General features: G+C 66.7%; 55 protein-coding genes and 1 tRNA gene (1 of these 56 cut by a window edge). 27 read left to right on the top strand and 29 right to left on the bottom strand.

Annotation, left to right across the window (positions count from 1 at the left end):
* Window positions 1–34 precede the first annotated feature (34 nt).
* Window positions 35–1,087: an aldo/keto reductase gene (locus tag ACLSSQ_RS05460; RefSeq protein ID WP_416244008.1), complete on the top strand. Its 1,053-nt coding sequence runs from the start codon at window positions 35–37 to the stop codon at window positions 1,085–1,087.
* Window positions 1,088–1,291: 204 nt separating this feature from the next.
* On the opposite strand, the gene ACLSSQ_RS05465 is transcribed toward ACLSSQ_RS05460, so the two are convergent.
* The 3 genes from ACLSSQ_RS05465 to ACLSSQ_RS05475 all read right to left on the bottom strand — a co-directional run bounded on the left by ACLSSQ_RS05465 (window position 1,292) and on the right by ACLSSQ_RS05475 (window position 3,750).
* Window positions 1,292–1,723 (bottom strand): hypothetical protein, encoded by a 432-nt coding sequence (locus ACLSSQ_RS05465; RefSeq protein WP_014238380.1) that lies wholly within the window; start codon window positions 1,721–1,723, stop codon window positions 1,292–1,294.
* A gap of 49 nt (window positions 1,724–1,772) precedes the next feature.
* Window positions 1,773–2,957, bottom strand: a complete 1,185-nt coding sequence (locus tag ACLSSQ_RS05470) for an acyl-CoA dehydrogenase (RefSeq protein ID WP_416244009.1) — start codon at window positions 2,955–2,957, stop codon at window positions 1,773–1,775.
* A gap of 79 nt (window positions 2,958–3,036) precedes the next feature.
* Window positions 3,037–3,750, bottom strand: coding sequence for a hypothetical protein (locus tag ACLSSQ_RS05475; RefSeq protein WP_130458954.1), 714 nt, complete (start codon window positions 3,748–3,750; stop codon window positions 3,037–3,039).
* Window positions 3,751–3,924: 174 nt separating this feature from the next.
* On the opposite strand from ACLSSQ_RS05475, the gene ACLSSQ_RS05480 reads away from it, so the two are divergent.
* From ACLSSQ_RS05480 to alaS, 4 genes are all read left to right on the top strand, one after another.
* On the top strand, window positions 3,925–5,289 hold the full coding sequence (locus ACLSSQ_RS05480; RefSeq protein ID WP_416244010.1) for an extracellular solute-binding protein: 1,365 nt from the start codon (window positions 3,925–3,927) through the stop codon (window positions 5,287–5,289).
* Between the two features lie 20 nt (window positions 5,290–5,309).
* Window positions 5,310–6,104, top strand: a complete 795-nt coding sequence (gene ugpQ / locus ACLSSQ_RS05485; protein ID WP_416244011.1) for a glycerophosphodiester phosphodiesterase — start codon at window positions 5,310–5,312, stop codon at window positions 6,102–6,104.
* 120 nt (window positions 6,105–6,224) lie between these two features.
* Entirely contained in the window at window positions 6,225–6,608 is a 384-nt protein-coding gene (locus ACLSSQ_RS05490; RefSeq protein WP_416244012.1) for a hypothetical protein, read from the top strand.
* Window positions 6,609–6,825: 217 nt separating this feature from the next.
* A complete protein-coding gene (gene alaS / locus ACLSSQ_RS05495) occupies window positions 6,826–9,447 on the top strand; it encodes an alanine--tRNA ligase (RefSeq protein ID WP_416244013.1) in 2,622 nt (873 codons plus the stop codon).
* 73 nt (window positions 9,448–9,520) lie between these two features.
* On the opposite strand, the gene ACLSSQ_RS05500 is transcribed toward alaS, so the two are convergent.
* Genes ACLSSQ_RS05500 through ACLSSQ_RS05510 form a run of 3 tightly spaced genes read right to left on the bottom strand, consistent with a single transcriptional unit; the run spans window position 9,521 to window position 11,895 of the window.
* Entirely contained in the window at window positions 9,521–10,177 is a 657-nt protein-coding gene (locus ACLSSQ_RS05500) for a Crp/Fnr family transcriptional regulator (protein ID WP_014238362.1), read from the bottom strand.
* 34 nt (window positions 10,178–10,211) lie between these two features.
* Window positions 10,212–11,534, bottom strand: a complete 1,323-nt coding sequence (locus ACLSSQ_RS05505) for a cytochrome-c peroxidase (protein WP_416244014.1) — start codon at window positions 11,532–11,534, stop codon at window positions 10,212–10,214.
* 52 nt (window positions 11,535–11,586) lie between these two features.
* Window positions 11,587–11,895 (bottom strand): DUF4242 domain-containing protein, encoded by a 309-nt coding sequence (locus ACLSSQ_RS05510; protein ID WP_416244015.1) that lies wholly within the window; start codon window positions 11,893–11,895, stop codon window positions 11,587–11,589.
* 239 nt (window positions 11,896–12,134) lie between these two features.
* Here ACLSSQ_RS05510 and ACLSSQ_RS05515 point away from each other — a divergent pair, with 239 nt between their 5' ends.
* Entirely contained in the window at window positions 12,135–12,446 is a 312-nt protein-coding gene (locus tag ACLSSQ_RS05515) for a hypothetical protein (RefSeq protein WP_014238359.1), read from the top strand.
* Window positions 12,446–12,949: an NUDIX domain-containing protein gene (locus ACLSSQ_RS05520; protein WP_130458947.1), complete on the top strand. Its 504-nt coding sequence runs from the start codon at window positions 12,446–12,448 to the stop codon at window positions 12,947–12,949. The genes ACLSSQ_RS05515 and ACLSSQ_RS05520 overlap by 1 nt, the downstream gene beginning before the upstream one ends.
* 54 nt (window positions 12,950–13,003) lie before the next feature.
* Here ACLSSQ_RS05520 and ACLSSQ_RS05525 read toward each other — a convergent pair whose 3' ends face one another.
* The 9 genes from ACLSSQ_RS05525 to ACLSSQ_RS05565 form a co-directional block, all read right to left on the bottom strand.
* Window positions 13,004–13,942, bottom strand: coding sequence for a C-GCAxxG-C-C family (seleno)protein (locus ACLSSQ_RS05525; RefSeq protein WP_416244016.1), 939 nt, complete (start codon window positions 13,940–13,942; stop codon window positions 13,004–13,006).
* A gap of 218 nt (window positions 13,943–14,160) precedes the next feature.
* Window positions 14,161–15,423, bottom strand: coding sequence for an EAL and HDOD domain-containing protein (locus tag ACLSSQ_RS05530; protein WP_014238356.1), 1,263 nt, complete (start codon window positions 15,421–15,423; stop codon window positions 14,161–14,163).
* 5 nt (window positions 15,424–15,428) lie between these two features.
* On the bottom strand, window positions 15,429–16,673 hold the full coding sequence (locus ACLSSQ_RS05535) for an EAL and HDOD domain-containing protein (RefSeq protein WP_416244017.1): 1,245 nt from the start codon (window positions 16,671–16,673) through the stop codon (window positions 15,429–15,431).
* Window positions 16,674–16,683: 10 nt separating this feature from the next.
* On the bottom strand, window positions 16,684–18,078 hold the full coding sequence (locus ACLSSQ_RS05540; protein ID WP_416244018.1) for a phosphomannomutase/phosphoglucomutase: 1,395 nt from the start codon (window positions 18,076–18,078) through the stop codon (window positions 16,684–16,686).
* A gap of 61 nt (window positions 18,079–18,139) precedes the next feature.
* On the bottom strand, window positions 18,140–19,132 hold the full coding sequence (locus ACLSSQ_RS05545) for a hydrolase (RefSeq protein ID WP_014238353.1): 993 nt from the start codon (window positions 19,130–19,132) through the stop codon (window positions 18,140–18,142).
* On the bottom strand, window positions 19,132–19,569 hold the full coding sequence (locus tag ACLSSQ_RS05550; RefSeq protein WP_014238352.1) for a YybH family protein: 438 nt from the start codon (window positions 19,567–19,569) through the stop codon (window positions 19,132–19,134). Before ACLSSQ_RS05550 ends, ACLSSQ_RS05545 begins: the two co-directional genes overlap by 1 nt.
* 15 nt (window positions 19,570–19,584) lie before the next feature.
* Complete coding sequence (waaF, locus tag ACLSSQ_RS05555; RefSeq protein ID WP_416244019.1) at window positions 19,585–20,592, bottom strand: lipopolysaccharide heptosyltransferase II; 1,008 nt, start codon at window positions 20,590–20,592, stop codon at window positions 19,585–19,587.
* Between the two features lie 28 nt (window positions 20,593–20,620).
* Window positions 20,621–20,809, bottom strand: a complete 189-nt coding sequence (locus ACLSSQ_RS05560) for a zinc-finger domain-containing protein (RefSeq protein WP_014238350.1) — start codon at window positions 20,807–20,809, stop codon at window positions 20,621–20,623.
* A 26-nt stretch (window positions 20,810–20,835) separates the two neighbouring features.
* Window positions 20,836–21,756 carry a branched-chain amino acid transaminase gene (locus ACLSSQ_RS05565; protein ID WP_014238349.1) on the bottom strand — a complete coding sequence of 307 codons (921 nt, stop codon included), beginning with the start codon at window positions 21,754–21,756 and terminating at the stop codon, window positions 20,836–20,838.
* 147 nt (window positions 21,757–21,903) lie between these two features.
* Here ACLSSQ_RS05565 and ACLSSQ_RS05570 point away from each other — a divergent pair, with 147 nt between their 5' ends.
* Genes ACLSSQ_RS05570 through mnmA form a run of 3 tightly spaced genes read left to right on the top strand, consistent with a single transcriptional unit; the run spans window position 21,904 to window position 24,070 of the window.
* On the top strand, window positions 21,904–22,356 hold the full coding sequence (locus tag ACLSSQ_RS05570; protein ID WP_014238348.1) for an NUDIX hydrolase: 453 nt from the start codon (window positions 21,904–21,906) through the stop codon (window positions 22,354–22,356).
* Window positions 22,353–22,949 (top strand): hypothetical protein, encoded by a 597-nt coding sequence (locus ACLSSQ_RS05575; RefSeq protein WP_416244020.1) that lies wholly within the window; start codon window positions 22,353–22,355, stop codon window positions 22,947–22,949. The genes ACLSSQ_RS05570 and ACLSSQ_RS05575 overlap by 4 nt, the downstream gene beginning before the upstream one ends.
* Window positions 22,946–24,070, top strand: coding sequence for a tRNA 2-thiouridine(34) synthase MnmA (gene mnmA, locus ACLSSQ_RS05580; RefSeq protein WP_130458941.1), 1,125 nt, complete (start codon window positions 22,946–22,948; stop codon window positions 24,068–24,070). Before ACLSSQ_RS05575 ends, mnmA begins: the two co-directional genes overlap by 4 nt.
* Window positions 24,071–24,121: 51 nt before the next feature.
* On the opposite strand, the gene ACLSSQ_RS05585 is transcribed toward mnmA, so the two are convergent.
* From ACLSSQ_RS05585 to ACLSSQ_RS05600, 4 genes are all read right to left on the bottom strand, one after another.
* A complete protein-coding gene (locus tag ACLSSQ_RS05585) occupies window positions 24,122–25,102 on the bottom strand; it encodes a response regulator (RefSeq protein ID WP_130458940.1) in 981 nt (326 codons plus the stop codon).
* Between the two features lie 85 nt (window positions 25,103–25,187).
* Complete coding sequence (locus tag ACLSSQ_RS05590) at window positions 25,188–27,827, bottom strand: EAL domain-containing protein (RefSeq protein ID WP_205231016.1); 2,640 nt, start codon at window positions 27,825–27,827, stop codon at window positions 25,188–25,190.
* Window positions 27,824–28,831 (bottom strand): response regulator, encoded by a 1,008-nt coding sequence (locus ACLSSQ_RS05595; protein ID WP_416244021.1) that lies wholly within the window; start codon window positions 28,829–28,831, stop codon window positions 27,824–27,826. Before ACLSSQ_RS05595 ends, ACLSSQ_RS05590 begins: the two co-directional genes overlap by 4 nt.
* Before the next feature lie 165 nt (window positions 28,832–28,996).
* The gene (locus ACLSSQ_RS05600) at window positions 28,997–29,605 is read right to left on the bottom strand and encodes a glutathione S-transferase (protein ID WP_014238342.1); all 609 of its coding nucleotides are present in this window, start codon (window positions 29,603–29,605) and stop codon (window positions 28,997–28,999) included.
* Window positions 29,606–29,810: 205 nt separating this feature from the next.
* On the opposite strand from ACLSSQ_RS05600, the gene purB reads away from it, so the two are divergent.
* The 4 genes from purB (at window position 29,811) to ACLSSQ_RS05620 (ending at window position 32,507) form a co-directional block, all read left to right on the top strand.
* Window positions 29,811–31,178: an adenylosuccinate lyase gene (gene purB, locus ACLSSQ_RS05605; RefSeq protein ID WP_416244022.1), complete on the top strand. Its 1,368-nt coding sequence runs from the start codon at window positions 29,811–29,813 to the stop codon at window positions 31,176–31,178.
* A 31-nt stretch (window positions 31,179–31,209) separates the two neighbouring features.
* A complete protein-coding gene (locus ACLSSQ_RS05610; protein WP_130458936.1) occupies window positions 31,210–31,440 on the top strand; it encodes a hypothetical protein in 231 nt (76 codons plus the stop codon).
* Between the two features lie 36 nt (window positions 31,441–31,476).
* Entirely contained in the window at window positions 31,477–31,794 is a 318-nt protein-coding gene (locus tag ACLSSQ_RS05615; RefSeq protein ID WP_014238339.1) for a DUF2322 family protein, read from the top strand.
* A 242-nt stretch (window positions 31,795–32,036) separates the two neighbouring features.
* Window positions 32,037–32,507: a c-type cytochrome gene (locus ACLSSQ_RS05620; protein WP_014238338.1), complete on the top strand. Its 471-nt coding sequence runs from the start codon at window positions 32,037–32,039 to the stop codon at window positions 32,505–32,507.
* A gap of 102 nt (window positions 32,508–32,609) precedes the next feature.
* Here ACLSSQ_RS05620 and ACLSSQ_RS05625 read toward each other — a convergent pair whose 3' ends face one another.
* The 6 genes from ACLSSQ_RS05625 to queA form a co-directional block, all read right to left on the bottom strand.
* Window positions 32,610–33,326, bottom strand: coding sequence for a cytochrome b/b6 domain-containing protein (locus tag ACLSSQ_RS05625; protein ID WP_416244023.1), 717 nt, complete (start codon window positions 33,324–33,326; stop codon window positions 32,610–32,612).
* Window positions 33,327–33,449: 123 nt separating this feature from the next.
* Complete coding sequence (gene secF / locus ACLSSQ_RS05630; protein ID WP_014238336.1) at window positions 33,450–34,397, bottom strand: protein translocase subunit SecF; 948 nt, start codon at window positions 34,395–34,397, stop codon at window positions 33,450–33,452.
* Between the two features lie 23 nt (window positions 34,398–34,420).
* Entirely contained in the window at window positions 34,421–36,289 is a 1,869-nt protein-coding gene (gene secD / locus ACLSSQ_RS05635) for a protein translocase subunit SecD (protein ID WP_416244024.1), read from the bottom strand.
* A 61-nt stretch (window positions 36,290–36,350) separates the two neighbouring features.
* On the bottom strand, window positions 36,351–36,680 hold the full coding sequence (gene yajC / locus ACLSSQ_RS05640) for a preprotein translocase subunit YajC (RefSeq protein ID WP_014238334.1): 330 nt from the start codon (window positions 36,678–36,680) through the stop codon (window positions 36,351–36,353).
* A 92-nt stretch (window positions 36,681–36,772) separates the two neighbouring features.
* On the bottom strand, window positions 36,773–37,897 hold the full coding sequence (gene tgt, locus ACLSSQ_RS05645; RefSeq protein ID WP_014238333.1) for a tRNA guanosine(34) transglycosylase Tgt: 1,125 nt from the start codon (window positions 37,895–37,897) through the stop codon (window positions 36,773–36,775).
* A gap of 137 nt (window positions 37,898–38,034) precedes the next feature.
* Complete coding sequence (gene queA / locus ACLSSQ_RS05650; RefSeq protein ID WP_416244025.1) at window positions 38,035–39,072, bottom strand: tRNA preQ1(34) S-adenosylmethionine ribosyltransferase-isomerase QueA; 1,038 nt, start codon at window positions 39,070–39,072, stop codon at window positions 38,035–38,037.
* 132 nt (window positions 39,073–39,204) lie between these two features.
* Here queA and ACLSSQ_RS05655 point away from each other — a divergent pair.
* Window positions 39,205–39,291, top strand: a tRNA-Leu gene (locus tag ACLSSQ_RS05655).
* 153 nt (window positions 39,292–39,444) lie between these two features.
* The gene (locus tag ACLSSQ_RS05660) at window positions 39,445–40,365 is read left to right on the top strand and encodes a 1,4-dihydroxy-2-naphthoate polyprenyltransferase (protein ID WP_014238331.1); all 921 of its coding nucleotides are present in this window, start codon (window positions 39,445–39,447) and stop codon (window positions 40,363–40,365) included.
* Between the two features lie 6 nt (window positions 40,366–40,371).
* Here ACLSSQ_RS05660 and cobA read toward each other — a convergent pair whose 3' ends face one another.
* Window positions 40,372–41,169 carry a uroporphyrinogen-III C-methyltransferase gene (gene cobA, locus ACLSSQ_RS05665; RefSeq protein ID WP_416244026.1) on the bottom strand — a complete coding sequence of 266 codons (798 nt, stop codon included), beginning with the start codon at window positions 41,167–41,169 and terminating at the stop codon, window positions 40,372–40,374.
* A 226-nt stretch (window positions 41,170–41,395) separates the two neighbouring features.
* On the opposite strand from cobA, the gene ACLSSQ_RS05670 reads away from it, so the two are divergent.
* From ACLSSQ_RS05670 to ACLSSQ_RS05695, 6 genes are all read left to right on the top strand, one after another.
* The gene (locus ACLSSQ_RS05670; RefSeq protein WP_130458930.1) at window positions 41,396–43,036 is read left to right on the top strand and encodes a nitrite reductase; all 1,641 of its coding nucleotides are present in this window, start codon (window positions 41,396–41,398) and stop codon (window positions 43,034–43,036) included.
* An 89-nt stretch (window positions 43,037–43,125) separates the two neighbouring features.
* Window positions 43,126–43,464: a c-type cytochrome gene (locus tag ACLSSQ_RS05675; protein WP_416244027.1), complete on the top strand. Its 339-nt coding sequence runs from the start codon at window positions 43,126–43,128 to the stop codon at window positions 43,462–43,464.
* A gap of 210 nt (window positions 43,465–43,674) precedes the next feature.
* Window positions 43,675–44,343, top strand: coding sequence for a TonB family protein (locus ACLSSQ_RS05680; RefSeq protein ID WP_416244028.1), 669 nt, complete (start codon window positions 43,675–43,677; stop codon window positions 44,341–44,343).
* 18 nt (window positions 44,344–44,361) lie between these two features.
* A complete protein-coding gene (locus tag ACLSSQ_RS05685) occupies window positions 44,362–45,081 on the top strand; it encodes a MotA/TolQ/ExbB proton channel family protein (RefSeq protein ID WP_416244029.1) in 720 nt (239 codons plus the stop codon).
* Between the two features lie 10 nt (window positions 45,082–45,091).
* The gene (locus tag ACLSSQ_RS05690; RefSeq protein WP_416244030.1) at window positions 45,092–45,508 is read left to right on the top strand and encodes an ExbD/TolR family protein; all 417 of its coding nucleotides are present in this window, start codon (window positions 45,092–45,094) and stop codon (window positions 45,506–45,508) included.
* Window positions 45,509–45,616: 108 nt separating this feature from the next.
* A complete protein-coding gene (locus ACLSSQ_RS05695) occupies window positions 45,617–46,012 on the top strand; it encodes a hypothetical protein (RefSeq protein WP_416244031.1) in 396 nt (131 codons plus the stop codon).
* A 63-nt stretch (window positions 46,013–46,075) separates the two neighbouring features.
* Here ACLSSQ_RS05695 and ACLSSQ_RS05700 read toward each other — a convergent pair whose 3' ends face one another.
* From ACLSSQ_RS05700 to ACLSSQ_RS05710, 3 genes are read right to left on the bottom strand one after another with little or no spacing between them, the layout of a single operon-like run.
* Complete coding sequence (locus ACLSSQ_RS05700; RefSeq protein WP_014238323.1) at window positions 46,076–46,573, bottom strand: copper chaperone PCu(A)C; 498 nt, start codon at window positions 46,571–46,573, stop codon at window positions 46,076–46,078.
* A 25-nt stretch (window positions 46,574–46,598) separates the two neighbouring features.
* Window positions 46,599–47,195 (bottom strand): SCO family protein, encoded by a 597-nt coding sequence (locus ACLSSQ_RS05705; RefSeq protein ID WP_416244032.1) that lies wholly within the window; start codon window positions 47,193–47,195, stop codon window positions 46,599–46,601.
* An 8-nt stretch (window positions 47,196–47,203) separates the two neighbouring features.
* Window positions 47,204–47,680 (bottom strand): hypothetical protein, encoded by a 477-nt coding sequence (locus tag ACLSSQ_RS05710; protein WP_416244033.1) that lies wholly within the window; start codon window positions 47,678–47,680, stop codon window positions 47,204–47,206.
* 327 nt (window positions 47,681–48,007) lie between these two features.
* Between ACLSSQ_RS05710 and nosZ the strand changes: the two genes are divergently transcribed.
* The 5 genes from nosZ to nosD form a co-directional block, all read left to right on the top strand.
* On the top strand, window positions 48,008–50,305 hold the full coding sequence (gene nosZ, locus ACLSSQ_RS05715; protein WP_130458924.1) for a Sec-dependent nitrous-oxide reductase: 2,298 nt from the start codon (window positions 48,008–48,010) through the stop codon (window positions 50,303–50,305).
* Window positions 50,306–50,388: 83 nt separating this feature from the next.
* Window positions 50,389–50,700, top strand: coding sequence for a c-type cytochrome (locus ACLSSQ_RS05720; protein WP_014238319.1), 312 nt, complete (start codon window positions 50,389–50,391; stop codon window positions 50,698–50,700).
* Window positions 50,701–50,839: 139 nt separating this feature from the next.
* Window positions 50,840–51,571 (top strand): c-type cytochrome, encoded by a 732-nt coding sequence (locus tag ACLSSQ_RS05725; RefSeq protein ID WP_205231383.1) that lies wholly within the window; start codon window positions 50,840–50,842, stop codon window positions 51,569–51,571.
* Between the two features lie 189 nt (window positions 51,572–51,760).
* Window positions 51,761–52,744, top strand: a complete 984-nt coding sequence (locus tag ACLSSQ_RS05730) for a hypothetical protein (protein WP_014238317.1) — start codon at window positions 51,761–51,763, stop codon at window positions 52,742–52,744.
* Window positions 52,741–53,518: the 5' portion of a nitrous oxide reductase family maturation protein NosD gene (gene nosD / locus ACLSSQ_RS05735; protein WP_416244034.1), read on the top strand. 614 nt of this gene lie beyond the right edge of the window; 778 of the gene's 1,392 nt are visible here — the first part of the coding sequence; the start codon lies at window positions 52,741–52,743; the stop codon falls past the right edge of the window. Before ACLSSQ_RS05730 ends, nosD begins: the two co-directional genes overlap by 4 nt.

Below are 53,518 nucleotides of genomic sequence, written 5' to 3' on the forward strand. Positions count from 1 at the left end.
GCTAGAATGGCGTACCCCCTCTACGGAGCACAGCATGGAATATCGCGCATTGGGCCGCAGCGAACTCAAGGTTTCCGCCGTCTGCCTCGGCACCATGACCTTCGGCCAGCAGAACAGCGAGGCTGAAGGCCACGCCCAGCTGGACCGGGCCGTCGCCGCCGGCATCAATTTTATCGACACCGCCGAGATGTATCCGGTGCCCGCCCGGGCCGAGACCTACGGCGCCACGGAGCGCATCGTCGGCTCCTGGCTCAAGCGCCAGGCCCGGGACCAGGTGGTGATCGCCACCAAGGCCGCCGGCCCCGCCCGCAGGATGGAGTGGATCCGCGGCGGCCCCCTGGCTTTCGATCTGGCCAATCTGCGCCGCGCCCTGGAGGATTCCCTCCAGCGCCTGCATACCGACTACGTGGATCTCTACCAGCTGCACTGGCCGGCCCGCAACCAGCCCATGTTCGGCCAGTGGCAGTTCGAGCCGGAACAGGAGCGGGAGTCCACGCCCCTGCGGGAAACCCTGGAGGCCCTGGCGGTGCTGGTGCAGGAAGGCAAGATCCGCCAGGTGGGCGTCTCCAACGAGCATCCCTGGGGCATCATGGAATTCCTGCGCCTGGCCCGGGAGCACGGCCTGCCGGCCATCGCCTCCACCCAGAACGCCTACAACCTGATCAACCGCCTCTACGACACCGGCGGCCTGTCCGAAGTCTGCTTCCGGGAGCGGGTGTCCCTGCTGGCCTATTCGCCCCTGGCCTTCGGCCATCTCTCCGGCAAGTACCTGGCCGATGCCAAGGCGGCCGGGCGCATCACCGCCTTCCCCGGTTTCGGCCAGCGTTACGAGAAGGTCAATGTGCCGCCGGCCCTGGCCGCCTACCGGGAGCTGGCCGCCCGCCACGGCCTTTCCATGACCGGGCTGGCCCTGGCCTTCTGCTACAACCGGCCCGGCGTCACCAGCACCATCATCGGCGCCACCTCCCCGGCCCAGCTGGAGGAAAACCTGGAGGCCTGGGAACGGCGGCCCGGGGCCGAGCAGTGGCGCGCCATCCAGGCCGACATCGACGCCGTGCACCAGCGCTATCCCAATCCGGCCCTGTAGGACGGAGACCGGCTGTTCCGCCATGGCACAAGGGCGCCCCGGTGGCGCCCTTGTCGTTGCTGCGGTCACCATGGAAGGCCGGTGGCGCTGGCGGCTGCCCTCGCGCTGCCCGGAATCAGCATTGCGGCACCGGCTCGGCGGGCAGCAAAAAGCCCGTTGCGGACAGGGCCGGAACGGGCTTCTCTGGGGAGCGGCAGACGGCGCTCAGTGCTTGGCCGCCTCGCCTTCCTTGGCGGCTTCCTTGGCCCCTTCCTTCGGCGCTTCGGCGGCGCTCTCGGCCGGTGCGGCTTCGGCGTCGGCCTTTTTCTTGGTCTTCTTCTTTTTCGGGTCTTCCGGCGGCGGCGCCGGGGGCAGGGTGGGGGCGATGGTCTGGATCTGGTTTTCCCGCATGTACACGTCCATCTCGCGCCAGCCGCCGTACACCGCGTCCTTGGGCAGCCAGTAATAGACGCTGTAGCAATCCTCGATGGCGCGGCCGGACTGGCGGCAGGCGCCGCCCACGGCCTTGCCTTCGGCCTCCAGCTTGGCGGCCTTGGCCGCCTGGTCCTCGATGCCCAGCTTGCTCTGGACCTGGTCGCAGCCGCCCAGCAGCAGGGGGGCGGCAAGAATGGTGATGGCGATGGCGCTTCTTTTCATGGTCGGCCTTTGATTTGGTCCCTGGATTCTATCTCAGCTGGCGCTTCTGTCAGTTGGCGAAGGCGGCGATGCCGGTCTGGGCCCGGCCCAGGATCAGGGCGTGGATGTCGTGGGTGCCTTCGTAGGTATTCACCACTTCCAGGTTCAACATGTGGCGCACCACGTGGAATTCGTCGCTGATACCGTTGCCGCCGTGCATGTCCCGGGCCGTCCGGGCGATCTCCAGGGCCTTGCCGCAGGAGTTGCGCTTCAAGAGGGAGGTCATCTCCGGTGCATCCTGGCCCGCGTCCTTCAGGCGGCCCAGGCGCAGGCAGCCCTGCAGGCCCAGGGCGATCTCGGTCTGCATGTCCGCCAGCTTCTTCTGCACCAGCTGGTTGGCGGCCAGGGGACGGCCGAACTGGGGCCGGTCCAGGGTGTATTGGCGGGCCGCGTGCCAGCAGGCTTCGGCGGCGCCGAGGGCACCCCAGGCGATGCCGTAGCGGGCCTGGTTGAGGCAGGCGAAGGGGCCCTTGAGGCCCTTCACCTTGGGCAGCAGGTTCTCTTCGGGCACGAAAACCTTGTCCATGACGATCTCGCCGGTGACCGAGGCCCGCAGGCCCATCTTGCCCTGGATGACCGGGGCGGACAGGCCCTTCATGCCCTTCTCCAGCACGAAGCCGCGGATTTCGCCGCTGTCCTCACCCTGGCCGTCCTTGGCCCAGACCACGAAGACGTCGGCGATGGGGGAATTGGTGATCCACATCTTGGTCCCCGTCAGCTCCCAGCCGCCCGGCACGGCCTTGGCGCGGCTCTCCATGGAGCCAGGGTCGGAGCCGTGGTTGGGTTCGGTGAGACCGAAGCAGCCGATCAGTTCACCGGTCGCCATCTTCGGCAATAGCCGCTCCTTCAGGGCCTCGCTGCCGAAGGCGTGGATGGGGTACATGGCCAGGGAGGATTGCACCGAGACCATGGAGCGGTAGCCCGAATCGACCCGCTCGATCTCCCGGGCCAGAAGGCCGTAGGAAACATAGCTGGCGCCGGCGCAGCCGTAGCCGTCGAGAGTGGCGCCGAGCAGGCCCAGCTCCCCCAGTTCGCGGAAGATGGCCGGATCGGTCTGTTCGTGGCGGAAGGCCTGGACGATGCGGGGCAGCAACCGGTCCTGGCTGTATTGACGGGCGGTGTCGCGGATCTGGCGCTCTTCGGCGCTGAGCTGGTCATCCAGCTGCAGGGGGTCTTCCCAGTTGAAGCGGCTCATGGGCTCCTCTTCCTTTATTCCTCCTTGATGGAGCGGGGATTTTAACCGCATTCCCCGGCGCCGCAGGCGGCCGCCGGGCTCACTCGGTCTCCTGGCGCCGGTCGCCCTGGCGGCGTTCGGGTCCTGCGTGGGTCTGTTCCGCCTGGCGCCGGTCGTCGCCCCGGCCCAGGGTCGGGCGGGCCTTGTGGGCCAGCACCTTCTGCCGCATCTCCTCGCCCAGGGCCTGCAGGGCCTCGTCGTCCAGGGATTCGGCCAGTTCGATGATCTTGCGTCGGGTGGCGTCTTCGTTGCGTTGCACGACGTTGAAGAGCAGCCACAGGGCCAGGGCGTTGATCACCACCAGCACCACCTCCAGATAGAGCAGGGGGGTGAAGATGGGGCGCTGGGAACGGTCGCCGAGGATGAAGTAGAAGCTGTCGAAGCCCGAGGTCGCCGCCTGGCGCAGCAGGGAGGGATAGGGCTCGAAGGGCGGGAAAAGGCAGATCAGCGCCAGGTTCACCAGGGTGAACAGGCCGATGGCCCGGCTGTAGCGGAAGCGGGGAATCTCGTGGGCCTCCCGCTGTTGCAGCAGCAGCCAGGCGCTGAGGGCGTTGGCGGCGACGAACATGAGCTGCAGGGTCAGCAGCTCCTGGTGGATGGGCTTGTGCCCCAGCTGGGTCAGCAGGGGATAGAAGCCGTCGAAGGAATTGAGGGCGCCCCGGGCCAGGGGGATGTTGTTGAAGGGGGGGAACAGCACCATCAGCAGCAGGTCCAGCAGGGCGACGATGCACACCAGTCTCTGATATTTGTTCATGGCTCTCGCTCTCGGTGGCGCCGGGCATGGATGCCCATGCACGAGTCATTATGGTGGCTGGGCCGGGGGCTGACAAGCAGGCCGGCGGCCCCCGGGGCCGGGTCTGGCGTTGTCCTCCGGCGGTCATCTTTCCGGCGCTATAATTGTCGTTTTAGCACTGCTTGAGGATTGGCGATGTTGATTTCCGCCCGACGCACTTCTTTGCTTGCCCTTTCCCTGGCCGCCGCCTTCGCCCTGGCCGGCCCCGCCCAGGCCGCCAAGCCGGCCAAGGCCCCTGCCGCCCCGGCCAAGGCTGCCGCTCCCCAGGAACCGGTGGAACTGACCCTGTCCCACCAGCTGGAAGAATCCCGCACCTCCCGCCTGCAGGAAGTGGTGGACCGCTTCAACGGCCAGCAGAAGGCCTACAAGGTGGTGCTGGTGCACCGCCAGGGCGGCGCCGGCAACTACCACATGAACCTGGCCCTGCGCGACGAGCTGAGCCACTTCGTCAGCGGCAAGGAACCCTACCGGGCCCTGCACCAGGTCATCAGCGAGAGCAAGGAAAAGATCGACACCGCCCGCCTGGCGCCCGAACTGCGCAGCGGCGTCACCGACGGCAAGGGCCGTCTGCTGGGCCTGCCCATGGCCTACTCGACCCCCGTGCTGTTCTACAGCAAGAGCGCCTTCCGCCGCGCCGGCCTGGATCCCGAGGCCCCGCCCAAGACCTGGTGGGAACTGCAGGCCGTGGCCGGCAAGCTGTTCGACGCCGGCATCAAGTGCCCCTACACCACCTCCCGCCCGGCCTGGGTGCACATCGACAACCTGGCCGCCCGCAACAACGTGGAAACCGTGGGCGAGAAGGGCGAGATGGCCTTCAACGGCATGATGCAGGTGAAGCACGTGGCCCTGCTCAACTCCTGGTACAAGGCCCGCTACTTCCATACCTTCGGCGGCCAGAACGAGGCCGACGCCCACTTCGCCAGCGGCGAGTGCGGCATGATCACCACCGCCTCCGACCGCTTCGTCACCTTCCGCGAGAACAAGGACCTGGACGTGGGCGTGGCGCCCCTGCCCTATTACGACGACGCCTACGGCGCTCCCCGCCAGGCCCTGGCCGACGGCGCCTCCCTGTGGGTCGGCCCCGGCCACAAGGCCGCCGAGTACAAGGGCGTGGCCAAGTTTGTCGGCTTCCTCATGGCTCCCGACATGCAGGTGGAAATCGCCCGCTCCGGCGGTTACCTGCCCCTCACCGCCGCCGCCCAGGCCGCGGCCAAGGGCAAGCTGCTCAAGGACGACATGCGCAACATCGACGTGGCTCAGGCCCAGCTCGGCCCGGTGCTGCCCCGCACCTCGGTGAGCAAGGCTGCCGCCCTGACCCCGGTGGTCTCCGCCATCAACCCGGTGCGCCTGATCATCGACGAGGAGCTGGAGCAGGTGTGGTCCAACAAGAAGCCGGCCAAGCTGGCCCTGGACAACGCCGTCAGCCGCGCCAACGCGGTTCTGCGCTCCGGCGCCGCCGCCCGCCTGGCCGAAGCGCCGGCGGCCTCCAAGGTGCGCTGATCCGCGTCGTGGGCCAGCAAGTGCCGCCACAAGAAACGCCGGTCCCTGGGGCCGGCGTTTTTGCATCCGCCCCCGCCTATCCCCGGCTTATCGCCCACCGGGGCGGCGGCAGCAGCGCGCCGGAAAACACCCTGGCCGCCATCCGCGCCGGCCACCGTGCCGGTTTCGCCGGGGTGGAATTCGACGCCATGCTCAGTGCCGACGGCACCCCTTTCCTGATCCACGACGAAACCCTGGAGCGCACCAGCAACGGCTGCGGCGCCGTGGCGGCCAGCAGCGACGCGCTCCTGGCCGGCCTGGATGCGGGCAGCTGGCATTCCCCCGCCTTCCGCGGCGAACCCCTGCCGACCCTGGCAGCGGCCCTGGACCTGTGCCGCAGCCTGGGCCTGTGGGTCAATCTGGAAATCAAGCCGAGTCGCGGCCGGGAGGCTGAAACCGGCGCCGCCGTGGCCGAGGTGGCGGCCCGGGCGGTGACTGCCGGCCTGCCGGCGTCCGCCCTGGTGCTCTCCTCCTTTGCCGAAGAGGCCCTGGCAGCCGCGCGGCAGACAGCCCCCGGCCTGGCCAGGGCCCTCCTGGTGACGGCCGTGCCGGCCGACTGGGAAGCCCGTCTGGCGCGCCTGGGGGCGGTGGCCCTGCATTGCGCCGCCGCCGGGCTGGATGAGCATACGGTGCGGCAGCTGGCCGCCGGGCTGGCCGCCCGGGGCGGGGCCCTGGCCTGCTACACGGTCAATGACGCCGCCCGTATTTCCGCCCTGCTGCAGTGGGGCGTCGCCGGGGTGTTCACCGATCGCCTGGATCTGGCCGGCCCGGCCTGACCTGGCATCTCGGATACATCCGCTTACACACGCTTACTTCCTGCTTGTCGTCGGCCGCCGGGCCATGACGTTAAAGTGGCCATGGGAATCGCCCATGACATTCAAATCAGGAGACCTGCCATGAAGACCTTCAAGCCCGTTGCCGCCGCCGCCTTCTTCCTCGCCCTGTCCGGCCCCCTGCTGGCCCAGACCGTCACGCCCAAGGTGGACCAGCGCCAGGCCAACCAGGAGCAGCGCATCGACCAGGGCGCCCAGAGCGGCACCCTCACCGGCAAGGAAGCGGCCCGGCTGGAGAAGGGCCAGACCCACGTGGAAAACGTGGAGACCCGGACCCAGGCCGACGGCAAGGTGACGGCCCGGGAGCGGGCCCGCCTGGACCACGCCCAGGACGTGCAGAGCCGCCGCATCGCCCGGGAAAAGCGGGACGGCCAGCACGATTTCAACCACGACGGTCGCAGCGACCGGGCCGAGCGTCGGGCTGCCCGCCGCGCCGCGCATCAGTAAGCCGCTGCCGGCCGCGGCCCTGCCGTCGCCGTCGTCATTTGCGACCACCCGGCCAGGAGCCCCGTCCCGCGGGCCTCGGCGCTTTGTCCATGGCCGCCATGCTCCTGCTGAACGCGGGCACTGCGGCAAGCCGGTCCCGGCCCGGTTCAATGATAAAATGCGCGTTTTTCCAATTCAGCCGCCCCTGCCGCAGGCCGGGGCCAAGGATGCAACGACGATGAAAAGCGCCGAAATCCGCCAGAAGTTCCTCGACTTCTTCGCCTCCAAGGGCCACCAGATTGTCTCTTCCAGCTCCCTGGTGCCCCACGAAGACCCCACCCTGCTGTTCACCAACGCCGGCATGAACCAGTTCAAGGACGTCTTCCTCGGTTTCGACAAGCGTCCCTACACCCGGGCCACCACTTCCCAGAAGTGCGTGCGCGCCGGCGGCAAGCACAACGACCTGGAGAACGTGGGCTACACCGCCCGCCACCACACCTTCTTCGAGATGCTGGGCAACTTCAGCTTCGGCGACTACTTCAAACGTGACGCCATCAGCTACGCCTGGGAGCTGCTCACCGTCGTCTTCAAGCTGCCCAAGGATAAGCTCACCGTCACCGTCTATGCGGAGGACGACGAGGCCTACGACATCTGGACCAAGGAAATCGGCGTGCCCGTGGAGCGGGTCATCCGCATCGGCGACAACAAGGGTTCCCGCTACGCTTCCGACAATTTCTGGATGATGGGCGACACTGGTCCCTGCGGTCCCTGCACCGAGATTTTCTACGACCACGGCGAGCACATCTGGGGCGGCCCTCCCGGATCCCCCGAGGAAGACGGCGACCGCTTCATCGAAATCTGGAACAACGTGTTCATGCAGTTCAACCGGGACGAAGCCGGGGTCATGCATCCGCTGCCCAAGCCCAGCGTGGACACCGGCATGGGCCTGGAGCGCATCGCCGCCGTGCTGCAGGGCGTGCACGCCAACTACGAGATCGACCTGTTCCAGCGCCTGATCGCCGCCGCCGCCCGGGAAACCTCCGGCGCCGACATGGACAGCCCGTCGCTGAAGGTGCTGGCCGACCACATCCGCGCCTGTTCCTTCCTCATCGCCGACGGCGTCATCCCGGGCAATGAAGGCCGGGGCTACGTCCTGCGCCGCATCATCCGCCGCGCCATCCGCCACGGCTACAAGCTGGGCGCCCGCGCCGCCTTCTTCCACAAGATGGTGCCGGACCTGGTGGCCGAGATGGGCGCCGCCTATCCCGAGCTGGCCTCCGGCGAAAAGCGCGTCATGGACGTGCTGAAGCAGGAAGAGGAACGCTTCTTCGCCACCATCGAACACGGCATGGCCATCCTCGAAGCCGAACTGGCTGGTATGGTGGAAGCCGGTACCACCGTCTTCAACGGCGAGACCGCCTTCAAGCTGCACGACACCTACGGCTTCCCCCTGGACCTCACCGCCGACATCTGCCGCGAGCGCAACTTCACCGTGGATGCTCCGGCTTTCGACGCCGCCATGGCCCGCCAGAAGGAACAGGCCCGCGCCGCCGGCAAGTTCAAGATGGCCGCCAACCTGGAATACGACGGCCCCGCCACCACCTTCCACGGCTACGACACCCTGGAGTTCAAGGGCAACGTGCTGGCCCTGTACAAGGACGGCGTCGCGGTCAATGAACTGCACGAAGGCGACATGGGCGTGGTGGTGCTGGACAACACCCCCTTCTACGCCGAATCCGGCGGCCAGGTGGGCGACCGGGGCGCGCTGCAGAGCGTGCACGGCATCTTTGCCGTGGAAGACACCCAGAAGATCCAGGCCACCGTCTTCGGCCACCACGGCGTGGTCAAGACCGGCACCCTGACGGTGGGCAACAACGTCACCGCCAAGGTGGACATCCAGGCCCGGGCCCGCACCGTACGCAACCACTCCGCCACCCACCTGATGCACAAGGCCCTGCGCGAAGTGCTGGGCGGCCACGTGCAGCAGAAGGGCTCCCAGGTGGACCCGGACAAGACCCGCTTCGACTTCGCCCACAACGCCCCCATGAGCGATGAGGAAATCCGCAAGGTGGAAGCCATCGTCAATGCGGAAGTGCTGGCCAACGCAGCCACCGAAGCCCAGGTCATGGGCATCGACGACGCCCAGAAGAGCGGCGCCATGATGCTCTTCGGCGAGAAGTACGGCGACGAGGTGCGGGTGCTTTCCATCGGTTCCTCCAAGGAACTGTGCGGCGGCACCCACGTCACCCGCACCGGCGACATCGGCCTCTTCAAGATCGTCGCCGAATCCGGCGTCGCTGCCGGCGTGCGCCGCGTCGAGGCCGTCACCGGCGACAATGCCCTGGCCCTGGTGCAGCAGCAGCAGGCCGTGCTGGCCCAGGCCGCCGCCGCCTTCAAGGCCCCGGTGGCCGAACTGCCGGCCAAGATCGCCCAGACCCAGGAGGCCGTGAAGGCCCTGGAAAAGGAACTGGCCAAGCTGAAGTCCAAGCTGGCTTCCAGCCAGGGCGACGACCTGGTGAACCAGGCCGTGGAAGTGAAGGGCGCCAAGGTCCTCGCCGCCACCCTGGAAGGGGCCGACGTCACCGCCCTGCGGGAGACCATGGACAAGCTGAAGGACAAGCTCAAGTCCGCCGCCATCGTCCTGGCCTCCAGCGCCGAAGGCAAGGTCACCCTGATCGCCGGCGTCACCGCCGACCTCACTGCCAAGGTCAAGGCCGGCGAGCTGGTCAATCAGGTGGCCCAGCAGGTGGGCGGCAAGGGCGGCGGCCGTCCCGACATGGCCCAGGCCGGCGGCACCCAGCCGGAAAACCTGCCGGCAGCCCTGGATTCCGTGGCTGCCTGGGTGGCAGGCAAGCTCTAAGCTGCCGCTTTCCCTCGGCAAAAAGCCCTCCCCCTGCGGGAGGGCTTTTTTTATGGCCGTTCCCCGTCTTGGCTCAGGGGCTGGCGATGAGGGCGGCCAGGCGCTGGGCGTCGCGGATGCGGATCAGGCCCCGGCCGGTGGCCACCAGGCCGTCGGCCGCCAGTTCCCCCAGCAGGCGGGCCACCACCTCCCGGGTGGTGCCCAGGTGGTCGGCCAGCTGCTGCTGGGTCTGGCGCAGCTCTCCGGCGGCCGAGGCCTGCAGCAAGAGGAGGTTGGCCAGGCGCTGGTTGAGCTTGTAGGCATGCACCTGCTCCAGTTCCTGCATCAGGCGGAACACCAGGGTGGCCAGGGTGTGCACCGTCAGGTCCCGGATGGCGTCTTCCCGGGCGAACAGGGTGCGGTACAGGGGGCCGGGCACCAGGGCCACGGTGGTGGGCTGTTCGGCCTGGACCCAGGCCGGGTAGCGCAGGTCGTTGAAGAGGCTGTTGAGGGCGAAGACGCAGGTCTCCCCCGGATCGATGCAGTAGAGGGTGGCTTCGTTGCCGTTGGGGGCCAGGGAATAGACCCGCAGCCTCCCCCGCAGGACGAAATAGGCGCCGGAGATGGCCTGGCCCTTGTAGAGGACCGGCGAGCCCGGCTGGCACTCGGCGGTGACCACGCCCTGGCGCAGCAGTTGCAGGCTGTCCGGGCTGAGCTGGCGAAAGAGGGGAAGGGTGTCGAAGTCCTGCACGGGGCGGTCTCCCGGGGGGCGGCATGGGGCCATTCTAGCCCGCCGGCATGGCGCCGGCATGCTTGCCGGCGGCGGCCCGCTGCCGGGCCAGCAGGCTGTCGCTGCTGAGGGCGTTGAGGAAGGCGACGATGTCCGCCACCTCCCGCGGGCTCAGGGGCGAGCGCTCGATGCGGTGCAGGGCCCGGTCCTGGCCGCGCCAGGCCGTCAGGCGGCCGGAACGGCCCAGCTGGGCGCTGGCCATGATGCGCACCACTTCCTCCAGTCGGTCCACCGAGCCGTTGTGCAGCCAGGGGCCGGTGAGGGCTACGTTGCGCAGGGAGGGCACGCGCCAGACGCCCCGGCGGCCGCCCTCCAGCAGCAGGGGGTATTGGTCCTCGTAGGCCGTGGGGTTGGCCGGGAAATGGCGTCGCGGGGCCTGGCCGCCGAGCAGGCTGGCGTCGCTGAAGGCCGCCCCCTTGTGGCAGAGGACGCAGCCGACGGACTCGAACAGGGCCATGCCCCGCAGCTGGGCCTGGCTGAGGGCGGTGGCGTCGCCGCGGACGAAGCGGTCATAGGCGCTGTCCGGGGTGATCAGGGTGCGCTCGAAGGCGGCCAGGGCCTGGGCGATGCGGTTGAAGGTGACCTCCCCGTCGCCGAAGGCCCGGGCGAAGTCCCGGCGGTAGCCGGGGTCGGCGGCGAGGCGCCGTTCCGCCTCGCCGGGGCTGTCCAGGTTCATTTCCACGGGGTTGAGGATGGGACCCTTGGCCTGCTCCTCCAGGGAAGGGGCGCGGCCGTCCCAGAACAGCACCGACTGGAAGGCCGCGTTCCATACCGTCGGCGTGTTGCGCGGGCCGCTCTGCCCCGCTTCCCCCAGGGCGGTGGGGCGCCGGTCGCCGCCGGCCTTGGCGTAGAGATCGTGGCAGGAACTGCAGGACTGGGTGCCCTGGCCCGAGAGGCGGGTTTCGTGGAAGAGACGTTCCCCCAGGGCAATCTTGGCGGCGTTGCCCGGGTTGTCGGCCGGCTCCGGCGCCTGTAGCGGCAGGGCTTCCCAGACGTAGGCCGGGGCCGCCTGGGGCACCGCCGGCTGGGCGACCGGCGGGGCGGCTGCCTCCTCTTCCGCCGGGGGCGGGCGGTAGGCGGCGGCGATGAGGGGAGCCACCGTGCCGCCGGGGGCCTGGACCAGTACCGCCGCCACCGCCATTTTCAGGCTGAAGGCCAGCAGCCCGGTGCCCAGGGCGCCGGTGAGCAGCCAGCGCCCCTCCCGGGTGAGGCCGGCGCGGGGGGCCAGGTCCTGCCGCACCATCAGGGCCAGCAGGGTGAAGAGGCCGATGACGGCGACCAGACCGATCGCCAGTAAGTCAAACAGATCGCTGTCCATGATGTTCTCCCTTGGGTGGCGGGAGCCCCCTGGCCCCGGGGGCTCCCTGGGCTCAGGCCCGGACGGGGCGGCGGAAGAAGGTGTCGGCCGGGGTGGCGGTGGACACTTCGCAGATGCTGTCGAAGGGCAGGCCCACCCGTTCGTGGGCCCGCCGCACCGCTTCCGCGTCGGGCGCCATGTTGAGGCAGAAGGCGCGGCCGTCGGCGTAGCTGAGATGGGTGCGCAGGGGGATGACGCCTTCGGCGTAGCAGGCGGCTTCGTACTGGGCGTAGAAGCCCTCGAAGTCGGCGGCGCTGAGGCCGGCGGGGAAAGTGCCGTGCTGCTGGTCGTGGGTGTCGATGAAAAAACGCAGGGCTTGCATGGTCGGCTCCTTGGCGGTGACTACGGGATGTAGTGGGGCGGAGCTTAGGCCGTTGCCGGCGGCACCTCTGTAGCAAAAGCTACACAAGCTTTCCGGGCCGGCCAGGCCGGAGAGGCGCACCGTTCCTGCCTTCCGGGGTGCCCCTGCGGCAGGCCGGCCGCCGGTCCCGGCCGTGGGCCGGCGGCGCCAGCAGTGCTATCCTGCGGTTTTCCCTTTTCCCTTTTCCGTTTGCCGACATCATGCGCATCCTGCTGCTCTCTTCCCTCCTGGCCCTGTCTTCCCTGGCCCCGGCCCTGGCCGCCGATAACCTGGACCGCACGCCGGTGGAGGCCACCACTGCCGCCGGCGACAAGGTGCGCCTCTACCCCACGGGCAAGTGGGAATTCGTGGACGGGGCCAAGGCCGCCGAGGCCAGGAAGCGGGCCGAGCAGTACCCGGAAAACCAGGTTCGCCCCATTGAGGCCCAGGGTGGCTGGGTGCCGGGCAGCAAGATGCTGATGCCCGGCGACAAGGACTACAACCGGGGCTCCCTCAACCCCAAGGCCCGCTGATGTCGGAGCTGTCTTCCCCCTACCGTTTCTGTCCCTGCTGCGCCGGCACCCTGAGCTGGCGCGAGATCGGCGGCGCGCCGCGCCAGGTCTGCGACGACGCGAGCTGCGGCCACGTCTTCTGGGGCAATCCGGTACCGGTGGTGGCGGCCCTGGTGGAGTGGCAGGGCAGCGTCATCCTGGCCCGCAACGCGGCCTGGGCCGAAGGCCAGTTCGGCCTGGTGACGGGCTTCCTGGAGCGGGACGAGGCGCCGGCCGAGGCCGCCTGCCGGGAGGTGGGGGAGGAACTGGGGCTGGTGGCGGTGGGTGCCCAGCTCATCGGCACCTACCCCTTTGCCCGCAAGAACGAGGTGATCATGGCCTTCCACGTGCCGGCCCAAGGGGAAATCTGCCTCAACGAGGAGCTGGCGGAAGTCCGCCTGATCGCGCCGGAAAAGCTGAAACCCTGGGATTACGGCACCGGTCTGGCGGTGGCCGACTGGCTGCGCCGGCGCAGCGCCGGCTGAAGGGATTCCTGCGTCGCCGCTTGGGGCGCACGGCCCGGGGGGCAAGCCCCCGTCTCAGAGATTGGGCAGGCGTTCGTCGCCGTTCTGCTGGTCCAGGATTTCCCGGGCCAGACGGGTGGCGATGACCACGTATTCCCGGCACTGGGCGTGCAGGTGGTTTTCCCGGTACACCTGGCGTCCTTCCTGGGTCTGCAGGTCGCAGCCGAGGAGTTCGCTGCAATGGCCGCCGCCGCAGGTGGCGCGGAATTCGTCGGTGAAGCGCTGGATGGCGTCGTAGTTGGCGGTCACCGGTTCCCGCGGGTCGCTGCGGCCCAGGGCCAGATTGAGGGCCAGCACGCCGCCCGAGTAGGCGCCGCAGGTGCCCCAGGTACGGGAGAGGCCGCTGCAGAAGCCGGTGGCGATGCCGGGAATGAGGGGGGAGTCCAGGCCCATGTGCCGGGCCAGGGCCAGCAGCACGCTCTCGGCGCAGTAGAAACCGGAATCGAAGAAGTCGCCGGCCTGGCTGGTGGGATCCACGCCGTGGTAGCTGTGGGGGGTGCTGGGCACGCTGCGGGCATGGGCCAGGGAACGGCGCATGAGGGCCGTCTGGTCCGGGTCCGGATCGTCCCGCAGCAGGGCCTGGCGCAGGGACTCGGGGGCCGTGTCGCGGTGGGCCGGGGTGAAGCCCAAGGTCTCGAAATAGGTGCGGCTGGAGGCGGTCAGGGTGTACAGCTCCCGAACCCCCATGCCGTAGGCGTGGTCCAGGACGTGCTGGTAGAGCTGGCGGGCGATGCGCTGCTTGCGGAAGCCGGGACGGACGATGAGGGAATGGAGCAGGGCCACGTCGCCGCAGGGGGCGAGGCCTCCGGCTCCGACCAGGCCCACGTCCGAGTCGGCGACGTACACCACGTCTTCCACCTGGCGGCAGTGACTGGGTTCGTCCGGGTGGGCCAGGGACAGCAGGGCATGGATGGCGTCGTGATCGGCGCCGGCAGCTTGGCGAATCTGGAACATTGCTTGCCTCCTCCTCGTCCGCCGGGGGCGGCGGATGGTCAGTGTGCAGCGGGGATTCCGGATGGACGGAGGCTGCCGTGAGGCGACCTTTGAGCCTGGTTTTTCAACGTTTTATATGAAGCCGGCAAGGGGTGCAATTTGCAGTGCACCATCAGCTTTCTTTATTTCGCCGCCAGCCCAGCAGGGAGGCGGCATTGCCCCGGCATGCCGGGGCAAAATCAGTTCTGCTGTTCCTGGCCGATGGCCCGGGTCCAGGCCAGCGCCTGGGCCTGGGCCAGGTTGACCCGCTCCGGCGAGAGCCCCGGCAGCTGCGCCACCAGGGCCGGAACTTGGCTCAGGTCCTCGCTTTCCAGGGCCTCGATGAGGCGCAGCAGCAGCCCCAGGGAGCCCTGGTGGCGCAACAGGGCCTGCTTCACGTCCGTGGCCAGGGTGGAAATCTGGCTGAGGATTTCGTCGATGGGCGTGGCGAAGAGGGCCGGGGTGAGGGAAAGGATGCCGGTCATGAAGGCCCGGTCGGCGAAATCCCGGTCTGCCGCCATGTGGCTTTCCGCCAGCAGTTCCAGCAGCCGGGCCCGGGTCGCCGCCAGTTGCAGCAGGGGCGGGAAGCCGGTGTTGCCGGCCGGGTCGGTATAAAGCAGCAGTTGCAGCCAGCGCTGCAGCTGGCGCCGGCCCAGCAGGGTGATGGCGTGGCGCAGGGAGGTGATGCGGGTGCGGGCGCCGACGGCCGCGGAGTTGGCCATGCGCAGCAGGTTGATGGAAAGCCCGGGCTCGTGCTTGAAGGTCTGCTCCAGCTGGGGCGTGTCCGAATCGTCCAGGACCTGGGACAGCAGCTTTAGCAGGGAGAGGCGGGACTGGCCCAGCTTGCGCCCGGAGAGGATGGTGGGGTGGGCGAAGTAGTAGCCCTGGAAGAGATGGAAGCCGAGGTTGCGGCAGTGTTCCATCTGTTCCCGGCTTTCCACCTGCTCCGCCAGCAGTTCCAGGGGGCGCCGGGCCAGGGCCTGCACCAGGCCGGGCAGGGCCTCCTCGGACACGGCGGAGATGCACACCTTGGCGATGTCCATCAGGTCCAGCAGGGGCTCCATGGCCGGGGTGACGGCGACGATGTCGTCCAGGGCCAGGGTGAAGCCCTTGGCCTTCAGCTCCCGGCAGCGCTTGAGGAGTTCCGGCGTCACCTCCACCGTCTCCAGGATTTCCAGCACCACCTTGTCCTTCGGCAGCAGCTCCACCGCCTCGCTGAGGAGGAAGTCGCCGTCCACGTTGATGAAGGCTTTCTGTTCCCCCAATGCGTCGGCCAGGCCCAGTTCGGTGAAGGCGTGGGTGATGACCGTGGCGGTGGCCACCATGTGGTTGGCGACGATGGCCCGGTTGGGCGCCGGCCCGGAGCGGAACAGCAGCTCGTAGCCGTAGAGGCTCTGCCGGGCATCCAGGATCGGCTGGCGGCCCAGGTAGATGGGCGTGGTGTGGGTGGTGTCGGGGGCCATGGCGGTCAGCTGTCGCGGGCCAGCATGTTGGCCCAGGCCATGGCCTGGGCCAGGCATTCGGTGAGGAGGGCGCCCCGCAGGCCGGGCATCTCGGCGATGAGGCCGTTGAAGGTGGCGTCGCCGTCGGCTTTCTCCAGCTGCTCGGCCAGGGCCAGCAGGCGGCCCAGGTCGCCCTTGTATTCGATCAGGGCCTGCTTCACGTCCGGCGGCAGGGGCAGGGGCGTGATGATGTCGGCGATGGGCTGGCCGATGACGGCGGGCAGCAGGGAGAGAATGCCGACCATGAAGGCCCGGTCCGGCAGGTCTTTCTGCCGGGGCAGGAATTTCTGGGTCACCAGTTCCAGGAAGCGGCCCCGGGTGGCGGCCAGCTGCAGCAGGGGGCCCACCTCGCCGCCTTCCGGATCGGCGTAGAGCAGCAGTTGCAGCCAGCGTTGCAGCTGGTTGCGGCCGAGGATGGTGATGGCGTGGCGCACCGAGGCGATGCGCACCGCCAGGCCGCTGGCGCAGGAGTTGGTGAGGCGCAACAGGTTCAGGGTGAGGCCCGGCTCGCCCTTGAAGGAACGCTCCAGGGCGGCGGTGTCCGCGTCCTTGAGGATCAGGTCGAGCAGGCGCATCACCGTCATGGCCGAATGGGTCAGCTTCTTGCCGGAGATGAGGGTGGGGCGGGCGAAGTAGTAGCCCTGGAAATATTCGAAGCCCAGGTCGAAGCAATGCTCCATCTGGCTCTGGTTTTCGATCTTTTCCGCCAGCAGCTTCTTCTGCAGGGGGCGCAGCTTGCAGGCCAGGAGGAACAGCTGGTGGTTGTCCAGCAGTTGGTGGTCCACCTTGAGGATTTCCGCTTCCGGCAGCAGGGGCAGGTTGATTTCCGCGAACTCGGCGACGCCGCCCAGGGCGAAGGTGAAGCCCTGCTGCTTCAACTCGCAGCAGCGGGCCAGCAGGGCCTCGTCCGCCGGCGTGTCGGCGGGCAGTTCCAGGACCACGCTGGCGCCGGGCAGGATTTCCACCTCGGGGCCGAGGACGAAGTCCGGGGTGGCGTTGATGTAGGCCTTGTAGGGCCCCAGCACGTCCCCCAGGGACATTTCGCCGAAAGCATTGGCCACCACCCGGGCCGTGGCCAGGCGGCCGTCGGCCACGGCGGCCCGGTCCACGCCGCTGCTGCGGAACAGCAGTTCGTAGGCGACGAGCTTCTGCTCCCGGTCCAGGATGGGCTGGCGGGCCAGGAAGATGTCGGCGTCCAGGGGCAGGATCATGGTGGTCGGGTCAGAAGGGCAGGGTCAGGCCGGGCCAGGCGGCGGCCAGTTCGCGGCGGAAGTCGGCCTGGATGCGGGCCAGGGCCTCGGCGTTGTCGGCCTCGAAGCGCAGCACCACCACCGGGGTGGTGTTGGAGGGACGGGCCAGGCCGAAGCCGTCGGCGTACTCCACCCGCAGGCCGTCGATGGTGATGATTTCCCGGGCGGCCTCGAACTTGGCGCCGGCCTTGAGCTTGTCCAGCAGGGCAAAGGGTTCGCCTTCGGCCATCTTGATGTTCAGCTCCGGGGTGGAAGTGGCGTTGGGCAGGTCCTTCAGCACCGGGTTGGCGTCGGCGGCCCGGGCCAGGATTTCCAGCAGGCGGGCGCCGGTGTAGAGGCCGTCGTCGAAGCCGAACCAGCGCTCCTTGAAGAAGACGTGGCCGCTCATCTCGCCGGCCAGGGGGGCGCCGGATTCCTTCAGCTTTTTCTTGATCAGGGCGTGGCCGGTCTGCCACATCACCGGCTTGCCGCCGTGTTCGCGAATCCAGGGGGCCAGCAGGCGGGTGCATTTGACGTCGTAGACGATCTCGCCGCCGGGGACGCGGGACAGCACGTCGGCGGCGAACAGCATCAGCTGGCGGTCGGGGAAGATCACTTCGCCGTCCTTGGTCACCACTCCCAGACGGTCGCCGTCGCCGTCGAAGGCGATGCCGATCTCGGCGTCGGTCTCCTTCAGGGCGCGGATGACGTCGGCCAGGTTTTCCGGCTTGGAGGGGTCCGGGTGGTGATTGGGGAAGTTGCCGTCCACCTCGCAGAAGAGGGGCACGATGTCACAGCCGAGTTTCTTGAACAGTTCGGGCGCCACGGCGCCGGCGACGCCGTTGCCGCAATCCATGACTATCTTCATGGGGCGGGCCAGCTTGACGTCGGCCAGGATGCGTTCCACGTAGGCGGCCTTGACGTCGGCCTGGGTCAGCTTGCCTTCGCCCCGGGCCAGGTCGCCGGCTTCGATGCGGCGCTTTAAGGCCTGGATCGCCTCGCCGGCCAGGGTCTCGCCGCCGATGACCATTTTCAGGCCGTTGTAGTCCGGCGGATTGTGGCTGCCGGTGACGGAGACGCAGGAGTGGCAGCCCAGCTGGTGGGCGGCGAAATAGGTGACCGGGGTGGGCACGCAGCCGATGTCGATCACGTCCACCCCGGTAGCGCGGATGCCGTCGGCCAGGGCGCCGGCCAGCTCCGGGCCGGAGAGGCGGCCGTCGCGGCCGATGGCGATGGCCGTCTGCTGCCGCTCCCGGGCCAGGCTGCCGAGGCCGTGGCCGATGGCGCGCACCACGTCGGCGGTGAGGCTTTTGCCGACGATGCCGCGGATGTCGTAGGCCTTGAAGATTTCGGGGGGCAGGGCGGGAATCTGGACGGAGGCGTTCATGAATCGGACTCGTGTTTTTATGTTCGGGCGAATGTTCGGGTGGCAGCGCCTGGTGGCGGCGTCAGCAGTGTTGCCGGAAAAAGTGCAGCAGGCGCCGGGGCAGCCAGTCCAGGCGGCCCGGCGGGCCGCCCCGGACGAAGCCCACGTGACCGCCGTGGGCCGGTTGCTCCAGCCGGACCTGCAATGATACCTGAGTAGGGGTGGGCAGGGCATGGGCCGGCAGGAAGGGGTCGTTGCGCGGATTGAGCACCAGGGCGGGCACCCGGATGCCCTGCAGCAGGGGCTTGCTGGAAGCCCGCCGCCAGTAGTCATCCACCCCGGCGAAGCCGTGCAGGGGCGCCGTCACCGCATCGTCGAAGGCCCGCAGGCTGCGGGCCCGGCGCATGGGGCGCGGGTCGAAGAGGTCGGGGAAGCGCCGCAGGCGGGCCTCCGCCCCCCGTTTCAGGGTGCCGAGGAAATGGGCGCTGTAGACCCGGTTGAAGCCCCGGCCCAGGGCGTCGCCGCAGACGGTCAGGTCCAGGGGCGGGCACACCGCGGCGGCGGCCTCCACCACCCGGGTGGCCTGGAATTCCTGTTCCCCCAGCCACTTGAGCAGGGCGTTGCCGCCGAGGGAAACGCCGGCAGCGAACAGGGGCCGTTCGGGGAAGCGCTGCCGGAGGCGGTGCAGGATCCAGTCGATTTCGGCGGAGTCGCCGGAATGGTAGGCCCGGGGCAGACGGTTCAGTTCGCCGGAGCAGCCGCGGAAGTGGGGCACCACACCGCCCCAGCCGGCCTCGGCGGCGGCGGCCATGAGGGCGGTGGCGTAGTGGCTGCGGGAACTGCCCTCCAGGCCGTGGAACAGCACCAGCAGGGGCCGCCGGCAGGGCGGATGGGCCAGGGGCGGGGCCTCCCGGTCCGGGTCCAGCCAGTCCAGGTCGATGAAGTCGCCATCCGGCGTTTCCCAGCGCTCCCGCACGTAGGCCGGAGGCGCCGGCCGGATCAGCAGGGGGTAGATGGTCTGCAGGTGGCCGCCGGGCAGCCACCCCGGCGGGGTGTAGGCCGGCGGATGGGCCATCAGTGCAGGACCCGGGGCTGGGCGTCCCCGTCGCTGTCGCCGTTGCCTTCTTCGGCGCCGGGGGAGGCGTGGTGGGAGAGCAGGCGCCAGCCGTCGCTGCCGCGGATGAAGACGTTGGTCACCAGCACCGGGCCCCGGGGTTCCGGGTCCCCTTCGGCGAAAAAGGTTTCCTGCAGGCTGTGCACCGCCAGCATGCCGCCGAGCCAGGCGACCCGCTCGCCGATGCGCACGGTGAGCCGGGGAGCGCTGGCGAAGAGGCTCTGCCAGCCGTGGCGGATCTGGGCGTGGCCGCACAGGCGCTGGCCGTCGGGATGGATGCAGACGACATCCTCGTCGTCGGCCCAGATGGCCATCATGGCCTCCAGATCGCCCTTCTCCAGGGCCTCGTAGAAGGCGTTTTCGGCATCTTCAGGGCGGGGGAAGGGCGGTGTCGGCATGGGGGACTCCGGCGGTCAGCGGGGGAGGGTGTCCAGGACCCGGAGAGGTTCCAGGTCCTGCAGGCATTTGAAGTGCCCCAGGGGGCACTCCCGTTTGAAACAGGGGCTGCATTCCAGGCCCAGCTGCAGCACCGTGGCCCGCTCGCTGAGGGGCGGCGTGAAGCCGGGGGAGGAGGAACCGTAGAGGGCGGTGAGGCCGCGCCCCAGGGCGGCGGCCACGTGCATCAGGCCGGAATCGTTGCAGACCACGTGGTCGGCCAGGGCCAGCAGGTCGATGGCCTGGTCCAGGCTGGTGGCGCCGCACAGGTTGCGGGCGCAGCCGTCGGCGGCCTGGGCGATGCTTTCGCCCACCGGCCCATCCTTGTGGGAGCCCAGCAGCCAGACGGTCCAGCCCTGGGCGGCGGCGGCCCGGGCCAGGCTGGCGTAGTGGGCCTCGGGCCAGCGTTTGGCGGGGCCGTACTCGGCACCGGGACAGCAGACAAGCAGGCGGGACGGGCGTTCCAGGCCCAGGGCCGCCAGGGTCCGCATCTGGTCTGCCTCCCGGGAGTGCAGGCGGGGCGGGGCAATGGGCCGGGGCGGCAGCCGGCCGGGGGCTTCCGCCAGCTGGGCGAAGCGTTCCACCATCAGGGGCGTGGCGCTTTTGTCCAGGGTGTGGCGGCAGTTGAGCAGGCCGTAGCGGGCCTCGCCGGTGAAGCCGACACGCAGCGGAATGCCGGCGAAGGCGGTGACCAGGGCGGATTTGAGGGAATTGGGCAGGACCCAGGCGGCGTCGTAGCCCCGGGCCGCCAGCTGGCGGCCGAGGGCCCAGCGGGCCTTGAGATTGAGTTCGCCGTGGGCGAAGGGGTTGTCCAGGACTTCCCCGATCTCGTCCATGCGGGAGAGCACCGGCGCCACCCAGCGGGGCGCCAGGGCATCGAGCACCAGCCCCGGGTGGCGTTCCTGCAGGCGCTGGAACAGGGGCTGGGCGAGGACGGCGTCGCCGATCCAGGAGGGGGCGACGATGAGCCCGCGACGCAAGGTCATCGCCTCTCCTCCATGAAACGGCATGGGGTCAGTGGTGACCCTTGGGCGCTTCGCCCTTGAAGACGTAGCGGGTGCTGCAGTAGGGACAGGTCACTTCGCCGGTCTTCAGCACGTCCAGGAACACCCGGGGATGCTGGCTCCACAGGGGAGCCTTGGGGGTGGGGCAGTGCAGGGGCAGGTCGTCGGCGGTGACTTCGACGGTCAGATTGTCGGCCATGGTCGGTCTCGGAACGGGCGAAAGGATTAAACGAAGGCCAGCCAGTCGGCGTGGGCGGCGGAACGGCCATTGACCACGTCGAAGTACTTTTCCTGCAGGGCCTTGGTGACGGGGCCGCGGTGGCCGACGCCGATCTGGCGGTTGTCCAGTTCGCGGATGGGGGTCACTTCGGCGGCGGTGCCGGTGAAGAAGGCTTCGTCGGCGCAATAGACTTCGTCGCGGGTGATGCGCTTTTCCACCACCTCGATGCCCATTTCGCCGGCCAGCTGGATCACGGTGGCGCGGGTGATGCCTTCCAGGCAGGAGGTCAGGTCCGGGGTGTACAGCTTGCCGTTCTTGACGATGAAGATGTTCTCGCCGGCGCCTTCACAGACGTAGCCTTCCGGGTCCAGCAGCATGGCTTCGTCGTAGCCGTCGGTGAGGGCTTCGTTGTTGGCCAGGATGGAGTTCATGTAGTTGCCGGAGGCCTTGGCCCGCACCATGGTGATGTTCACGTGGTGGCGGGTGAAGGAGGAGGTCTTGATGCGGATGCCGCGCTGCATGCCTTCCTCGCCCAGGTAGGCGCCCCAGGGCCAGGCGGCGATGATGACGTGCACCTTGGCGCCCTTGGGGGAAACGCCCATCTTCTCGGAGCCGTAGAAGGCCAGGGGGCGGATGTAGCCGGATTCCAGGTTGTTGGCGCGGATCACTTCCTTCTGGGCTTCGTTCAGCTCTTCCTGGCTGTAGGGCAGGGCCATCTGGAAGATGTGGGCGGAACGGGCCAGGCGCTGGGTGTGGTCCTGCAGACGGAAGATGGCGGTACCCTTGTCGGTCTGGTAAGCCCGGACGCCCTCGAACACGGCCATGCCGTAGTGCAGGGAGTGGGTGAGGGCATGGGTGGTGGCTTCGCGCCAGGGCACCAGTTTGCCGTCTTGCCAAATGAAACCGTCGCGGTCCGACATAGACATGTTGAATCTCCGTTCGCTGCGTGTTCGATAAAGTCCGAAATTCTAGCCCAAATCCGCACCGCCTGCATTGGTGCGGCGCGGCATGACGGCTGGCCCCGGCCTTGGGCCTGGGGGTAAAATGCGGCCTTTGCGCAATCCGGAATTCCCATGGCACCCGTCTGGAAACCCAATGTCACCGTGGCCGCCGTCGTCGAGCGGGACGGCCGTTTTCTCCTGGTGGAAGAAGAGACCGACGACGGTCTGCGTTTCAACCAGCCTGCCGGCCATCTGGACGAGGGAGAGTCCCTGGTGCATGCCTGTGCCCGGGAGTGCCTGGAGGAAACCGCCTACCGTTTCCGTCCCACCGCCCTGGTCGGCATCTACCAGTGGCCCCGGCCGGCCGGCGACATCACCTACCTGCGCTTCGCCTTCACCGGCGAGATCGAAGGTTTCGAGGAAGGGCGGGCCCTGGATACGGGCATCATCGGCGCCCGCTGGCTGACCCTGGAGGAAGTGCGGGCCACGGCGGAACGCCACCGCAGCCCCCTGATCCTGCGCTGCATCGAGGACTACGTGGCCGGCAAGCGCCATCCCCTGGACCTCATCACCCACTATTCATGAAAGTCCTCGTCGCCGCACTGCTGGCTCTGGGGCTGCCTCTGGGGGCCGCCGCGGAGCCGGTGGGACTCTGCTACAACTACGGCTGCACGGTGCAGACGGAAGTGGAGGTGAGTCGGGCCCAGCTGGACGCCATCGGGCGGGACATGCTCAAGGCCCGGGACGCCGAGTCCGAGCGCCGCTTCCTGGCCGAGGCGGTGGCCCGCCTGTACCGCATCGCCGGCACCCAGACGCCCATCTGGCGCGACAAGGGCGGCAATTCCGAGGACGACGCGGTGGAGGGGCGCATGGACTGCATCGACCACTCCACCAACACCACCCATTTCATCGAGTTGCTGGCCGGCCGCGGCTGGCTGCGCTACCACACCCTGCTGCCCCGCCAGATGCGGCGCCGCGGCCTGATCTTCGATCACTGGACCGCCGCCATCGAGGACGGCAACGGTGAGAAATTTGCGGTGGATAGCTGGTTTTTTGACTATGGGGAGACGCCGGCCGTCATCCCCTTCGAGGATTGGCTGGACGGCCGGGACCCGGAAGTGCGGCACCGGGTGGCCGAGGCGGTCCAGGAACAGATGGAAAGACAGGTGAAGCAATGAGCGCAGCACAGGAAAAAGGTACGGTCGTGGTCGGTCTTTCCGGCGGGGTGGATTCCTCCGTCGCAGCCCTGCTGCTGAAGCGCCAGGGCTGGAAGGTGGTGGGCCTCTTCATGAAAAACTGGGAGGACGACGACAACGAGGAATACTGCTCCTCCCGCCAGGACCTCATCGACGTCATGAGCGTGGCCGACACCATCGGCATCGACGTGGAGGTGGTGAATTTCGCCAAGGAGTACAAGGAGCGGGTCTTCGCCGAGTTCCTCAAGGAATACCAGGCCGGCCGCACCCCCAATCCGGACATCCTGTGCAACTCGGAAATCAAGTTCAAGGCCTTCCTTGACCACGCCATGCAGCTGGGAGCCGACAAGATCGCCACCGGCCACTATGCCGGGGTGCGGGAAGTGCCCCATCCGGCTGGCGTCGGCGTCGAGTACCAGCTGCTCAAGGCCGAGGACGGCACCAAGGACCAGAGCTACTTCCTGCACCGCCTCAACCAGGCCCAGCTGTCCAAGACCCTCTTTCCCCTGGCCGACTGGTACAAGCGGGACGTGCGCAAGCTGGCCCTGGAGGAAGGTCTGCACGTGGCGGCGAAGAAGGACTCCACCGGCATCTGCTTCATTGGCGAGCGGCCCTTCAAGGATTTCCTGATGCGCTACCTGCCGCCGCAGAAGGGTGAGATCCGGGATCTGGACAGCGGCAAGGTGCTGGGGGAACACGACGGCATGACCTACCACACCATTGGCCAGCGCAAGGGCCTGCACATCGGTGGCCTGGCCGGCGGCCAGAAGGCCAACGGCGAGCACGATGCCTGGTTCGTGGCGAAGAAGGACGTGGCGGCCAACGTGCTCTACGTGGTCCAGGGCCACGACCATCCGGCCCTGCTCTCGGGCCGCCTGGAAGCCCATGACCTGTCCTGGGTCTCGGGCCGGGCGCCGCGGCCCCACTGGGTCTATTGCGCCAAGACCCGCTACCGGCAGGAGGACGCGCCCTGCGAGGTGGAGCGGGTGGATGGGGAATCCTGCCTGATCGATTTCGCCGAACCCCAATGGGCCGTGACCCCGGGGCAGTCGGTGGTGCTGTACGAGTCCCGGGTCTGCCTGGGCGGCGGCGTCATCCGCTAGAGGGCGGGTAAAACCGGCTGTGGCCGGGCCGGCGCGGGGCCGGCCCCGGTGCTACACGGCGCCGGCCTGCTGCACGATCTCGGCCAGTTGCCGGTTTTCCAGGAGCATGCGGCGCTGGGCCAGGGCCTGGGCGATGCTGGTCTTCAGTTCGAAATCGCTCCAGGGCTTCTGGATGAAGGCGAAAATGTTGGCGCCGCCGATGGCCTGGATCAGGTCGCCTTCGCAGATTTCGTTGCTGATGAGGATGCGGAAGCAGTCGGGCTGCAGGTCGGCAAAGCGCTGCAGCAACTCCACCCCGTCCATTTCCGGCATCTTGCGGTCGGCGATGATGCAGGAGAAGGTGTTGTTCTTCACCAGCTCCAGGGCGTGGCGGGCCGAGGGCGTGACCTGCACGCTGATCTTGCCTTCCTGCAGCACCGGCGTGGTGGCGTGGGCCACTTCGGCACGGATCGCCAGGTAAAGGTCGTCCACCTCGGAGTGGTGGGTGAGCACCCGGGAGAGGGAGCCGAGTACGCCCGGGTCGTGATCCACGATCAGGATCTGCTCCATGTTGCCTTCGGGCAGGGGCGGCACGCTGATCTGCCGCTGCCGCACCACAGCCGCCAGTTCCCGGTGCTGGCGCAGGGTCTGGTGATAGCCGATGGCCTGGGCCAGGGAGCTTTTCAGGTAGTAGTCGTGCCAGGGCTTGGGAATGAAGCGGTAGATGTGGGTCTCGTTGACCATGCGGATCAGGGTGGCCATGTCGGTCTGGCCGCTCAGCACCAGGCGGGCGCATTCGGGCTGCAACAGGGTCAGTTCCTTGAGGAACTCCAGGCCGTCCATGTCGGGCATGCGGTAGTCGCTGATGACCGCGTCGAAACTCTGTTCCCGGGCCTTGGCCAGGGCCTGCAGCGGGTCGGTGCAGCCGGTTACCTGGTAGCGGTAGCGGCCATGGGGCGGCGAGGCCAGCTCCCGCTGCACGGCGCTGACAATGTTGGGCTCGTCGTCCACAACGAGGATGTGGCGGATGTTGTTTTGGTCCACGATCTGCATTCCTGAATGAGGGAGTGGCCGCACGCTGGGGCGGCGGGACATGTCAAAAGGGTAGCACAGGCACGGCCGGCTTTCCCAGCCGGCCTCAGTGCTCCGGCGCGGCGCCGTCGGCTGGCGGCGGCTTGCGCATTTCGTACTGGCGGAAGGCGTCCCGGATGGTTTCCAGCAGTTCGCCGTCGTCCCAGGGCTTGGTCAGGAACTTGAACAGTTCGCCCCGGTTCACCGCACTGGTGACGGCCTTCAGGTCGGTGTAGCCGGAAAGGATGATGCGCATGGTGTCCGGGTACATGGCCCGCACCTTGCCCAGGAATTCGGCACCGTCCATCTCCGGCATGCGGGCGTCGGAAATGATGACCCCGACGTCGTGGCCGGCCAGGATGTCCAGGCCCTCCTTGCCGCTGTTGGCGGTGAGGATGACGTAGCCTTCGCGGCGGAAGAGGCGTTTCAGGGCCGAAAGAATCCCCGGTTCGTCGTCCACCAGCAGCAGGGTGCGCCCGGGCACCTTGGACTCGGGCTGGAACTCCAGCTTGCGGCCCTGGCGCAGCATGGCCTCGAATTCGTCGGCGGGCAGGGCCGGGCTGAAGAAGTAGCCCTGCATTTCGTCGCAATTGCGGGCCCGCAGGAAATTGAGCTGGGCCTCCGTCTCCACCCCTTCGGCAATGGCCAGCAGCTTCAGGCTGTGGGCCAGGGAAATGATGGCCAGGGCGATGGAGGCGCTGTCGGGATCGTGGGTGATGTCGCGGACGAAGGTCTGGTCGATTTTCAGCCGGTCGATGGCGAAGCGCTTGAGGTAGCTGAGGGAGGAGAAGCCGGTGCCGAAGTCGTCGATGGAGAGGGCGATGGAGAGGCCCTTGAGCTTTTCCGTGGCGCGGATGAAGGCCTCGGCGTCGGCCATGACGGCGCTCTCCGTCAGCTCCAGTTCCAGGTAGTTGGGGGCCAGCCCGGTGTCGTGCAGGATGCGGGCGGCCAGCTCCACCACATCCTGGGCGGCGAACTGGCGGGCGGAAAGATTCACCGCCACGGGAATCTTGGGCAGGCCCGCGTCCTGCCAGGCCTTGTTCTGGCTGCAGGCGGTGCGCAGCACCCATTCGCCGAGGGGCACGATGAGGCCGGTTTCCTCCGCCAGGGCGATGAAGGAGCCGGGCATGACCAGGCCCTTCTCCGGGTCCTGCCAGCGCACCAGGGCTTCGGCGCCGATGATGGCGCCGTTGCGCAGGTTCACCTGGGGCTGGTAGTACACCACCAGCTCGCCCTGGTCGATGGCCCGGCGCAGGCCGTTTTCCAGGTCCAGGCGCTCCAGGGAGCGCTGGTTCATTTCCGCCGTGTAGAACTGGAAGCGGTTGCCGCCCTTGGTCTTGGCCTTGTACATGGCGGCATCCGCGTTGCGCAGCAGTTCCTCGCCGTTGTCGCCATCCTTGGGAAAGGTGGCGATGCCGATGCTGCCGGACAGGAAAAACTCCCGCTCCGCCACGTGGAAGGGATTGGCCAGGGCCTTCAGGATGGGCTGGGCGAAGGCGCTGGACTGCTCGGCCGTGGCCACCTCCACCACCAGCACGAACTCGTCCCCTTCGAGGCGGGCCAGGGTATCCATCTTGCGCACCTGGCGCCCCAGGCGCTGGGCCACTTCCCGCAGCACCTGGTCGCCGGCGGCCCGGCCCAGGGTGTCGTTGATGCTCTTGAAGCGGTCCAGGTTGAGGGTGAGGACGGCGATGTTCATGCCGCTGCGGCGGCACACCTCGATATTGTGGTTGAGGCGGTCGTAGAGCAGGTTGCGGTTGGGCAGGTCCGTCAGTTCGTCGTAGTTGGAGTGGCGCTCCAGCTGTTCCAGGTAGCGTTTGCGGTCCCGGATGTCGCGCAGGGTGGTGACGGCGCCGATGATCCTGCCGTCCTCGACGATGGGGGTGTGGGAGCACTCCAGGGGCAGGGGTGTGCCGTCCCGGTGCCAGAGGGTGCTTTCCCGGTCCCGGATGGTGATGCCGGAGTGCAGGCACAGGTGCATGGGGCAGTCTTCGACGGCGTAGTGGCTGCCGTCGATGTGGGAGTGGTGCAGCATGCGGTGGGAGTCCTGGCCGAGCAGTTCCTCCTCGGTGTAGCCCAGCAGGGCCGTGGCGGCCGGGTTGATGAAATTGATGCGCCCCTCCACGTCCACGCCGAAGATGCCTTCGCTGGCGGAGGAAAGGATCAGCTGCCGCATGCGGTTGAGACGGGCCTCGTTGCGCTGCCCCTGTTCCTGGATGGCCAGGTTTTCCGCCACCCGGCGCTGCACTTCCGCCTCCAGGGAGGCGTTCTGCCGGCGCAGCTGGTCCTGGGCCAGCTTCAGGTCCAGCTGGGTGCGGATGCGTCCCAGCAGGATGGCCGGGCGGATGGGTTTGGCGATGTAATCCACGGCCCCCAGGGCCAGGCCCCGCTCCTCGTCCTCGTCCGCATCCAGGGCCGTGACGAAGATCACCGGAATGTGCCGGGTGGCCGGATTGGCCCGCAGCTCGGCCAGGGTTTCGTAGCCATCCATCTCCGGCATCATGATGTCGAGCAGGATCAGGTCCGGCACCGGGGTGCTGTTGGCCACCTTCAGGGCCCGCTGGCCGCTGTTGGCGATGCGCACGTTGTAGTGGGGATTGAGCAGCTCGCCGATGACGGTGAGGTTTTCCTTGGTGTCGTCCACCACCAGGACGGTTTCCTGGTGCAGGGGGGCGTCCCCCGCCTCGGGCAGGTCGTTTTCAATCATCCTGGGAAGACTCCGGAAGCCGCCGGCTCCGCCTCCGGCCGCATGAACGCCGCCAGCCAGCGGTTTTCCAGCTGCAGGCGGTGCTGGGCCAGGGCGAGGGCGATGTTGGCCTTCAGTTCGAAGTCGCTCCAGGGCTTTTCGACGAAGGCGAAGATGTGGGCCTGCTGGATGGCCTGGGCCAGTTCGGCCTCGCCGATCTGGCCGCTGATGAGGATGCGGCTGCAGTCCGGCTGGCGGGCGGCAAAGCGCTGTAGCAGTTCGATCCCGTTCATCTCCGGCATGCGGTAGTCGGCGATGATGCAGGAAAAGACGACCCGCTCGGCCATCTGCAGGGCGTAGGCGGGGGAGGGGGTGATCTGGACGCTGATGTGGTCCTCCGCCAGGGTCCGGCGGCGGGGCTGGCCGTGCTGTTCGGCCAGGATGGCGGCGAAGAGGCCGTCGGACTTGCTGTGATGGGTGAGCACCCGGGCCAGGCTGTTGAGCACGCCCATGTCGTCGTCCACGATCAGCAACTGTTCCACCGCCGCCGGTTCCGGCAGCAGTTCCGACAGCTGGCGTTGGCGGGCCGCTTCGGCCAGGCGCCGGTTTTCGGCCAGGGTCTCGGCGTAGTCGATGGCCTGGGCGAGGGCGGCCTGCAGCATGTAGGCGGGCCAGGGCTTGGCGATGAACCGGTAGATGTGGGTTTCATTGACCATGCGCACCAGGCTGTCCATGTCGGTCTGGCCGCTAAGGACCAGGCGGGGACAGTCCGGCTGGATGGCCGCCAGGGCCTTGAGGAATTCCAGGCCGTCCATGCCCGGCATACGGAAGTCGCTGATGACGGCGTCGAAGGTTTGCCGCTCGGCCGCCACCAGGGCCTGGCGCGGGTCGGTGAAACCGGCCACGGTGAAGGCATAGCGGCCCAGGCGGCGGCCCTTGAGCTCCCGCTCCACGGCATGGAGGATGCTCAGTTCGTCGTCCACCACCAGAATGTGGCGGGTGGGATGATCGTGCCCATATTCCATGCCAGCCTCCTGCCTCTGCCTGCATTGACCCCGGTGTCCCGGCGATAGTCCCTACTCTACCGAAAAACCGTCCCCTTTCGCCCTAGGAAAATGCCGGGGGCAAGAAAAAAGGCTGCCCGCGGGCAGCCTTTTCGGGGAGGCGCAATGGCCGCCGAGCCCTGGCGTTCAGTCGTGGGGCAGGGTGTCGCTGAAGGCGGGGCGCTGCATCAGCTTCTCGTGGATGCGGGCCAGGCCCGGATAGGCCGGCCGCCATTCGATGTCGGCAAAGCGGAAGTCCAGGTAGCCCAGGGCGACGCCCACGGCGATGTCCGCCAGGGAGAAGTGGGTGCCCATACACCAGGGGTTTTCGCCCAGTTCCTTGGCCATGTAGTCCAGGGTGCGCTGGATCTTTTCCCGTTGCCGGGCGATGGTGGCTCCATCCTGCTTCTGCTTCGGCCGTTTGCCTTCGAGGAAGGTGGCCACCGCCGCTTCCAGCAGGCCGTCGGCCAGGGCCTCCCAGCGCTTCACTTCCATGCGTTCCCGGTTGGGGGCGGGCATCAGCTTGTTGTTGGGGGTGACGTTGTCCAGGTATTCGACGATGACCCGGGAATCGAACAGGGGCGTGCCGTCGTCCAGCAGCAGGACGGGAATCTTGCCCAGGGGGTTGTGCTCCGGAACGCGGCTTTCCGGCGTCCACGGCGACTCGATTTCGAACTCGGCCTCGATCTTCTTTTCCGCCAGGACCACCCGTACCTTGCGCACGAAGGGGCTGGTGTAGGAACCGATCAGTTTCATGAGCTTCTCGTTGTCTGTATGCGTGTTTTCGACCGGGCAGGCCCGGCCGGATGGGGAGGCAAAGTATAACACCCCGGACCACCGTCCCCTGCCAAGCAAGTCACGTACGCCATGCCGCGCTGGTCCGGGGACGGCAATTCCGGTTTGCCCAGACCTTTGCCCGGCGGGTAAAATTCCGCTCTTGGCTCAACAGGATACCCATTCCATGTCTCTTCACGCTCTCACCGCCCTTTCCCCCCTGGACGGCCGCTATGCCGGCAAGGTGGATGCCCTGCGTCCCCAGTTCTCCGAGTACGGCCTGATCCGCCGCCGCCTCCAGGTGGAAATCGAATGGCTCAAGGCCCTGGCGGCTGAACCCCATTTCGCCGAAATCCCCGCTTTCTCCGCCGCCACCGTGGCCGAGCTGGATGCCCTGGTGGCCGGTTTCGGCCCCGAGCAGGCCGCCGAGGTGAAGGCCATCGAGGCCACCACCAACCACGACGTGAAGGCCCTGGAATACTGGATCAAGGACAAGACCAAGGCCAACGCCGAAGTCACCGAGGTCACCGAATTCATCCACTTCGCCTGCACCTCCGAAGACATCAACAACCTCTCCCACGCCCTCATGCTCAAGGCCGCCCGGGACGAGGTGATGCTGCCCTCCCTGGACAAGGTCATTGGCCGCCTGCGCGACCTGGCCCATGAACTGGCCGAGGTGCCCATGATGAGCCGCACCCACGGCCAGCCGGCGACGCCCTCCACCATGGGCAAGGAACTGGCCAACGCCGTCTATCGCCTCAACCGGGCCCGCGTCCGCATCGCCGAGGTCGGCCTGCTGGGCAAAATCAACGGCGCCGTCGGCAACTACAACGCCCACCTGGCCGCCTACCCCGGCTTCGACTGGGAAGGCTTCGCCAAGCGCTTCGTCGAGAGCCTGGGCCTGGAATTCAACCCCTACACCATCCAGATCGAGCCCCATGACGCCATGGCCGAACTGTATGACGCCTTCGCCCGCACCAACACCATCCTCATCGACCTGGACCGGGACGTCTGGGGCTACATCTCCCTGGGCTTCTTCAAGCAGAAGGTGAAGGCCGGCGAAGTGGGTTCCTCCACCATGCCGCACAAGGTCAATCCCATCGACTTCGAGAACTCCGAAGGCAACCTGGGCCTGGCCAACGCCGTGCTCAAGCACCTCTCCGAGAAGCTGCCCATCTCCCGCTGGCAGCGCGACCTGACCGACTCCACCGTGCTGCGCAACATGGGTGTCGGCCTCGGCTACGCCCTGCTCGGCTACGATTCCCTGCTGCGCGGCCTGAACAAGCTGGAAGTGAATGCCCAGGCCATGCACGACGACCTCAACGCCAACTGGGAACTGCTGGCCGAGCCGATCCAGACCGTCATGCGCCGCTACGCCGTGCCCCAGGCCTACGAGAAGCTCAAGGAACTGACCCGGGGCACCCGCGTCACCCGCGAAGGCATGCAGACCTTCGTGCAGTCCCTGGAAATCCCGGAAGCCGCCAAGGCCGAACTGCTCAAGCTGACGCCCTGGGACTACACCGGCAAGGCTGCCGAACTGGCCAAGCGCATCTAAGCCCATGCGCTGCCCCCGCTGCGATCAGCCCATGGAGGACCGTCGGAGCGACCTCTGCCCCGACTGTCTTGAAGCCCGGCAGAAGGCCATGGTCCGGGGCGCCCGCCAGGGCGGCCTGGCCGGCCTGTTGCTGGGCCTGCTGCTGGCCGGCCTGCTGCTCGGCGTCTACGGGCCCGAGCGGGGCATCAAGGCCATCGCCTTCGGCATCGCCTCGGCCTGCGCCATCACCGGCGTGCTGTTTGGCATGCTGCGCCGGCGCTGATTTTTTTCTCCCAAGAACTACAACCAGAGTTTCCCCATGAGCTTTGCTGAAAACCTGAAGAAGCTGCCGGGCATTTCCCACCTGGCCGCCATCAACCTGCTCGATGCCGAAGGCAATACCGTCGCCACTATCGAGAACAAGCCGGGCAGCGCCGGTTCCGTCGCCGTCTACAACCACCTGGCCCAGACCTACGGCGCCATCACGCCCCAGGCCGCGCTGAAGGGCATCGAGATCTATGCCGAGCACAGCGAGGATGCCAAGCTGCATCCGGGCAAGCATCCCAATATCGACCGCCTGATCCAGCTGGCGGCCGAGGGCAAGACCCTGCGCGCCAAGCACGTCTTTGCCGTGTAAAAGTTGTAAAAATCCGGTGGAAAAGGGCGGCTGCGGCCGCCTTTTTTCTTGCTCCCAGCCCGGCTGGCAGCCGCATCTGCGGCCGTTTCCAGGCTGTTGCTCCGGTCTTGTCCGGTGGGGGCCGTACATTAATGCCGGCTGATATGCCATTGCCTTGAGTCGTATAATTGCCCGTCGTTGCGCCGCGCCTTGCGGTGCCACCGTCAGCCTTTCCATTCAAACCACAACACGAGAGAAATGCCATGAAGAAACTGCCCAAGCTCCTGCTCGCCCTTTCCGCCCTGGCCGTGGCCGCCGGCGCTTCCGCCCAGGTCAAGCCCGAAGACGCCATCAAGTACCGCAAGGCCGGCTACTCCTACATGTCCTGGAACATGGGCAAGATCAAGGAGCAGACCATCGACAACCCGGCTGCCTACAACAAGGACCAGGTCCTGGCCGCTGCCCGCACCATCGCCGCCATCGCCAACTCCGGCATGGGCGCCCTCTACGTGCCCGGCTCCGACAAGGACGCCGGCGGCCAGAAGACCCGGGTCAAGCCCGAGTTCTTCCAGCAGCAGGAGGAAGTGGGCAAGATCGCCCGCGCCTTCAATGCCGAAGCCAACAAGCTGGCCGAAGTGGCCGCCGGCGGCGACGTGAACGCCATCAAGGCCCAGTTCGGCAAGACCGGCGAGACCTGCAAGTCCTGCCACGACAAGTTCCGCATGAAGGACTGAGGTCCTTGCGCCCGGCAGGCGGCCCTGGCGTCGCCCTGTCCGGAGCGTGCAGGCAAAGAAAAGGCCGCCCGTGGGCGGCCTTTTCTTTGGGGGACTCGACGCTTACCAGCTGGGCGTGGCCGGTGCCGATGCCGGCGGCGGGGGCGGCGGTGCGATCCAGACGCCGGAAGCGCCCCAGACGGCCAGGACCGCCAGGGCCAGGGCGACGATGAAGGCCACCAGGCCGCCGCCCTGGGCATGGGCGGTGGCGGGCACGGCGGGCTGTGCTGCCGGCAGTTCCTTCCAGCCGGTGAGCATGGGCTTGACCAGGTTGTCCTTCTTTACCCGGGCGTAGAAGACGATGGCGCCCACGTGCACCAGCACCAGGGCCAGGATCAGGGGAAAGGCGCCCTTGTGCAGGCCGGAGAGGGTGTCGGAGAGGTCCTTGCCCACCAGGTCCATGAGGGGGCCGCGGAAGGCGATGTCGTCGTTGGCGAAGAGGCCGGATACCACCTGGAACAGCAGCAGGGCCAGCAGGGCCAGCACGGAGAGGGCGCCCAGGGGATTGTGGCCCAGGCCCTGCCAGCGCCCCTGCAGATAGGCCTTGATGGCGCCGGGGCCGGGCACGAACTGGCTGAAGCGGGCGTAGGTGGAACCGGCCACGCCCCACACCAGGCGGAACACCAGCAGGCCGACGATGGCCAGGCCCAGCTTGCCGTGAACGAAGATGGCGTTGCCGCCGACCTGGCCGGTGACCACGGCGCCCAGCACCAGGGCGGCCAGCAGCCAGTGGAAGAGGCGGGTGGGCAGGTCCCACACCTTGATTTTCTGCGTGCTCACGAGTGTTTCTCCCTCATGCAAGTAAAACGGGCCGCCCGCGGTGGCAGGCGACCCGTCGAATTGTAGCCCCTGCCGCAGGGGCGGGGCTGTGGCCGAATGTAACCGGCCGTTGCTGATCCAGACTCAGACGCAGGCGCCGTCGTCGCTGACGTTGGGGTCCTTGGCCTTGGGGGCCTTGATGAACTGCTCCCGGGACACCCCCAGCCACATCACCAGGGGGCTGGCCACCAGCACCGAGGAGTAGATGCCGAAGAGGATGCCGATGGTCAGGGCCATGGCGAAGTAGTGCAGGGTCTCGCCGCCGAACACCAGCATGGACAGCACCATCATCTGGGTGGAGCCGTGGGTGATGATGGTGCGGGAGATGGTGCTGGTGATGGCGTGGTCCAGCACCTGGGGCGTGGTCATGCCGCGGGCCTTGCGGAAGGTTTCCCGCACCCGGTCGAAGACCACCACGGATTCGTTCACCGAGTAGCCCAGCACCGCTAGCACCGCCGCCAGCACCGAGAGGGAGAATTCCCACTGGAAGAAGGCGAAGAAGCCCAGGATGATGATGACGTCGTGCAGGTTGGCGATGATGGCCGACACCGAGAAGCGCCATTCGAAGCGGAAGGCCAGGTAGATGACGATGCCGATGATCACCACCAGCAGGGCCATGGCGCCGTTCTCGGCCAGTTCCTTGCCCACCTGGGGGCCGACGAACTCGACCCGGCGCAGGGAGGCGGAAGCATCCTCGGCGGAGAGGGCGGCCATGACGGACTCGCCCAGCTTGGCCGTGTTCTGCTCGGACTTCAGGGGCAGGCGGATCAGCACGTCCTGGGAGGAGCCGAAGTTCTGCACCGAGTAGTCGGAGAAGCCGGACTTGCCCAGGGCGCCGCGGATTTTCTCCAGGTCGGCGGCCTGGCTGTAGCTGACCTCGATCAGGGTGCCGCCGGTGAATTCCACCGACAGGTGCAGGCCCCGGGTGGCGAGGAAGAACACGGCCAGGAGGAAGGTGACCAACGAAATGACGTTGAACACCAGCGCATGGCGCATGAAGGGGATGTCCTTGCGGATCTTGAAAAATTCCATGTTAAGTATCCCTTGCTAGGCGCTTACTTGGCGCTGTCCAGGCCGGGCTTCCAGACCTGGCCGATGGAGACCTTGTCCAGCTTCTTGCGGCGACCGTAGATGAGGTTGACCAGGGCCCGGGAGACCACCACGGAACTGAACATGGAGGTCAGGATGCCCAGGCAGTGCACCACGGCGAAGCCCCGGATGGGGCCGGAGCCGAAGGCCAGCAGGGCAACGCCGGCGATCAGGGTGGTGACGTTGGAGTCCAGGATGGTGCCGAAGGCCCGCTCGTAACCGGCAGAGATGGCCGCCTGGGGGCTGGCGCCGTTGCGCAGTTCTTCCCGCACCCGTTCGTTGATCAGCACGTTGGAGTCGATGGCCATGCCCAGGGTCAGGGCGATGGCGGCGATGCCCGGCAGGGTCAGGGTGGCCTGCATGAGGGACAGCAGGGCCACCAGGAACATCAGGTTGGCCGCCAGGGCCAGGGTGGAGATGAGGCCGAACATGAGGTAGTAGCACATCATGAAGGCGGCAATGGCGAGGAAGCCCCACAGGGTGGAGTGGAAGCCCTTGCTGATGTTGTCGGCGCCGAGGGAGGGGCCGATGGTGCGCTCTTCGACGATGTCCATGGGCGCCGCCAGGGAACCGGCCCGCAGCAGCAGGGCGGTGTCGTTGGCTTCCATGGTGCTCATCTTGCCGCTGATCTGGACCCGGCCACCGCCGATTTCGGTGCGGATCACCGGGGCGGTGACCACTTCGCCCTTGCCCTTTTCAATGAGCAGGATGGCCATGCGCTTGCCCACGTTCTCCCGGGTGATGTCCTTGAAGATGCGGGCGCCGGCGGAATCCAGGGTCAGGTGCACCGCCGGTTCGTGGGTCTGGCCGTCGAAGCCGGGCTGGGCGTCGGTGAGGCGGTCGCCGGTCAGCACCACCTGCTTCTTCACCAGCAGGGGCGAGCCGCCCCGTTCGCTGTAAAGCTCGGTGCCGAAGGGTGCCTGGCCGGCCATGGCCGCTTCCAGGGCGCCCGGGGTGTCGTCCACCATGCGGATTTCCAGGGTGGCGGTGCGGCCCAGGATGTCCTTGGCCTTGGCCGTGTCCTGCACGCCGGGCAGCTGCACCACGATGCGGTCGGCGCCCTGCTGCTGGATCACCGGCTCGGCCACGCCCAGCTCGTTGATCCGGTTGTGCAGGGTGGTGATGTTCTGCTTCAGGGCGAAGTCCTGGATGCGCTTGACCGCCGTGGGCTTCAAGCTGGCGGTGAGCTTCAGGTCGGAGCCGTCCTGGCCGTCCACGAAGGTCAGGTCGGGCTGGTTGTCTTCCAGCACGATGCGGGCCTTGGTGCGGGTGTCGGCGTCGCGGAACTTGACCACCACCGCATTGCCTTCCCGGTTGATGCCGGCGTGGCGCAGGTTCTTGTCCCGCAGCAGGGTGCGCAGGTCGGCCGACATGGAGTCCAGGCGCTTGGTCAGCGCGCCGGCCATGTCCACCTGCAGCAGGAAGTGCACGCCGCCCCGCAGGTCCAGGCCCAGGTACATGGGCAGGGCGCCCAGGTTGGAGAGCCACTTGGGGGAGGAGGAGAGCAGGTTCAGGGCGACCACGTACTGGGCGTCCTGGGGATTCGGGTTGAAGGTCTTTTCCAGCAGGTCCTTGACCTTGAGCTGGGTGTCGGTGTCCTTGAAGCGGGTCTTGACGCCGTTGCTGTCGAGGAAGATGCCGTCGTGGCTGATGCCGGCGCCCTGCAGGGCGGCTTCGACGCGGGACAGCAGCTGGGCATCGGTCTTCAGGGTGGCGCGGGCCGGGGAAAGCTGGACGGCCGGGGCTTCACCGAAGAAATTGGGCAGGGTGTAGAGGAAACCGATCACCAGTGCGACGATGACGGTGATGTATTTCCAGAGCGGATAGCGGTTCATGGGCGGTTCCTGGGGGACCGAAAAAGGCAAGGGGCCGGACGAATCCGGCCCCGGGGATGACTTACAGGGACTTCAGGGTTCCCTTGGGCAGCAGCACCCCGATGGCGGGTTTCTGCACCACGACTTCGGTGTTGGGGGCGATTTCCAGATGGACGTAAGCGTCGCCGATCTTGGAGACGCGGCCCACCATGCCGCCCTGGGTGACCACTTCGTCACCCTTTTGCAGGGCGTCCACCATGGCCTTGTGTTCCTTGGCCTTCTTCATCTGGGGGCGGATCATGAGGAACCACAACACCACGAACATCAGGATGATGGGCAGGAATTGCATCAGGCCCCCGGTGGGGTCGGCAGCCTGGCCTGCGGCCTGGGCGTGAGCGGCGCTAATCAGCACGGTTTTACTCCTTGATTGCTTCGAAATTTGAACGGGGCATTGTACCACCGAGCCATGGTGCGGATGCCCGGTGGCGGACCTACGGTGCGGCTTTAGCCGGCCGCCGGGCTGGCACCCCGGGAACGGTCCCGATGGAAGTTCTCCATATGGGGCTGCAGGCGCCCTTCTTCAATAGCGGCGCGCAATTCGGCCATCAGCACCTGGTAGTAGTGCAGGTTGTGGATGGTGTTGAGCATGGAGCCGAGGATTTCCCCGGCGCGGAAGAGGTGGTGCAGGTAGGCCCGGCTGAAGTTGCGGCAGGTGTAGCAGTCGCAGGAAGGGTCCAGGGGGCCGGTGTCCTGGCGGTGGATAGCGTTCTTGATCTTGAGGTCGCCGTAGCGGGTGAAAAGGTGGCCGTTGCGGGCGTTGCGGGTGGGCATGACGCAGTCGAACATGTCGATGCCCTGGCTTACCGCATGCACCAGGTCTTCCGGCGTGCCCACGCCCATCAGGTAGCGGGGCTTGTGGGCGGGCAGTTTCGGTGCGGTGTGGGCCAGGATGCGGGCCATGTCTTCCTTGGGCTCGCCCACGGACAGGCCGCCGATGGCCATGCCGTCGAAGCCCATTTCATCCAGGCCGGCCAGGGATTCGTCGCGCAGGGTCTCGTACATGCCGCCCTGGACGATGCCGAAGAGGGCGTTGCCGTTGCCCAGGCGACGGTGCTCGTCGATGGAGCGCTGGGCCCAGCGCAGGGACAGGCGCATGGACTTGGCCGCTTCGTCCACGGTGGCCGGGTAGGGCGTGCATTCGTCGAAGATCATGACGATGTCCGAGTTCAGCGTGTGCTGGATACGCATGGACTCTTCCGGCGTCAGGAACAGCTTGGCGCCGTCGATGGGGGAGGAGAACTTCACCCCTTCCTCGGTGATCTTGCGCAGGGCCCCCAGGGAGAAGACCTGGAAGCCGCCCGAATCGGTGAGGATGGGCTTGTTCCAGCCCATGAAGTCGTGCAGGCCGCCGTGGGCCTTGATTACTTCCAGGCCCGGGCGCAGCCACAGGTGGAAGGTGTTGCCGAGGCAGATCTGGGCGCCGATGTCGTGCAGGGACTGGGGCGTCATGGCCTTGACCGTGCCGTAGGTGCCCACCGGCATGAACACCGGGGTCTGCACCGTGCCGTGGGCCAGGGTCAGGGTGCCGCGACGGGCCTGGCCGTCGGTCTTGAGAAGTTCGAACTGCATGGACGTATTCCTAAATTCCTGAAAACCATTTTTGCCACAGAGGGCACAGAGAACACAGAGAGAAGTTGACCGTAGGTCTTGCCCCGGTGGATGAAGGGGGCGTTGGTTTTACTCTGTGATCTCTGTGTCCTCTGTGGCTATGACTTGTCTTCCCGCTCCAGCAGCATGGCGTCGCCGTAGCTGAAGAAGCGGTATTTTTCTGCCACCGCGTGGGCGTAGGCGGCGCGGATGGGGTCCAGGCCGGCGAAGGCGGAGACCAGCATGAGCAGGGTGGAGCGGGGCAGGTGGAAATTGGTGATGAGCCGGTCCACCACCTGGAAGCGGTAGCCCGGGGTGATGAAAATGTCCGTCTCGCCGCTGCCGGCCCGTACCAGGCCGTTGCCGCAGGCGGCCGATTCCAGGGTGCGCAGGGAGGTGGTGCCCACCGCCACCACCCTGCCGCCCCGTTCCCGGGTTGCAGCGATGGCCGCAGCGGTTTCTTCCGGCACGTGGAAGCGCTCGCTGTGCATCTTGTGCTCGTCAATCTTTTCCACGCGCACCGGCTGGAAGGTGCCTGCCCCCACATGCAGCGTCAGCGCGGCTCGGCGGACACCCTGCTCGGAGAGCCGCTCCAGCATTGCCTCATCGAAGTGCAGCCCGGCGGTGGGCGCTGCCACGGCGCCCGGGTGGCGGGCATAGACGGTCTGGTAGCGGGCCTCATCCTCCGCCTCCACCCCGTGCTCGATATAGGGCGGCAGGGGCAGGCGGCCGTACTGTTCGGCCAGGTCCCACAGATTGCCTTCGCCCTCCAGTTCGAGGGCGAAGAACTCACCCTGGCGGCCGCTGCACACCAGGCTGAAGGCGTTTTCCAGGGTGATGCGGGTGCCGGCCTTGGGCGACTTGCTGGCCCGCACCTGGGCCAGGGCATGGCGCTCGTCCACGATGCGCTCCAGCAGCACTTCCACCTGGCCGCCGGAGTCCTTCTGGCCGAAGAAGCGGGCCTTGATCACCCGGGTATCGTTGAACACCAGCAGGTCGCCGGGGGCCAGCAGGCCGGGCAGGTCAGTGAAGCGCAGGTCGCCCAGGTGGGGGCCGTCCACGTGCAGCAGGCGGCTGGCGCTGCGTTCCCTGGCCGGATGCTGGGCGATCAGTTCGGGCGGCAGGGGAAAGTCGAAAAGGTCGACGGAAAGGCTCATGGTCTTGCGGCTTTGGCGGTGGTGCCCGGAGCAGGCGGCGGGTGTCCTCGTCCGGCTTGTGGGGGCGTCGTGAATCGGTGATAATGCGCCCCTCGCGCAGTAGTGCCCGCCAGCTCTGGCCGGGCGTCCCGGGCCGGGATGGCGGAATCGGTAGACGCAGCGGATTCAAAATCCGCCGCTGGTAACAGTGTGAGGGTTCGAGTCCCTCTCCCGGCACCAAATACACCCACCCCGTGGGGCGGTTTTTGCAAAGGCCGCATTCTCTCACAGTCTTCGTTCCGGGATAAATTCGGCACCTTTTGATCTGGCCATGCGCCGTTTTGCCGCGCTGTGGTTAGACTGTGGCCTGTTTTTCCCTTACGCCCGTTACCCATGAACGCTTCCACACTCGCCAGCCTCTCCCGTCCCACACCCGGGCAGGCCTGGTGGCTCGCCCTGCGGCCCCGCACCCTGCCGGTGGCGGCGGCCCCCGTGCTGTCCACCTGCGCCCTGGCCTGGTCGGAAACGGGCCAGCTGCGCTGGCTGGTGGCCCTGGTGACCCTGGCGGCGGCCCTGCTGATCCAGATCGGCACCAACCTGCTCAACGACGTGGGCGACTTCGAGCGCGGCACGGACACGCCGGACCGCCTGGGCCCGCCCCGGGCCACGGCCATGGGCTGGCTCAGCGCCGCCCAGGTCAAGCGGGGCGGCTTCCTGGCCCTGGGCGGCGCCTTCCTGCTGGGCATCTATCTGGTGGGGCAGGGCGGCTGGCCCATCGTCTTGCTCGGCCTGGCTTCCCTGTTCTGCGGCTGGGCCTACACCGGCGGCCCCAAACCCATTGCCTACGGGCCTTTCGGCGAGGTCTTCGTGTGGCTGTTCTTCGGTCTGGGGGCGGTGCTCGGCACCTACTACCTGCAGACCGGCGGCCTCAGCCGGGCCGCCCTGGCCCTGGCCAACATGTCCGGCCTGTTCGCGGCGGCGGTGATCGTGGTGAACAACACCCGGGATAGGGCCGGGGATGCCCGGGCCGGCAAGCGGACCCTGGCGGTGCGCCTGGGCCTGACGGGATGTCGGGTGGAATACGGGCTGTTGATGCTGGCGCCCTTCGTTTTGCTGGGCTGGCTGGCCGCCTCCGGCCACCATCTGGCCGCCGGCCTGCCCCTGCTGGCGCTGCCGCCGGCCCTGCTGCTGGTGGTGCGCTTCGCCCGGGCGACGCCGGGTACCGGCCACAACCTGCTGCTCGGCCGCACCGCCCAGTTGCAGCTGCTGTTCTCTTTCCTGCTGCTCCTGGGCTGTCTCTTTCGACCCGGCTGATCCGGCTTAGACCGTCTCGGCTGCAGCCTGGGGTTCGAACCAGCTGAGCTGGGGCTGCAGCTGCAGCACGCCGCCGACGAAAATCAGGGCCGGCGTGGTGATGCCCGCTTCCTGCACCTTCGCTTCCAGAGTGGCTAGATCGGCCACCACCACCCGCTGCTGGCGGGTGGTGCCCTGTTGCACCACGCCGGCCGGCGTTTGCGGCGGCAGGCCGTGGGCGATCATCTGCCGGCTGATTTCTCCCAGGCCTGCAATTCCCATGTAGAAAACCACGGTCTGCTTGGGCCGGGCCAGGGCCTGCCAGTCCAGATTGACCGTGCCGTCCTTCAGGTGGCCGGTGGCGAACACCAGCACCTGGGCGTGGTCCCGGTGGGTCAGGGGGAAGCCGGCGTAGGCGGCGCAGCCGGCCGCCGCGGTGACGCCGGGCACCACCTGGAAGGGCACGCCGTGGCGGACGAGGATCTCCAGCTCCTCGCCGCCGCGGCCGAAAATGAAGGGGTCGCCGCCCTTGAGGCGGACCACGCAGCGGTATTTCTGGGCCAGCTGTACCAGCAGGTGGTTGATGTCGTCCTGGGGCAGGGTGTGTTTCGAGGCTTCCTTGCCGGCGTAGATGATCTCGGCGTCGGGCCGGGCCAAGTCCAGAATGCCGTCGCCGATGAGGTGGTCGTAGACCAGCACGTCGGCCTGGGCAATCAGGCGGGCGGCGCGTACCGTCAGCAGGTCGGGGTCGCCGGGGCCGCCGCCGACGAGATAGACGGTGCCGGGCAGGGCAGGGTGGGTGCGGTTCGGATCGGGCATGAGCATTATTTTTTCTCGTTTGGCAAAAGGCAGCATAGCCGGGCTGGCCGTCGGCCTTCAATCCCTTTTGGGGGTGTTTCGGCCTAGGCACCACTCTAGTGAATATCCCTACTTTTTGAAGTTGATTCGCATCAAGGATTTGGACAAGTCACCGGGCGCAATCTTTCGCCATCCCCGGATGCTGTGTCGGGGGTAACGGTTTGCTGATAATTCCTATTGAGGAGAGGAAAGCATGAAAAAGGGAGTTAGTGCCTTTATCTTTACGGCCCTCGCGGCCGCCATGGGCTCCGCATTCGCTGCACCCGCAGCCAACGCGCCGAGCCTGACCAAGGAAGCCAAAGAGGCTTCCGCCAAGATCTACTTCGAGCGTTGCGCCGGCTGCCACGGCATGCTGCGCAAGGGCGCCACCGGCAAGAACCTGGAGCCGGCGAACACCCAGAAGCTCGGCCAGGGCCGTCTGGAAAAGATCCTGACCTACGGTACCGAAGGCGGCATGCCCAACTTCGACGACATCCTGTCCAAGGATGAAATCAAGAACATGGCCACCTACATCCAGCAGCAGCCGGATGTGCCGCCCGAGTGGGGCATGAAGGAAATGAAGGCCAACTGGAAGGTGCACGTGCCCGTGGCCGAGCGCCCCACCAAGCAGATGAACAACATCAATCTGCAGAACGTCTTCTCCACCACCCTGCGTGACTCCGGCGAAGTGGCCCTGATCGACGGCGACACCAAGAAGATCTGGGGCATCGTCAAGACCGGCTACGCCGTGCACATTTCCCGTACTTCCGCTTCCGGTCGCTACGTCTATGTGATCGGCCGCGACGGCCGTCTGGACCTGATCGACATGTGGTTCGAGAAGCCCACCATCGTCGCCACCCTGAAGGCCGGCCTGGAAGCCCGTTCCGTCGATACCTCCAAGTTCAAGGGCTGGGAAGACAAGTACGCCATCGTCGGTTCCTACTGGCCGCCCCAGTACACCATCCTGGACGGCATGACCCTGGAGCCCCTGAAGAACGTCTCCACCCGCGGCATCACCGTGGATGGCGAGTATCACCAGGAGCCCCGCGTCGCCTCCATCGTTTCCTCCCTGATCAAGCCCGAGTGGGTGGTGACGGTGAAGGAATCCGGCCTGGTCAAGCTGGTGGACTACTCCGACGTGAAGAACCTGAAGGAAACCACCATCGAAACCGCCAAGTTCCTGCATGACGGCGGTTGGGATGCCACCAAGCGTTACTTCCTGGTGGCCGCCAACGCCTCCAACAAGGTGGTGGTCGTCGATACCAAGGAAGGCAAGCTGGCCGCCCTGGTGGATACCAAGCCCAAGCCCCACCCCGGCCGTGGCGCCAACTTCGTGCATCCGAAGTTCGGTCCCGTGTGGTCCACTTCCCACCTGGGTTCCGACGTCATCAGCCTGATCGGTACCGATCCGGAGAAGCATCCCCAGTACGCCTGGAAGGTCGTGGCCGAGCTGAAGAACCACGGTTCCGGTTCCCTGTTCGTCAAGACCCATCCCAAGTCCAACAACCTGTGGGCCGATGCCCCGCTGATGCCGGAGAAGGATGCTGCCGAATCCGTCACCGTGTACAGCATCGACCAGCTGGGCAACCCGGATGCCAAGCCTGAGGTGATCAACGTCGCCAAGATGGCCGGCCTGCCGGAAACCAAGGGCGTGAAGCGGGTGGTGCATGCCGAGTACAACGAGAAGGGTGACGAAGTCTGGTTCTCCGTTTGGACGGGCAACAAGACCGAGCCTTCCGCCATCGTGGTGCTGGACGACAAGACCCGCAAGTTCAAGACCGTGATCAAGGATCCGAAGCTGGTCACGCCCACCGGCAAGTTCAACATCCACAACACCCAGCACGACGTGTACTAAGCGTTATTGCCGGAATCGTTGTCTAATGACCGGGGGCTGCGGCCCCCGGTTTTTTCATGGTGCACGCCTTTTTGTCGAAGGAGATGAGGATGTCGCTGACGACCCGAACCCTGCTCTGCGCCGCCCTGTTCGGCGTGGTTGCCGTACCGGCCCAGGCCGCGGACAAGAAGCGGGATGCCGCCATGCTCGAACTGGCCGAGCGGCACCGCTGCCTCAATTGCCACGAGGTGGACGTCAAGGTGCGGGGCCCGGCCTGGCGCGAGGTGGGGCGCCGCTACTGGGACGACCCGGAAGCCGAGGCCCGCCTGCTGGTGAAGGTGAGGGAAGGCGGCAGCGGCGTCTGGGGCGACGATTTCATGTCGCCCAACAAGCGGGTCAGCGATGCCGACCTGCAGGCCCTGGTGCGCTGGATACTCTCCCTGCGCTAAGACTGGCGCCCTTTTCCGGCCGCCCCTGCGACCTTTGGTCGCATCCCCTTGGCGGCCGTTGAACCCTAGAATTACGGGGTTCGCCACCCTCTCGCCCAAGCCGGCATGGCCGCCCTGGCGACGGCGTTTCCGGCAGTCCCGCGAGCCCTCGTCGGGATGCCGCTGCGGGGCCCCTCGCGGCCCGAAAAGGATCGTTTTCTGTCTGCTTCATTGCCCAGTCCATGGCCCTCCCTCTCCCGGGGGCGCCGGGGCTCGATCTTCCTGCTGGTGCTGGCCCTCCATGGGGGCGGTCTGGCCTACGCCCTGCATTCCGGTAGTGCCGTGGTCAGCGCCATGGTGCCCCAGCCGATGAGCGTACGCCTTATCGACGCCGCGCCTGCGGCCAGGCCCCAGCCCGAGGTGGCGCCGCCCCAGCCGATGCCGCCCAAGGTCGAGCGGCCGCGGCAGCCCAAGGCCCCGGCCCCGGTGCCGCTGGCAAAGACGCCTGCGCCGATCCTGGCGGCAACGCCGACGGCGGCCGCCAGCAGTGATTTCGTCGCCCCCGAGGCTCCCCCCAGCCGCGCTCCCAGCACGACCACCGCGGCGGCGCCTGCCCTGGTGCCGGCCCGTTTCGATGCGGACTACCTGCACAACCCGAAACCTGTTTACCCCCCCATGTCCCGTCGTTTCGGCGAGGAAGGCAAGGTCCTGCTCAAGGTGCGGGTGACGCCCCAGGGCACGGCGGAGCAGGTGGATATCCAGACCGGCAGCGGCTATTCCCGCCTCGACAGCGCTGCCCGGGAGGCCGTCCAGCGCTGGCGTTTCGTCCCCGCCCGGCGCGGTGACGAGGCCGTGGCAGCTTCGGTCATCGTTCCCATCACTTTCGCTCTCGACAGCTAACCCATTGCAGGAGTCCCCATGAACACCCAACTCGGTCTTTCCCATTTATGGGCCCAGGGAGATGGGGTTTCCCATTCCGTCGCCCTGATCCTGCTGCTGCTGTCGGTGGCCAGCTGGTGCGTCATCGTCGGCAAGTTCATCGCCCACTGGCGCGCCTCCCGCACCCAGAGCCGGGCCCTGGCCGCCTTCTGGCAGGCCGATTCCCTGCCCGAAGCCCTGGAAGCCATCCGCCGCGAGGACGCCAGCGGCATCCTGGCCGGCCTGGCCCTCTCCGGCGCCCACGCCGCCCAGGCCCATGAGCAGCATGCGGCCCGGGGCATCGGCGCCGGCGTCAATGCCAGTGAATTCGTCACCCGCTGCCTGCGCCAGAGCATCGTCACCGCCCAGGCCCGCATCGAGCAGGGCCTCACCTTCCTCGCTTCGGTGGGCTCGACGGCGCCCTTCATCGGCCTGTTCGGCACGGTGTGGGGCATCTACCACGCTTTGGTGGGCCTCTCCGGCTCTTCCCAGGTGGTGCTGGACAAGGTGGCCGGTCCCGTCGGCGAGGCCCTGATCATGACCGCCGCCGGCCTCTTCGTCGCCATTCCCGCCGTGCTGGCCTACAACGCCTTTACCCGGGCCAACCGCCTGGTGCTGGCCCAGATGGACGGCTTTGCCCACGACCTCCACGCCTATCTCACCACCGGCGTGCGTCTCTCCAGCACCGTGCCCCAGGGCGGCCTGGTGCGGGTTGCCTGAGGCCGCCGGCATGGCTTTCGGATCCTTCAACGAGGGCGGCAGCGCCCAGCCCATGGCGGAAATCAACACCACGCCCCTGGTGGACGTGATGCTGGTGCTTTTGGTGATCTTCATCATCACCGCGCCCCTGCTCAATCAGGCCGTGCCGGTGGATCTGCCCAAGGTCAGCGCCACCCAGGTGGAGCAGAAGCCCCAGGTGGTGCAGCTGGCCCTGGACGGCAACAGCCAGGTCTTCATCAACGGCGAGGTCGTGGCCGGCGAAGCCCTGGCCACCCGCCTGCAGGGCCTGGCCGGGCCGGAAACGGAACTGCATCTGCGGGCCGACCGCGGCACCCGCTACGAGAAGGTGGCGCAAGTGATGGCCACCGCCCAGCGGGTGGGCATCGCCAAGATCGCCTTCGTCACCGAGGAACCCGGCCGTCCCTGAGGTCGGGATTGTTCCGCCGGGGGCGGGAAAATCCCTCCTTGCGCTTGCCCCGCTTTTTTTCCACTATGAAACAGGTGGGCATCTGGGCATGGGCGAAAGGAGGCGGGCATGGATATGGATGGCCTGGTCAAGGCGCTGGAACTGCGTTTTGCCTGCACCTGCTGCGCCGACGGTTGCTGCCTGCGTTCCTACAGGGGGCACAGCCTGCTCTGCCTGACCTACGATACGCCCTGGGTGCCCCACACCTGGGAGGATTTCGTCCGCTTTGACGACGGCACCCGCCGCAACATGCTGGAATTCCTGCGCCTGGAACTGGGCATTTCGGAAAGCGTGGAGATTTCCATCGAACATGCGGCCCGGGCCCTGCGCCTGCGCTGGATGCCCGTCGGCACCTGCGGCGTTATGCAGGTGCCAGACCCGCCCCTGTATTTCGAGCGCACCCAGCAACTGGACAAATACCGCACCGACGAACACGTCATGGGGCGCAACTTCAGCCAGTTCTGAAGCGCCGGCCAGCAAAAAGGGACTCCCGCGGGAGTCCCTTTGTTTTGTTGCGTCCGGACAGGCTCAGTGCTTCATGGCGCCGTGGTTGTGCTGGCCCATGTCTTCCGGCTTGGCGGCGGGCACCTGGATCTTGCGTACCGGGGCTTCGATCTTGGTGGAGGAGCCGTCGTCCAGCTTCAGGGTGATGGGCACCACGTCGCCTTCCTTCAGGTCCTGCTTGAGGCCGATCAGCATGACGTGCAGGCTGCCGGGCTGCAGTACGGCCTCGCCCTTGGCCTTGACCTCGATGTCGGCCACCGGGCGCATGCGCATGACGCCGTTGTCGTTGATGTGGTTGTGCAGTTCCACCACCTTGGAGACGGGGCTCTCGGCCTTCAGCACCTTGCGGTCGACGTTGCCGCTGTTCTTGATGACCATGAAGGCGCCGGTGTTGGGGGTACCGGTGGGAACCAGGCGCACATAGGGGTCTTCCACCTTGATCGGGCTGTCGGCCAGGGCCGGCAGGGCGAACAGGGCGGAACAGGCCAGGGCGGCGGAAATGAGGCGGCGGTGCAGTTGCATGGGGAACTCCTGTGGGTGAAGTCGGTTACTTGGGTTGGGGCAGCAGGCGCCGCATGGCGGCGGCCATGTCTTCCGGCGTCGTGCCGTGGGGCAGGGAGGCGGCCAGGCGGCCGTCGGGAGCCAGCAGGTAGACGAAAGAGGAGTGGTCCACCACATAGCCGCCTTCCGATTTGACCTCCTGCCGGCTGTAGCTGGCGCCGTAGGCGTGGGCAATGGCGGCGATTTCCGCCGGGGTGCCGGTCAGGCCCTTGAGCTTGGGGTGGAAAAAGACGGCGTAGTCCTTGAGGCGGGCCACGCTGTCCCGCTCCGGGTCTACGGAGATGAACAGGGGCTGGACCTGGGCCAGCTCCGCCGGCGTCAGCTTTTCCAGGGCGCTGCCGAGGGCCGCCAGGGAGGTGGGGCAGACGTCCGGGCAGTAGGTGTAGCCGAAATAGAGGGCGACCACCTGGCCGCGGAAGTTCTGGGTGGCAATACGGCCGTCGGCGCTGTCCAGGCTGAAATCGCCGCCGCTGGGCGGGGCGGCCAGGGTCAGGCCGCCGGGGGCTGGCGGGGTGTCGCGGGAACAGCCGGGCAGGCCCGGGATGGCCAGGACCAGGATGGTGAGCAGGGCAATGAGGCGCATGGTGTCTTTCAGTGGCCTTCCGGGGCGGCCGACTCGAAGCGGAAGGGGACGGCGATATTCTTGCCGCCGCTGCCGACCAGCACGGTGGCCTGCCAGATCATGGTGCCGGTGATGCAGACGGGCAGGTTGCCCTGCCCGACAAAGGTGCCGGTTTCCTTGGCGGCGGCCAGCAGGGGGCGGTTATAGCCCATCTTCATGTCCACCCCGGCAAAATCCACCTCCACCTGGCTGGCCGGGATGCCGCTGACCCGGGCGCTCAGGGTCAGGGGCTTGAGGGCCGGGACCGGGCGGGGGCTGATGCTGAATTCCACTTCGCCACCTCCGGGCAGGGCCGCCCGGCAGGGACCCCGGTTCAGGTCGCAGTCCGAGAGGGGGGCTGCCAGGTCGGTCTTGGGGGTGAGCAGGGGGGCCAGGGTGTAGCCGAGGCCGCCGAGGGCGATGACGGCGCCGAGGATGGCCAGGTCATAAATAATTTTTTTGGACATTCGTTGCTTCGGGGCTGGGGCAGGTAATGGGTACCGGTGTTGCGGAGGGCCGGCGGACCGCGGTAGGGCTTGGTGGACCGGGTGGCGGTGCCGCGAAGGCGCGTAATTCCTTGGCTATCCTGACACGATGACGCCAAAGCCGCTACTGGCTTGGCGATGGGCTCGATTCTCAACCCCGAGCCATTTCCCCAATTTAACCTGCATCAAAGTTTAGAAGTGTGGCGGCGCCGATGATGTGCGACATATTGCCGCATAGTAGGTGCGCACCCTATGGTGCCTAGGGCAATAGCAGAGAAATTTCCTTTATTTATCAACGGGAGAGTCAAAATGAAGACTCGTATGAAGCAGACCGTCGCCGCGCTGGTTGCAGCCGGTATCGGTTTCGCGGCAGCGGGGGCTGCCACGGCAGCAGAGTCCCTGCAGGACGTGATGAAACGTCGCAGCCTGTCCCAGCAGGACCTGCTGGCAGCGGCCAAGACCTACGTTCCCACCGGTAAGCGTGATGAATTCGTCGCCTTCTCCTCCGGCGGTCAGTCCGGCCAGGTGATCGTGTATGGCATTCCGTCCATGCGCATCCTCAAGTACATCGGCGTGTTCACCCCCGAACCCTGGCAGGGCTACGGCTACGACGAGAACTCCAAGGCCGTGCTGAACCAGGGCATGATCGACGGCAAGCAGATCACCTGGGGCGACACCCACCACCCGGCCATCTCCGAAACCGACGGCAAGTACGACGGCCAGTTCCTCTTCATCAACGACAAGGCCAATCCCCGTCTGGCAGTGATCGACCTGCGCGACTTCGAGACCAAGCAGATCGTGGTCAACCCGATCTTCAAGTCCGAACACGGCGGCGCCTTCGTCACCCCGAACACCGACTACGTCATCGAGGCTGCCCAGTACGCTTCCCCGCTGGAAAACAAGAAGTTCTACCCCCTCGAAGAGTTCAACGAGAAGTACCGCGGCGGCGTCACCTACTGGAAGTTTGACCGCAAGGAAGGCCGCATCGATCCGAAGCAGTCCTTCTCCCTCGAACTGCCCCCCTACAGCCAGGATTTGTCCGACGCTGGCAAGGGTCCGTCCGACGGCTGGTCCTTCACCAACTCCTTCTGCTCCGAGCGCTATGTGGGCGGTATCGAGAAGGGTCGTCCTCCCTATGAAGCCGGCTGTTCCGCCAAGGACACCGACTATCTGCACGTGATCAACTGGAAGAAGGCTGCCGAACTGGTCGCCAAGGGCATGGCCAAGAAGATCAACGGCCACAACGTCCTGGCAATCGAAACTGCCGTCAAGGAAGGCGTGCTGTTCCTGATTCCGGAACCCAAGTCTCCCCACGGCGTCGACGTGACCCCGGACGGCAAGTTCATCACCGTTGCCGGCAAGCTCGACACCCACGTGTCCGTGTATTCCTTCGACAAGATCCAGGCCGCCATCAAGGCCGGCAAGTTCGAGTCCAAGGACGCCTACGGCATCCCCGTGATCGCCATGAAGGACGCACTGCACACCCAGGTGCAACTGGGCCTCGGCCCCCTGCATACCCAGTACGACTCCAAGCAGTGTCTGGCCTACACCTCCCTGTACGTTGATTCCCAGGTGGTGAAGTGGAACTTCTGTGAAGGCAAGGTTCTCGACAAAATCAGCGTGCACTACAACATCGGTCACCTGATGACCATGGAAGGTGACTCCGCCGATCCCAAGGGCCGTTACCTGGTGGCGCTGAACAAGCTGTCCATCGACCGCTTCGTGCCCGTCGGTCCCCTGCACCCGCAGAACCACCAGCTGATCGACATCAGCAACGACAAGATGCAGCTCCTGTACGACATGCCCCTGCCGCTGGGCGAGCCGCACTACGTTGTCGCCATCGATGCCGCCAAGCTGAAGCCCGGCGTCCGTTACAAGGTGGGTACCGACTCCCGCACCGACAAGCCGCACCCCGGCGCCGTCCGTGCCGGCGAGGAAGTCACCACCAAGAAGGGCAACAAGATCGAGGTCAAGGGTACCCTGATCCGTTCCCACATCACCCCGGAAACCATCGAGGCTGAAGTGGGCGACGAAGTCACCATCCACCTGACCAACCTCGAGCGTGCCCAGGACGAGACCCACGGCTTCACCGTCTCCACCTACAACGTCCATGCTTCCGTCGAGCCGGGCAAGACCGTCACGGTCAAGTTCAAGGCCGACAAGGAAGGCGTCTATCCCTACTACTGCACCGAGTTCTGCTCCGCGCTGCACCTGGAAATGCAGGGCTACCTCCTGGTCAAGCCGAAGGGCTGGAAGGCGACCAAGACCGCCGGTGCCGAGAAGGCGATCTACAGCGAAGACGACTACAAGAAGCAGCTGAAGAAGGTGGCCGATACCCAGGCCGTCATCGATCAGGTGGTCGGCTACATCACCTCCGTGAATTACAAGGACTTCCCGGATGTGGTGAACATGATGGACGACGCCGTCGATCAGCTGAACAAGATCAAGGACGCCAAGGCCAAGCATGAAGACGCTGCCAAGAAGAAGGACTGGAACCAGGCCACCCTGTGGGCCGAGCAAGTCTGGCAGTACCAGGTGAAGGCAGCCGACCTCGGCCTGCGCGCCAAGACCTATCTGGAACAGAACGGCGCCAAGAAGGTGAAGTAATCCGCCGGATTTGATTCAGGTAATAGTTGTTGAACGCGGGGAGCATCACCATGCTCCCCGTTTTCTTATGAAAGGGAATACCCATGAAAAAACTGGTGCTTTTCACCGCCCTGGCCGCCGCTGTGGCCGCCCCCGCCTTTGCTGCCGACGGCGCCAAGCTGTTTGCCGAGAAGACCTGCAATGCCTGTCACGGTGCCGAAGGCAAGAAGCCCCTGATGCCCAACTACCCGAAGCTGGCCGGCCAGAACGCCGCCTACGCCGAGCAGCAGATGAAGGACATCAAGAGCGGCGCCCGCAACAACGGCCAGACTGCCGCCATGAAGGGCGTCATGCACCTGGTCAATGACGAAGAAATCAAGGCGCTGGCCGACTACCTGTCCAAGGTCAAGCCCTGATCCGAATCCCCGGAGGACGGCGGTGCGGCTAGCTTGCCGACCGGCGTCTTTTTTTCGGATTGACCCGCATCAAATACAGGCCCCGCCGGGCCCGACTAACATTAGTACATAGCAATTTTCTCTCTGTAAGGGGATTCAAATGAAAAAGCTGATCATCGCCGCCTCCCTTTCCCTCATCGCCCTGGGGGTGGCCCACGCCGGTCCGCCGGCTCCCCATCAAGGTGGTATCGAGTCGAAGGACTACAAGTGGAATGCCCAGGAGGGCGAGAAGATCGAAGCCCTGAAGCTCAAGGGCGACAAGAAGCGCGGCCAGGAAGCCTACGAGGTCTGCGGCGCCTGTCACCTGCCTTCCGGTGCCGGCCGTCCCGATGGCACCTTCCCCCAGCTCGCCGGCCAGCACACCACCGTGCTGATCAAGCAGATGGCCGACATCCGTGCCGGTCTGCGCGACAACCCCACCATGTATCCCTTCGCTGCCACCCTGACCGATCCCCAGGAACTGGCTGATGTGGCCTCCTACATTGAAGGTCTGTGCATCCCCACCGACCACGGCAAGTATGAGGGCGTCGACGCCTCCATGCAGATCGCCAAGGGCAAGGAGCTGTACGAGAAGGAATGTCTGGAGTGCCACGGCAAGAACGGCGAAGGCGTCAAGGACAAGTTCTACCCCGTGATCGCCGGCCAGCACTACAAGTACCTGCTGCGCCAGATGACCGAGATCCGCGACGGCCACCGCCGTAACGCCAACCCGGACATGGTGAAGATCATCAAGAAGTACAACAACGAACAGCTGGTGGCCATCTCAGCCTACCAGTCCAGCATGACCATGCCTGGCTCCATGTGTGCAGCCAAGCCGGGCAAGAAGAAGTAAGCTTGCAACACTCTGGGCCTCCCCGCAGGGAGGCCCCGGATGAGGGGGAGGCCCGATCCTCCCTCCATCCACCCCTCTCCCGGGGAGAGGGCCTCCGGCGGTTCAGGGAAGGCCGGTCAAAAATAACTAGCACTACCATCCTGCGGCCGTCGCCGGTAAGCGGGGCTGCTTTTCGAGAGACAGCAGAACATGGATACCCAAACCAAACAGACTCGCCTGGTCCAGGGACTGACCCTGATCGCCCTGGTGGCCATGGTGGCCGCCTATTTCGCCCCCATCTGGTGGGTCTCCCTGACGGCGCCGAACTACCCCAAGGACGCCTTTCCTGACGGCATCCGCATCCACTTCCATTTCGATGGCGTCTACAACGGCTGCAAGGCGGCCGGGGTCGGCACCCGCATGGCCAACGAAATCATCCAGCAGGACCTGGATGAAAACACCGAACGCTACAACCCCATCCTGGATGCCAAGAAGGACGTGAACAAGGGGGCCCAGGGCCTGGACTGCGTCCACGAGATGAACACCATCAACCACTACGTGGGCATGTTCCCCATCGCCACCGGTGCCCCGGTGGAGAAGCCCCTGGCCAAGTTCTTCTTCGGCTTCTTCGCCGTCATGCTGGCCGGCTTCATGGTGACCAAGCGCAAGACCCGCATCCTGGTCCTGTCCGCCGGCTTTGCCGCCGTTGCCGCCTGGATGCTGGTGGACCAGTACGTGCTCGGCCATCTGGCCAGCCACGTCGAAGCCTACGTCCAGGAGGCCGGCACCTTCTTCAAGGAACCGGAGAAGATCAAGGCCTGGGGCGATAACGTCACCCTCATCAGCCACATCGTCATCGTCGGCCTGATCCTGGTCATGGGCATCGTCGTCGCCGGCGTTGCCAAGGTGCGCAATTTCAGCCTGCTGCTGGCCCTGGTGCCGGCCCTGCTGCCCCTCTTCTTCGTCGTCACCTACGCCGCCTGGCTGTGGTTCTTCGGCCACAACCTGCACCCCTGGGGCGCCTTCACGGTGAAGCCCTTCATGCCCACCGTCTTCGGCGAAGGCAAGGTGGCCCAGTTCTCCACCTACTCCTATCCCTACTGGGGTTACGGCCTGCTGGTGCTGATGTTCCTCAGCCTCATGCCGGCCCTGCTGATCCGGCGCAAGCAGGTGCGCGAGGGGGCTGCCGAGTGAGACGCCTGCTTGCAGTCGCCGCCTCGCCGTTGCTGGTGTGGGCGGCGGTAAGCGTTGCCGTGGGAGACCCGGATTACGCCCTGCGGGCCCTCGGCGCCGCCACCGATACGCCGGCAGCCGCATCCAGTGCGGATGACGGCATGGGCAAGCCTGCCGGCAGCGCCTGGGGTGCCTCCGGCGAGAAGGTGCCCCTGCCCACGGCGCCGGCGGTGGCCGGCATTCCCTGGTTCCAGGACCTGGTAAATCAGGCTCCCGAAGGCTCGGTGCTGAAGGTGCCGGCCGGCAGCTATTCCGGTCCGGTGGTGGTGAACAAGCCCCTGACCATCGAGGCCCAGGGCCAGGTCATCATCGACGGCGGCGGCAAGGGCACGGTGTTCGTCCTGGATACCAGCGGTGCCGTGCTGCGCGGCGTGCATCTGACCAATTCCGGCGGTTCCCACGACAGCGACGATGCCTGTCTCAATGTGCGCGGCGACCACAACGTGGTCGACCAGGTACGCATCACCAACTGTCTTTTCGGCATCGACCTGAAGCAGTCCAACGACAACAAGCTGACCCGCAATTACATCCGCTCCAAGCCCTTCGACCTGGGCCTGCGGGGCGACGGCGTGCGCCTCTGGTACAGCAAGAACAACCTGCTGGAAGGCAATGAAATCGAGGATTCCCGGGACATGGTGGCCTGGTATTCCGACCATAACGTCTTCCGCAACAACGTCAGCCGGCGCAGCCGCTATTCCATCCACTTCATGTTCGCCCACGAGAACACGGTGGAGG

It is taken from the genome of Azospira sp. APE16 (assembly GCF_047901315.1).
In the GTDB taxonomy this organism is placed as follows: Bacteria; Pseudomonadota; Gammaproteobacteria; order Burkholderiales; family Rhodocyclaceae; genus Azospira; species Azospira oryzae.

What these genes read in the sequence shown, in the direction of transcription:
- ACLSSQ_RS05460 (WP_416244008.1), top strand. Translation starts at nt 35, where the DNA reads ATGGAATATCGCGCATTGGGCCGCAGCGAACTCAAGGTTTCCGCCGTC.
- ACLSSQ_RS05465 (WP_014238380.1), bottom strand. Translation starts at nt 1,723, where the DNA reads ATGAAAAGAAGCGCCATCGCCATCACCATTCTTGCCGCCCCCCTGCTG.
- ACLSSQ_RS05470 (WP_416244009.1), bottom strand. Translation starts at nt 2,957, where the DNA reads ATGAGCCGCTTCAACTGGGAAGACCCCCTGCAGCTGGATGACCAGCTC.
- ACLSSQ_RS05475 (WP_130458954.1), bottom strand. Translation starts at nt 3,750, where the DNA reads ATGAACAAATATCAGAGACTGGTGTGCATCGTCGCCCTGCTGGACCTG.
- ACLSSQ_RS05480 (WP_416244010.1), top strand. Translation starts at nt 3,925, where the DNA reads ATGTTGATTTCCGCCCGACGCACTTCTTTGCTTGCCCTTTCCCTGGCC.
- ACLSSQ_RS05490 (WP_416244012.1), top strand. Translation starts at nt 6,225, where the DNA reads ATGAAGACCTTCAAGCCCGTTGCCGCCGCCGCCTTCTTCCTCGCCCTG.
- alaS (WP_416244013.1), top strand. Translation starts at nt 6,826, where the DNA reads ATGAAAAGCGCCGAAATCCGCCAGAAGTTCCTCGACTTCTTCGCCTCC.
- ACLSSQ_RS05505 (WP_416244014.1), bottom strand. Translation starts at nt 11,534, where the DNA reads ATGGACAGCGATCTGTTTGACTTACTGGCGATCGGTCTGGTCGCCGTC.
- ACLSSQ_RS05510 (WP_416244015.1), bottom strand. Translation starts at nt 11,895, where the DNA reads ATGCAAGCCCTGCGTTTTTTCATCGACACCCACGACCAGCAGCACGGC.
- ACLSSQ_RS05515 (WP_014238359.1), top strand. Translation starts at nt 12,135, where the DNA reads ATGCGCATCCTGCTGCTCTCTTCCCTCCTGGCCCTGTCTTCCCTGGCC.
- ACLSSQ_RS05520 (WP_130458947.1), top strand. Translation starts at nt 12,446, where the DNA reads ATGTCGGAGCTGTCTTCCCCCTACCGTTTCTGTCCCTGCTGCGCCGGC.
- ACLSSQ_RS05525 (WP_416244016.1), bottom strand. Translation starts at nt 13,942, where the DNA reads ATGTTCCAGATTCGCCAAGCTGCCGGCGCCGATCACGACGCCATCCAT.
- ACLSSQ_RS05530 (WP_014238356.1), bottom strand. Translation starts at nt 15,423, where the DNA reads ATGGCCCCCGACACCACCCACACCACGCCCATCTACCTGGGCCGCCAG.
- ACLSSQ_RS05535 (WP_416244017.1), bottom strand. Translation starts at nt 16,673, where the DNA reads ATGATCCTGCCCCTGGACGCCGACATCTTCCTGGCCCGCCAGCCCATC.
- ACLSSQ_RS05540 (WP_416244018.1), bottom strand. Translation starts at nt 18,078, where the DNA reads ATGAACGCCTCCGTCCAGATTCCCGCCCTGCCCCCCGAAATCTTCAAG.
- ACLSSQ_RS05545 (WP_014238353.1), bottom strand. Translation starts at nt 19,132, where the DNA reads ATGGCCCATCCGCCGGCCTACACCCCGCCGGGGTGGCTGCCCGGCGGC.
- ACLSSQ_RS05550 (WP_014238352.1), bottom strand. Translation starts at nt 19,569, where the DNA reads ATGCCGACACCGCCCTTCCCCCGCCCTGAAGATGCCGAAAACGCCTTC.
- waaF (WP_416244019.1), bottom strand. Translation starts at nt 20,592, where the DNA reads ATGACCTTGCGTCGCGGGCTCATCGTCGCCCCCTCCTGGATCGGCGAC.
- ACLSSQ_RS05560 (WP_014238350.1), bottom strand. Translation starts at nt 20,809, where the DNA reads ATGGCCGACAATCTGACCGTCGAAGTCACCGCCGACGACCTGCCCCTG.
- ACLSSQ_RS05565 (WP_014238349.1), bottom strand. Translation starts at nt 21,756, where the DNA reads ATGTCTATGTCGGACCGCGACGGTTTCATTTGGCAAGACGGCAAACTG.
- ACLSSQ_RS05570 (WP_014238348.1), top strand. Translation starts at nt 21,904, where the DNA reads ATGGCACCCGTCTGGAAACCCAATGTCACCGTGGCCGCCGTCGTCGAG.
- ACLSSQ_RS05575 (WP_416244020.1), top strand. Translation starts at nt 22,353, where the DNA reads ATGAAAGTCCTCGTCGCCGCACTGCTGGCTCTGGGGCTGCCTCTGGGG.
- mnmA (WP_130458941.1), top strand. Translation starts at nt 22,946, where the DNA reads ATGAGCGCAGCACAGGAAAAAGGTACGGTCGTGGTCGGTCTTTCCGGC.
- ACLSSQ_RS05585 (WP_130458940.1), bottom strand. Translation starts at nt 25,102, where the DNA reads ATGCAGATCGTGGACCAAAACAACATCCGCCACATCCTCGTTGTGGAC.
- ACLSSQ_RS05590 (WP_205231016.1), bottom strand. Translation starts at nt 27,827, where the DNA reads ATGATTGAAAACGACCTGCCCGAGGCGGGGGACGCCCCCCTGCACCAG.
- ACLSSQ_RS05595 (WP_416244021.1), bottom strand. Translation starts at nt 28,831, where the DNA reads ATGGAATATGGGCACGATCATCCCACCCGCCACATTCTGGTGGTGGAC.
- ACLSSQ_RS05600 (WP_014238342.1), bottom strand. Translation starts at nt 29,605, where the DNA reads ATGAAACTGATCGGTTCCTACACCAGCCCCTTCGTGCGCAAGGTACGG.
- purB (WP_416244022.1), top strand. Translation starts at nt 29,811, where the DNA reads ATGTCTCTTCACGCTCTCACCGCCCTTTCCCCCCTGGACGGCCGCTAT.
- ACLSSQ_RS05610 (WP_130458936.1), top strand. Translation starts at nt 31,210, where the DNA reads ATGGAGGACCGTCGGAGCGACCTCTGCCCCGACTGTCTTGAAGCCCGG.
- ACLSSQ_RS05615 (WP_014238339.1), top strand. Translation starts at nt 31,477, where the DNA reads ATGAGCTTTGCTGAAAACCTGAAGAAGCTGCCGGGCATTTCCCACCTG.
- ACLSSQ_RS05620 (WP_014238338.1), top strand. Translation starts at nt 32,037, where the DNA reads ATGAAGAAACTGCCCAAGCTCCTGCTCGCCCTTTCCGCCCTGGCCGTG.
- secF (WP_014238336.1), bottom strand. Translation starts at nt 34,397, where the DNA reads ATGGAATTTTTCAAGATCCGCAAGGACATCCCCTTCATGCGCCATGCG.
- secD (WP_416244024.1), bottom strand. Translation starts at nt 36,289, where the DNA reads ATGAACCGCTATCCGCTCTGGAAATACATCACCGTCATCGTCGCACTG.
- tgt (WP_014238333.1), bottom strand. Translation starts at nt 37,897, where the DNA reads ATGCAGTTCGAACTTCTCAAGACCGACGGCCAGGCCCGTCGCGGCACC.
- queA (WP_416244025.1), bottom strand. Translation starts at nt 39,072, where the DNA reads ATGAGCCTTTCCGTCGACCTTTTCGACTTTCCCCTGCCGCCCGAACTG.
- ACLSSQ_RS05660 (WP_014238331.1), top strand. Translation starts at nt 39,445, where the DNA reads ATGAACGCTTCCACACTCGCCAGCCTCTCCCGTCCCACACCCGGGCAG.
- cobA (WP_416244026.1), bottom strand. Translation starts at nt 41,169, where the DNA reads ATGCTCATGCCCGATCCGAACCGCACCCACCCTGCCCTGCCCGGCACC.
- ACLSSQ_RS05670 (WP_130458930.1), top strand. Translation starts at nt 41,396, where the DNA reads ATGAAAAAGGGAGTTAGTGCCTTTATCTTTACGGCCCTCGCGGCCGCC.
- ACLSSQ_RS05675 (WP_416244027.1), top strand. Translation starts at nt 43,126, where the DNA reads ATGTCGCTGACGACCCGAACCCTGCTCTGCGCCGCCCTGTTCGGCGTG.
- ACLSSQ_RS05685 (WP_416244029.1), top strand. Translation starts at nt 44,362, where the DNA reads ATGAACACCCAACTCGGTCTTTCCCATTTATGGGCCCAGGGAGATGGG.
- ACLSSQ_RS05690 (WP_416244030.1), top strand. Translation starts at nt 45,092, where the DNA reads ATGGCTTTCGGATCCTTCAACGAGGGCGGCAGCGCCCAGCCCATGGCG.
- ACLSSQ_RS05695 (WP_416244031.1), top strand. Translation starts at nt 45,617, where the DNA reads ATGGATATGGATGGCCTGGTCAAGGCGCTGGAACTGCGTTTTGCCTGC.
- ACLSSQ_RS05700 (WP_014238323.1), bottom strand. Translation starts at nt 46,573, where the DNA reads ATGCAACTGCACCGCCGCCTCATTTCCGCCGCCCTGGCCTGTTCCGCC.
- ACLSSQ_RS05705 (WP_416244032.1), bottom strand. Translation starts at nt 47,195, where the DNA reads ATGCGCCTCATTGCCCTGCTCACCATCCTGGTCCTGGCCATCCCGGGC.
- ACLSSQ_RS05710 (WP_416244033.1), bottom strand. Translation starts at nt 47,680, where the DNA reads ATGTCCAAAAAAATTATTTATGACCTGGCCATCCTCGGCGCCGTCATC.
- nosZ (WP_130458924.1), top strand. Translation starts at nt 48,008, where the DNA reads ATGAAGACTCGTATGAAGCAGACCGTCGCCGCGCTGGTTGCAGCCGGT.
- ACLSSQ_RS05720 (WP_014238319.1), top strand. Translation starts at nt 50,389, where the DNA reads ATGAAAAAACTGGTGCTTTTCACCGCCCTGGCCGCCGCTGTGGCCGCC.
- ACLSSQ_RS05725 (WP_205231383.1), top strand. Translation starts at nt 50,840, where the DNA reads ATGAAAAAGCTGATCATCGCCGCCTCCCTTTCCCTCATCGCCCTGGGG.
- ACLSSQ_RS05730 (WP_014238317.1), top strand. Translation starts at nt 51,761, where the DNA reads ATGGATACCCAAACCAAACAGACTCGCCTGGTCCAGGGACTGACCCTG.